This window comes from Salinicola salarius, from assembly GCF_002179555.1.
Lineage (GTDB): Bacteria > Pseudomonadota > Gammaproteobacteria > Pseudomonadales > Halomonadaceae > Salinicola > Salinicola salarius_A.
The window spans coordinates 1-57,259 of sequence record NZ_NHOU01000006.1 but is presented as its reverse complement, the minus strand read 5'-3'; the positions used below and the strand labels follow the sequence as shown (position 1 = coordinate 57,259).

The following is a 57,259-nucleotide window of genomic DNA, read 5'->3' as shown; positions in this document are numbered from 1 at the left end:
TCACGGCCACCGGATGCAGGCCGATCTTGTCACCCAGCAAAAGCGGCTGAAGGACGGTGCTTTCGGCGATCTGGCCAATGCCGAAAACGACCAGCACGCCAACCAGCGGCAGCCAGGTATCGAATTGGAAGAAGGCCACCACTGCGGCCGTCACGATGCCGACGATCACGCCGAGATACGGCACGATGCTGGCAAGCCCCGCCATTACCCCGATCAACAGCCCGAAGTGCAGCCCGATCACGCTCAGGCCGACCGCATAGATCACGCCCAGGCTCAGCATCACCAGCAGTTGCCCCCGCAGGAACGCCGACAGTACCTCGTCGCACTCGGTGGTCAGCGAGGTCACACGGGGCTCGATGTGCCGGGGCAGCATGTCGCGGATATATCCCTTGATCCGGTCCCAGTCGAGCAGCAGGTAGAAGGTCACCACCGGGATCAGCGCGATGTTGCCGATCCACACCGCAAAGGCGAGGCCGGAGCGAGACGCCTGGGCGAGAAACGCCGCCGCGAAGGTGCCGGTCTCGCGCCAGTTAGCCATCAGCGCATCGCGCAGCTGGTCGAAGTCCGCAGTGAAATCGATGCCGGTCAACGACTGGATCTCCGGCAGAATCGTCGCCTGCACCCAGTTGAAGACGCTGGGCAGCGCCTCGATCAGTTGCGCGATCTGACGCCCCAGCACGGGGACCAGCACCAGCACGCCGCCGATGATGATGACGCCCAGCAGCAGGAACACCACGCTGACGGCCAAGCGCCGCGACAGCCCCCGCGCCTCGAGCCAGTCGGTCACCGGATCGCCCAGATAGGCGAGGATCATGCTGACGAAGAACGGCATCAGGATCGGTTCCAGCAGGATCAGCAGCCAGACCGTCAACGCCGCGCCGATCGCGCCCCAGATTTGCAGTTTTGTCATCGTGCTCTCGTCGTCCTTCGACTGCCCCCTCGATGAAGGCAATGCTACAATGCGCCCCGCTGAACATCATCCTTATTCCTTGGCTCCGCGAGAAGGTCCTCCTATGACGCGCTCCTCTTCCGATACCCCGAACGCGCCCCGTTCGTCCGGCTCCCAGTCTCTGACCTACCGAGACGCCGGTGTCGACATCGATGCGGGCAATGCGCTGGTCGAGAGAATCAAGGGCGTCGCCAAGCGCACCTCGCGGCCGGAAGTCATGGGTGGGCTCGGCGGCTTCGGCGCCCTGTGCGAAATTCCGAGCGGCTACCGCCAGCCGGTGCTGGTCTCCGGCACCGACGGCGTCGGCACCAAGCTGCGCCTGGCCATGGACCTGGGTCGTCACGACACCATCGGCATCGATCTCGTCGCGATGTGCGTCAACGACCTGGTCGTCGCCGGTGCCGAGCCGCTGCAGTTCCTCGACTACTACGCTACCGGCAAGCTGGATGTCGATATCGCCGCCGACGTGGTCACCGGCATCGGCGAAGGCTGCAGCCAGGCGGGTTGCTCGCTGGTCGGCGGCGAAACCGCGGAAATGCCCGGCATGTACGAGGGCAGCGATTACGATCTGGCCGGCTTCTGCGTGGGCGTGGTGGAAAAATCCGAGATTCTCGACGGCAGCAAGGTCGGTGAAGGCGACGTGCTGCTGGGCCTCGCCTCTTCCGGCCCGCACTCCAACGGCTACTCGCTGATCCGCAAGATCCTGGAAGTTGGCGGCGGCAAGCTCGACGACACACTGGAAGGCAAGCCGCTGGCCGACCTGCTGATGGCGCCGACCCGTATCTACGTCAAGCCGCTGCTGTCGCTGATCCGCTCCAGCAGTGTCGATGTTCATGCGCTGTCCCACATCACCGGTGGCGGCCTGCTCGAGAACGTGCCGCGCGTGCTGCCGGCGCATCTGGCCGCGCGGATCGACGTCAGCCGCTGGCAGCGTCCCGCCGTGTTCGACTGGCTCAAGCAGCAGGGCAACGTGGAAGAGCGCGAGATGTATCGCGTGCTCAACTGCGGCATCGGCATGGTCGTGGTGGTTCCCGCCGACCAGTCCGACCAGGCCATCGCCCATCTCGAGACCGCCGGCGAAACCGTCCATCGTCTGGGCGAGATCGTCGGCCGTAGCGCCGATGAAGAAGCCGTGCAACTGGAGAACCTGCCGGCATGAGCGGTGACTATCCTTCACAACAGCACGATACCCTGAACGACTTCGAAGCCGCCGCGGCCGAAAAGCCGCGGGTCGTGGTGCTGATCTCCGGTAACGGCAGCAACCTGCAGGCACTGTTGGACGCTCAGGAACACGACGAGCTGGGCGGCGGCGAGATCGTCGCCGTGGTCTCCAACAAGGCCGATGCCTACGGACTCAAGCGAGCCAAGGATGCCGGCGTCGACGCCGTCGCCCTGCCCCATCGCGAGTATGACTCGCGCGAGGCATTCGATGCCGCGCTGATCAAGGTCATCGACCGCCACGAGCCCCACCTGGTGGTGCTCGCCGGATTCATGCGCATCCTGACGCCCGCTTTCGTCGACCGGTATCGCGGACGCATGCTCAACATTCACCCGTCGCTGCTGCCCGCCTACCAGGGGCTGGACACGCACCGGCGCGCACTGGCCGACGGTGTCGCCGAGCATGGCGTCAGCGTGCATTTCGTCACCGAGGAGCTCGATGGCGGGCCGGTGGTGATCCAGGCCGTGGTCAACGTCGAACCGGATCAGGATGTCGATGCGCTGATCGAAAAGGTTCACGCTCGCGAGCATCTGATCTACCCCATCGCGGTGCGCTGGTTCCTCGAAGGCCGCGTCAAATTGTCGCCCGACGGCAAGGTGACGCTGGATAACGTGCCACTGCCCCCCACGGGGCTGCGCATGTCCCATGCCGACGCCGCCGAAGAGCTGGACGAAGATCTCGACGACTGATCGCCGGTAAGCTGTTTTTCCCCTCGTCGGCGCTCCCAGCGCCGACGATCTCCCCGCCGCGGACGGCTACCCACGCTTGCCCAACCGCCAATCTTTGCCAGACTGAAATCATGCTTTCGTTCGGCACCAACGCCGGATGAATCGTTTCCGTCGACGAATGTTTCGGCAAGCAAGGAGGAAAAGCGATATGGATTATCGTCCGCTAGGCAATTCAGGATTAATGGTATCGACGCTGACGCTGGGCACGGTGCCCTTCGGCGGCGCCAACGGCTTCGAGAAGGCCGCTAGCGTCGATACCAAGGGTGCCAAGAAGCTGCTCGACATCGCCTTCGATGCCGGTGTCAACCTCGTCGACACCGCCGATCTCTACTCGCTCGGGCTGGCCGAGGAAATTACCGGCAAGGCGCTGGGCAGCAAGCGCAACGACATCATCCTCGCCACCAAGGGCCGAAGCCCGCTGGGCGATGACCCCAACGCTACCGGCGCCTCGCGCTACCACCTGATTCGCGCCGTCGAGGCCAGTCTCAAGCGGCTGGGCACCGATCACATCGACCTCTACCAGCTGCACAACTGGGATGGCGTCACTCCCATCGAGGAGACGCTCGAGGCGATGCATCATCTGGTCGCCAGCGGCAAGGTACGCTATTGGGGCACGTCCAACTACACCGGCTGGCAAATGATGAAGACGCTCGGCAAGGCCGAGGCGCATGGCATGATCAAGCCGATCAGCCAGCAGATCTACTACACGCCGGAGTCCCGCGAGGCGGAGTACGAACTGATGCCGCTGGCGCTCGATCAGAACGTCGGCTCGCTGATCTGGGGACCGTTGGGTGAAGGCTTCCTGACCGGCAAGGTCCGCCGGGGCCAGAAGACGCCGCCGGATACCCGTCAGGGCAACGGGTGGCCGGAACCCTATATCCACGACATGGAACGGGCCTACGACATCATCGAGGCGCTGGCCGCCATCGGCGAGGCCCATGGCTGCTCCATACCCCGTGTCTGCCTGGCATGGCTGAAGGATCGCCCCGGCGTCACGTCCCTGATCGTCGGTGCCCGCACCGAAGAACACCTGCGCGATAACCTCGCCGCCGCCGATCTGACGCTATCCCCGGAAGAGCATCAACGTCTGGAGAAACTGACTCGCCCGGCACCGCTCTATCCGTACTGGCATCGCGTGGTTTCCGGCATGGATCGTCTGGATCCGGCGGAAAAGCCGTTTCTGGATGGCTTCAGCGAGACGATCCAGAACCGCAACGACGACCGCTCGGCCTGAGCGTCGAAGCGTAACGCAAGACGGGGCGCCATCAGGCGCCCCGTCTCGTATCAACCGCGTCGCTATCAGAATCTGTTTACGATCTCGCGAGCTAGAGCCACGATTTGGATAATTCGGGGCGAAAACGCTTTAGGGCGCGGAGCTTGGGGCTAAATGAGCATTCCGAAAGTGTTTGACTCGCTTCGCTCGCCCTATGGGCCAGCCTCCGGCTGTTATCTCCGCTGCGCTCCGGCTCAACAATGTTTGGCCGACGCGCAGCAGATCGTAGACGGGTTCTCAGGTGCGCGGCAACGTGACCCCACGCTGCCCCATATACTTGCCACCCCGGTCCTTGTAGGAAACGTCGCAGACCTCGTCGGATTCCAGGAACAGCATCTGCGCCACACCCTCGTTGGCGTAGATACGGGCCGGCAGGTTGGTGGTGTTGGAAAATTCCAGCGTCACGTGACCTTCCCACTCCGGCTCCAGCGGCGTCACGTTGACGATGATGCCGCACCGCGCGTAGGTCGACTTGCCCAGGCAGATCGTCAGCACGCTGCGCGGGATGCGGAAATACTCCACGGTGCGCGCCAGGGCGAAGGAGTTGGGTGGAATCACGCAGGCATCGCCCTTGACGTCGACGAAGCTCTTCTCGTCGAACGCCTTGGGATCGACCACCGCCGAGTGGATATTGGTGAACACCTTGAACTCGTCGGCGCAGCGGACATCGTAGCCGTAGCTGGACGTCCCATAGGAAATGACGCGCTGGTTGTTCACGTGACGGACCTGATCGGCCTCGAACGGCTCGATCATGCCTTCCTGCTCCGCCATACGGCGAATCCACTTGTCGGATTTAATGCTCATGCAGGCGTCCTTGAGACTGAGACTGACGTCGTCACGACGTCATCTATTCGTTGGGCCGAGGAAAACGGGAGCGATCTGATCGGGGCGACATGATAGCGGCCCAATTTCATTAAGGAAAAGAAAAAAGGAAAGGAAACGACGCCCCCCCATGCCGCAAACGTCGCGCGGGGCATGGCGAGTGGTCATGCCCTGCGCGATCGGGAATAGCCTGGGTAAGAACCGAAACCGCCGGAGAAATCGAAAGGCGATTCGATCAGTCGCTGAACGAGATCGTCGGGCCACCGGTATCCTGTCCGGCGACACCACTGGCGACATCACGCGCCATCTGGCGGAACGTGGCAGCCACCTCGCCTTCCGGCTCGGCAACCACGCTCGGCTTGCCACCGTCGGCCTGCTCGCGGATCGACAGTTGCAACGGCAGCTGACCCAGCAACCGCGTCTCGTACTGCTCGGCGATACGCTCGCCGCCGCCAGCGCCGAAGATCGGCTCGCTATGGCCGCAGTTCGAGCAAATGTGCAGGCTCATGTTCTCCACCACGCCCAGCACCGGCACGTTGACCTTGCGGAACATCTCGATGCCCTTGCGCGCGTCCAGCAGCGCGATGTCCTGCGGCGTGGTGACGATCACCGCACCGTCGACCGGCACCTTTTGCGCCAGCGTCAACTGGATATCGCCGGTGCCCGGCGGCATGTCGATGAACAGAAAATCGAGATCGTCCCACAGCGTCTGGTTGAGCAGTTGCTGGAAAGCGCCGGAAACCATCGGGCCACGCCATACCATCGGCTGGTTGATATCGACCATGAATGCCATCGACATCGCCTGGATGCCGTGCGCCATCACCGGCTTCATGTTCTTCTCGTCCACCACCTCGGGGCGGGTGTTCTCCGGCAAGCCCAGCATCCGCGCCTGGCTCGGGCCATAGATATCGGCGTCGAGCAGGCCGACACGATACCCTTCCGCCGCCATCGCCAACGCCAGATTGGCGGTGACGGTGGACTTGCCGACGCCGCCCTTGCCAGAGGCGACCGCCACGATATGTTTGATGCCCTCGATCACGAACCACTCCTTGCAACGTTCAAAGCATGACTTTCTGCCAGTATAACGAGCCCGGCGCCCTATACCCTAGCGTTGTGCTGGGAAATAGCAGCCGAGCCGATCGAATGAGGTAGCACATCGTTACCAACGGGGAACGCTCACCACGGTTCGAATCGATACCAGGGATGACGGCCAGATCGGTCAATCGCGCTCGAACTCGTTCTGCACCGTCAGCTTGGTGCGAATGAAGTCGCTATGGGTCACGTAGAGCAGGTCCGCCAGCCGCCGGATGCGATGCTCCTCGAGGGCGGCAAGTTCATGATCGGCGTAGGCCAGACGCCACATCGCGGCGATCAGCTCGACACGCTGATCGTAGCTGTAGCGTTCATTGAGCAGGGAAACGTACTGGAAATGATCCACCGCCTGTTCGACCTGCGCCTGAGCCTGCTGGATCAACTCATCGGCGGCGGCCTCGTCCATCGAGAACCGGGCCATCAAGATCCGGCGCAGCGTGGCCAACTCCTGAGGATCGACCTCATAATCGGCACGCAGCACCTCGCTGAACAACGCCGCGACCGCCAGTTGCGGTGTCACGGCGTCACGGCCGTCGGATTCCGGCACGGCCAGAACGCGTTGGAAAAACTGTTGAACGGCATCGAGCATGGCTCACTCCTCTGCGATGAACTGCGATAAATGGCGATGAAACAATGCGTTTCGCGCGGCTTCGGGCGCGTGTTGACCGACATTTTGACACCGAAAGCCCGAAAGGTTCGAAAGCCCACCGGCTTCGATCGACGTGCCTCGCCGAACGAAAAAACCCGCAACCGAGGTTGCGGGTCTGGCGCATTAAAGAACGCGCTGCGTGGCATCACGATGGTGCCGATGGTCATGCACCGTGAGCGGCAAGAAACTCTTCGGTCAGCTTGAGCTCGCTGTTGGAGTTGACGCCGATCCCGCGCGTGGTGACGTTGCGGGCGATCTGCTGCGCTTCGTCGAGCGAGTGCATTTCCGCCGTTCCGCACTGATAGATGTTGAGTTCGGGAATCGACTTCTGATCCGTCAGCGCCAGTACGTCTTCCATCGCCGCTTTCCAGGCGGCCCCCACGGTCTGCTCGTCGACATGGCCGATCAGGCTCATGTAGAACCCGGTGCGGCAGCCCATCGGTGAGATATCGATGATCTCGACGCCGTCGCCGTTGAGGTGCTGACGCATGAAGCCGGCGAACAAGTGCTCGAGCGTGTGAATGCCGCGCTCGGACAGGATCTCTTCGTTGGGAACGCAGAAGCGCAGATCGTAGACGGTGATGTTGTCGCCGCTTGGTGTCTTCATCTGCTTGGCGACACGCACCGCCGGTGCATTCATCTTGGTGTGGTCGACCATGAAACTATCGAGTAATGGCATGCTTGCCTCCTTGGTTGGCGTGTCCGGTCAGATGCCTACTTTAGCACGCTAACCGGCGCTGTCAGGTGTCCAGTTCCGGATAGTGGCGGAATATGCCGCTCTCGTTGAAATCGAGCCGCCGGTCCGAGGTCAGATAAGCCGCCAGTTTTGGCCGTTGACTCACGCGGTCGGCCAGCGCCGTCACCTCCGGCACTTCCGGCTCCAGCCGCTCCATCGAGCGGGGAAAGGCGTAGCGCAGCCCGGTGACGACCTGAAATAGCGACAGATCCACGTAGCTGTGTGCCGTACCGACCAGATAGGGCTCGTTGCCGGCGTTGGCCGAGAGCACTCGCTCGAAGTAGTAGAGAAACTTGGGCAATCGCTCCTGGACGAAAACGACGCTGCGTCGCTTGGCTTCCTCCTGCTGGTCCTCGTAGTAGAGCGACGCGCCGATCGGATGATGAGTGTCGTGAATCTCGGCGACAAAGTCCGTCAGCGTCAACTGCAAGCCGTTGGCCCAGAGGCGGCTGGCCTCGCCCTCCGGCACCAACCCCAGCCGAGGGCCGAGGAACTGCAGGATATTGGCGACATGGGACACCACGATGTCGCCGGCTTTCAATACCGGCGGTGCGAAATGCGGCTGTGCCAGCTCCCCGCCGTGGATGAACTCGCTGACGGCACCCGCGCCACCGCCATCAGCGGCGGACTGCTTGCCTACATCAATGTAATTCGCGCCGGCGTCTTCCAGCGCCAGCCGCACGAATTCGCCGCGACCGGGAATCCCGGGCCAATAGTAGAGCTCGTAGGTCATCCTTTTCCCCTCCCGTTCAGGCGCTGTTGGCTGACAGCCTTTCAAAGCGCTGCTGAAATCCTGTTCAAGACATGGAGCCGGATCGCCGTGAGACAACCCCGAGATAGCGGCGGTCGGATCGACCCGACGATCGAATGCGCTCCTCAGCATAGGACAAAAAACGGGCCCGAACCTTGTCTCGGTTCGGGCCCGCCGGATGGACCACGATGCTTCGCCGGTCAGCGACAGAGCAGCGACGAAAAATCTAGCGACACGCCACGGCCTGGCGCAGCGTGCTTTTCACCCACAGCCGCTGGCCGTCGGGAGTCTTGCCCTGATCGTTCCACTGCTGCGTGGTCTGCACGCAGAACGAGCCGAGATCCTCGATCGCCGGCGCGGCAGCATCCGGCCGCTCGCCGCCGATTCTCAGGATGTCGGTATTGTTCGACTGGTAATTGGGCGCAAAGGTATTGGAAGCGCAGCCGGCCATCGCCACGACCAATCCGGACGCCATCAACATACGGCGCAATGCCATCTTGAGTGATTCCTCGAAGAGCGCCTGACGCCGCTCACGGACGTGGTCGGGTCTCGGCGCGAACACCGGCACGATTGCCGGCAGCGGCTTAATAGCACCCCCGAATCCGGCCTGTCAATTGGCGGGCGCTCGCCAGTGTTGTTACCCTACGCCGCCCTCGAGCCGACCGACTCCCCATCATGCGCTATCGCGTCAAGCTGTTTCCGGAAATCACCGTCAAATCCCGCCCGGTGCGCCGGGAAATGGTGAGATATCTGCGTACCAACATTCGCAATACGCTCGCCTCCGTTACCCCGGGCGTGCGGGTACGAGACGAATGGGACGCACTGGAAATCCGCCCGCGCCGCTCTCTCGACGATACCGCGCGGGAGACCTTCGAAGCCCGCCTTCGAGGCGTGGCCGGCATCCACGAGATCCAGATCGTCGAAACCCACGACTGGTCCTCCTTCGAGGATACCGCTGCCAGACTCGTCCCGCTGTGGCGAGAGACGCTGGCGAATCGCCGCTTTCGCGTCAGCGTCAAGCGCCGGGGGCAGCATGATTTCCGCTCGGAGACTCTCGAACGCTTCCTTGGCGCCGCGCTGCTCGAGGCGGTGCCCACGGCGCGGGTCGATCTCAAGCAGCCGGAACACGACGTGCGCCTCGAACTTCACGACGCGCGCCTGACACTGGTCACGCGACGACTACCCGGCCTGGGCGGATACCCGATGGGCACTCAGGGCCAGGCGCTGGCCTTGATCTCGGGCGGCTACGACTCGCCGGTCGCGGCCTGGCAGATGATGCGGCGAGGATTGAAGACCCACTTTCTGTACTTCGATCTCGGCGGACCGGATCAGGAACACGTGGTACATCAGGTCGTGGATCGCTTGTGGCGAGGTTACGGTGCCTCTCACCGCGTCGATTTCATCAGCGTGCCGTTCGTCGAGGTAATGAACGCCATTCAGCGCACCGCGCCGGCCGGTCTCGCCGGGGTGATCCTCAAACGGATGATGGTCCGCGCTGCCAACCGGATCGCCCAGCGCCACCGTCTACCGGCGTTGGTTACCGGGGATGCGCTGGCCCAGGTCTCCAGCCAGAGCCTGACCAATCTCGGCCTGATCGACGCTGCCAGCGAGCGACCGATCCTGCGACCGCTGATCGCCAGCGACAAACAGACGATCATCGAGCAGGCGCGGCGCATCGGCACTGCCGAACTGGCCGAGGGACTCCCGGAAGTGTGCGGGACGATCTCACGCAAGCCCAACACGCGCCCCAAGCCGGAGCGAATACTCGACGCCGAGGCCGGATTCGATCAAAGCGTACTGGACGATGCCATTGCCCGAGCGAGCGTCGTGCGCAGTGACCAATTGCTGAACGAAGACGTGACAGGCAGCGACGACGCGGTGGCGACCGCTTCGCCGTCGGCCACGGCCAGCCGTGACCCGAGACATGACCAGAGCCGTGACCGGGTCAGGGTGATCGACATCCGCCATCCCGACGAGCGCGACCTCGATCCGCTGGTTCTGCCCGAGGGCCAACCGCTGGCCATCCCCTACTTCGAGCTGGGCGAACGCGTCGCGACACTGCCGGATGACTGCCACTATCTACTCTACTGTGCCCAGGGCACCATGAGCCGGATGCAGGCCGCCCACCTGACCGATCAGGGTTACGACAACATCGGCGTCTATCTCCCCGACCTCCCCGACCTCCCCGACTGATGCGAGATGCCAGAAGAGATCAGCGGGTCGTTCAGAACAGCCCCAACTGCTGATCGGTGAGGCTGGCGAAGTCATCCCCCACGAACGGCAGTATGCCGTCGGCGACCGGCGCCAGCTGACGGCTGACATAGTGGTGGTAGTCTATCGCCGAGCGGCGGGCTTCGAGTGGTTCCGGCCCGGAGACGGTGATCACGTAGCGGATCCAGCCGCCGTTCTGGTACTGCTGCGGCCGGCCCAACTGACGGTTAAGCTCGTCGGCCATGCGCGCGGCACGCACGTGCGGCGGCACGTTGCGCTGATAATCGTCGAGCTTGCGCCGCAGACGCTTGCGGTAGATCAGCGCGTCGTCGTGTTCGCCGGCCATCGTCTGGTGGACGATCCCGCGCACGTAGTCACGGTACGGTTCACCCGTGAAGATGCGCCGGTAGAGCTCGCGCTGGAACTGCTGCGCCAGCGGCGACCAGTCGGCCCGTACGGATTCCAGCCCCTTGAATACCAGCCGCTCGCTGCCGTCCTCGCCTCGCACCAGCCCCGCATAGCGCTTCTTGCTGCCCTCCTCCGCGCCGCGAATGGTCGGCATCAGGAAGCGGGCGAAGTGCGTTTCGAACTGCAGTTCCAGCGCGCTTTCCAGATCGAACGTCTCGCGCAGATGCCGACGCCACCAGTCATTGACGAGCGCCACCAGCCGCTGCCCGATCGCATTCGCTGCCTCGGCCTCGTGCGCCCCGCCCAACCACACGAAAGTCGAGTCGGTATCACCATAGATAACGGTATAACCCTCGGCTTCGATCAATTCGCGGGTGCGGCGCATGATCTCGTGACCGCGCATGGTGATCGACGAAGCCAGGCGGGGATCGTAAAAGCGGCAACCTCGCGAGCCGAGCACGCCGTAGAAGGCGTTCATGATGATCTTCAACGCCTGGGCCAGTGGCGCGTTGCCTGCCCGCTTGGCGGCTTCGCGCCCCTCCCAGACCTGCTCGACGATCGCCGGCAAAGCATGGGCCGTGCGAGAGAACCTCGCTCCCAGAAAACCCGGCACGGCGTGCGCGTCGTCCTGCTGACGCAACCCCTCGACCAGGCCCACCGGGTCGATCAGGAACGAACGAATGATCGATGGATACAGGCTCTTGAAATCGAGCACCAGCACCGAGTCGTAGAGCCCGGGGCGGGAATCCATTACGTAGCCGCCGGGGCTATCCTCGCCGTCGCGACTGCCCAGCGTCGGGGCGACGAATCCGAGCCGATGCATGCGTGGCAGATAGAGATGGGAGAAGGCCGCCACCGAGCCGCCGCTGCGATCCGCGGCCAGGCCCGTCACGCTTGCCCGCTCGAGCAGGAAGGCCATGATCCGGGTATGGTCGAAGATTCGCGTGACCAGCTCGCAATCCTTCAGGTTGTAGCGTGCCAACGCCGGCTTGTCTTCGGCGAACATGCGGTTGATGTCCGCCATGCGCTGGTAGGGGTTATCGATCGCCTTGCCCTCGCCGAGCAGGGTCTGCGCCACGTTTTCCAGACTGAACGACGGGAAGCTCCAGGTCGCGGAGCGCAGCGCCTCGATGCCATCGATGGCCAGTCGCCCGGGAATGGTGACGAAATGGTGGCTGGACGATGTGTCGGAACCGCGGCCATGGGCACGCCACTCTATCGCCACGCCGCCTCGGCCCAGCGTCAGCGGTACGTTCAAGCGCTCGGCGTGACGCTGCAACTGACGCAGATCGAACTGGATCACGCTCCAGCCGATGATCGCATCCGGGTCGAAACGAGCGAACCAGGCGTTGAGCGCATGCAGCAGCTCGGCGCGAGAGTCACAGTAGACCAGCTCGAAGTCGCGCTCGCGATCCGCCTTGCCGCCCTCTCCCGCCGGCGGCCCCAGCATGTAGACGATCCGCTGACCGCAGCCGTGCAGACCGATCGAATAGAGTTCGCCGCGCTCGCTGGTCTCGATATCCAGCGAGCAGAGCTTCAGCGCCGGGCGATAGTCCGGCGCCGGTTTCAGCTGTGCGTCCAGGATCGTGCCATCGATTCCCTCGCGGCCGCTGACGGTGACCGGCGCGGTAATGAAACGCTCCATCAGGTAGCGCTCCGGCGGCCGGACATCGGCCTCGAACACGTCGATACCCGCCTCGCCCAGCCGCCGCTCCAGGTTCATCAGCTGTCTGTGAGACCGGCAATAGAGACCGAGAACCGGGCGCTGATCGGAGTCTTTCAGTTCCAGCTCGCGCAGTTCGACATTTCGCTCCTGACGCAACACCCGTTCGGCCGCCGCGCGCTGCTCGACGGGAATGAAAGCGACCGATGTCTGCGGAGGCAGACGCACCAGCCGCGGCCCGGCATCGGTGGCGAGCCACAGCGATATTTCGGTGCCGGCCGGTGCATCCCGCCAGTGACGCGTCAGAATGAAGCCCTGCTGCTCCACGACATCCTCTTGCACGGTCGTCGTCACCAATGGCCTCCACTCAGAAAGAGAGCACCCAGGGCAGCACCACGCCGAGATAGACCGGTATCAGCACCGGGGCGGCCAGCGTGGTGATCAGCACCGCGATGGCGCCCTTCTCCGGCCGAATGTCCAGCTCCATGGCGATGACCACGACGTTGGCGGCCATGGGCACCGCACCGATGAGCAGAAATGCCAATGCCAGCGAGTCGGAAATCCCCACGCTCGCGCGCAGCAGCACCACCATCAGCAGCGTGGCCAACGGCCAGACGAGAAAGCGCACCAGTATGCAGGCGGCCACGAAACGGCCATCGAACGCCCTCCACGTGACGCGCCCCAGCGTCATGCCGATGATCATCATTCCCAGCACCGTGAAGCAGTACTTGAAGTAATCGAGCCCGTCCACGGCCACATCCGGAATATGCCAGCCGAGAGCGCTGACCAGCATGCCGGCCAGAAAGGCGTAGATCAGCGGCAGTTTCGCCAGCCTCGCGAGACTCTCCTTGACCGAGAAACGGCCACGGGCACTGACATAGAAGCCGACCGTGAACTCGTAGAGCGAGATTCCCAGCATGCAGAAGAGATAGAGGGTCACGCCCTCCGGCGGTAGCAGCACCAGCGCGATCGGAAAGCCGAAATAGCCGGTGTTGCCCGTGCCCGCCGAGAAGGCAAGCAGCGCCCGCTCCTGGTCCCCGAAGAAGCGTGCCGCCAGGGCATTGATGACCAGGCAGAGCAGCGCCGCCAGCAGCAGCACACTCCCCGTCAACACGAGTTTGTCGGGGGTCGGATGCCCCTGGGTGAGGCCGTTGAAGAAGGTCAGCGGGGAGATGATGTAGACGAGCAATGTCGCGATCGGCCGCGGATCGACCTTGAGATGCCGCGACGCGACCCACCCCAGAGCCACGAAAAACAGCAGCATCCACAGTGACTGCGAAAGATCGACATCGGCCATCCCGGGCTCCTAAAGCGACAGGCTGTAGAGATTTGGCCGCTAACTGTAACACTCGAATCGATATCCGGGCCGATGATGTGGTCATGACTCGTTCAGACGCATCAGCGCGAATCCAGCCCAGCGATGCTACAATCGTCGACCAAGTTTTCAGCCTATCCATCCCGTGGGGCCATCGATACTGCGCCACCTCGGGTTCCGTTACGGGAATGTTCCAGTCGCCATGTCGAACAACGCCTCGCTTTCGCGCCAGATCCTCGTCACCAGCGCTCTGCCTTATGCCAACGGCTCGATCCACCTGGGTCACCTGCTGGAGTATATCCAGACCGATATCTGGGTGCGCTTCCAGAAAAGTCGCGGCCACGAATGTCATTACGTCTGCGCCGACGACGCCCACGGCACCGCGATCATGCTGCGTGCCGAGCAGGAAGGCATTACGTCGGAGCAGTTGATTGCCAAGGTCAGCGAAGAGCATCAGGCGGATTTCGCCCGTTTCGGCGTCGCGTTCGACAATTACCATTCGACCCATTCGGAAGAGAACCGAATCCACAGCGAGCGGATCTACACCGCGCTGCGCGATGCCGGCCATATCAGCACCCGCGACATCGAGCAGATGTACGATCCGGTCAAGGGATTGTTCCTGGCCGACCGCTTCATCAAGGGCACCTGCCCCAAGTGCGGCAGCGAGGATCAGTACGGCGACAACTGCGAAGCGTGCGGCGGAACCTACACGCCGGCGGAACTGATCAACCCGGTCTCGGCGATCAGCGGCGCCACGCCGGAAGTGCGGACTTCGACCCACTACTTCTTCAAGCTGCCCAATTTTGAGGATTTTCTCAAACAGTGGACACGCTCGGGCCGCGTGCAGCCGCAGATCGCCAACAAGCTGCAGGAGTGGTTCGAGGCCGGTCTCAACGAGTGGGACATCTCCCGCGATGCGCCCTACTTCGGCTTCGAGATTCCCGACGCGCCGGGCAAGTACTTCTATGTCTGGCTGGACGCGCCGATCGGCTATCTGGCGAGCTTCCAGAACCTGTGCGACCGCGAAGGGATCGATTTCGACAGCTACTGGAAAGCCGACTCCACCGCCGAGGTCTACCACTTCATCGGCAAGGACATCGTCTACTTCCACGCCCTGTTCTGGCCGGCGATGCTCGAAGGCGCCAACATGCGCACGCCGACCGGCGTCAACTGCCACGGCTTCGTCACCGTCAACGGCGCCAAGATGTCCAAGTCCCGCGGCACCTTCATCAAGGCGCAGACCTACGCCGAATATCTCAACCCCGAGTATCTGCGCTACTACTTCGCCGCCAAGCTGACTTCTCGCGTCGACGACCTCGATCTCAACCTCGAGGACTTCGCTGCGCGCGTGAATTCGGACCTGGTCGGCAAGGTGGTCAACATCGCCAGCCGCTGTGCAGGCTTCATCAAGAAGCTCGCCGATGGTCAGCTTTCCGCTACCTGTGCCGAGCCGGAGCTGGTCGCCAGGTTCATCCACGCCGGTGATGATATCGCGGCGGACTTCGAGGCGCGCGAGTTCGGCCGCGCCATGCGCAAGGTGATGGAACTCGCCGACGAAGCCAACACCTACATCGCCGACAAGGCGCCGTGGGTGCTGGCGAAGGAAGGTGGTCGCGAGCAGGAAGTGATCGATATCTGCTCGGTGGGCATCAACCTGTTCCGCACCCTGATGGTCTATCTGCAGCCGGTGGTGCCGGCCATGGCCGAGCAGGCGCGTGTCTTCCTGCAGGTCGACAGCCTCGACTGGGAGAGCCGCCAGCACGTACTGGAAGGCCATGTCATCGGCAAGTTCAAGCCGCTGATGACCCGTGTCGAGAGCGACCGGATCGAGTCGATGATCGAGGCCTCGAAGGAAGTGCTCGAGGAAGAGAAGAAACTGACCGGCAAGGCGCCCTCCGCCGACGACCAGCAAAAAACGCCGCTGGCCGATGATCCCATCAGCGACGAGATCGCCTTCGACGATTTCATCAAGGTCGATCTGCGGATCGCCCGGATCGACCAGGCCGAGTACGTCGAGGGCTCCAACAAGCTGCTCAAGCTGACGCTCGATCTCGGCGGCGAGACGCGCACCGTCTTTTCCGGCATCCGCAAGGCCTACGCCCCCGAGGCACTCGAGGGTCGTCTCACGGTCATGGTCGCCAACCTGGCACCGCGCAAGATGCGCTTCGGCGTTTCGGGAGGCATGGTGCTGGCTGCAGGTGACGACGACGGTATTTATCTGCTCTCTCCCGACAGCGGCGCCAAGCCGGGCCAGCGCGTGACCTGACCCACGGAAATCGAGACTCTTACCAACGCGCGGCCTCGCCGCGCGTTTTTTGTTTGAACAGATAAATCATCCCCGAAATACTGCCAGAGCATTTATTCAGGCGAAGAAGCAAGTCAAAACTCGCAGGGACTTTTATTTATCTGTTCAAGACAATACAAGGAGAAGCCGATATTAAGAAAGATTAGCTTTCCCATCCTTGGCGCCAGTGCCATAACCGACGTGCTGAACAGGTCATCTACATTATGAGATCAGCCTTCTTCTCGCTGCGCGGTCGCTTTCTGATCAGCCTCATGGCGCTGCTGGTCGCCGCGATGCTGGCACTCGTATTCATCGGCAGTCTCATCGTCTACCCCGGCATGATCCGGGACGAACGCGAGCAGTCGATCAACGAGCTCGACAGGCTCGAGCATACGATCGAACGCGAAATGCAGACCTTGCTGTTGAGTGCCAAGGATTGGGCTACGTGGGACGACACTTATGCCTTTATCCAGGGAAGCGACGATAATTACGCAGCCTCTAACTTCAGCCGCAACATGTTCGAGGATCTCGATTATCAGTTCATGCTGTTCTTCGACCGGCAAGCCGATCTTCACTGGATCGCCGGCATCGACCCGGCCAGCGATCGATACGACTCCTGTCCCGGCCAAAGCGACGACTGCGCCTGGGCAAAATCTTATGCCGACAAGCTGAGGCCACTGCTCGGATCGGCAAATCAGCCCGCCAGCACGCATCTGGAACGCCAGGGGGACCGGCTGTATTACGCGGCCATTCATCCCATTTTCCGCACGGACGAGAGTGGCCCGATGCAGGGGTGGCTCGTCCAGATCCAGTTTCTCGATGACCAATGGGAGGCGCGAATGGCGGCGCAGACGGGTCGGGAAGTCGATGTCCTGCCCCTACCGCCTGCCGAGGTGCCACCCGAACTGCAAATCACCCCAACCGGGGATGGACGCATCCACGTCGCGAAAACGCTATCACTCAACCCTCGAGACGCGCCCACACTGTTAAGTACCTATTTGCCGCGAGATGCCTTTCTGGAGCGCATGGCTACCGTGCGTTACGCGCAGTGGTGGACGGCCGGCCTGTTACTGACGGTGATTGTCCTGGTGCTGTTGCTGCTCGAGTTGGTGGTACTGCACCCGCTCCGCCAGCTCGCGACCTTTACCCAACAGGCCAAGCAGGACGCCACACAGGCCGAGCTGCCGGAACGGCTTCTGCATCGCCAGGATGAAATCGGCGCGCTGTCGCGTGAGTTTCTGCACCTGATCCAGCATCAGCGACACCGGACGTCTCAACTGCTCAACCTGTCACAGACGGACCATTTGACGGGTCTGGCCAATCGCCGATTGTTCGATGAACGACTGAATGACCTGATGGACGCATCGCAGCCCCCCGTGCCGGTCGCCGGCATTCTGCTCGATATCGACTACTTCAAGAACTACAACGATTTCTACGGTCATCCGGCAGGCGACCGCTGCCTGACCCGCCTGGCCAAGTGTCTCCAGCAAACCGTGCAGCAGTTGGCGATCGATCGGTCGCTTCTCGCCCGCATCGGCGGCGAAGAGTTCGCTGTCATTCTGCCGGGCACCTCGCCCAGCCGCGTCGCGCAACTTGCTGACGCGTTGTGCAGCGCGGTCGCGCAGATGAAATTGCCGAACGACAAGTCCCGCCTGGGTATTGTCACGGTCAGCGTGGGCGTGGCGATCTGCGCCATCGACGAGCTTTCTCCGCCGACGCTGTTGGCACGATGCGATGCCGCGCTCTACCGCGCCAAACAGCGAGGCCGCAACCGGATCGAATGCGATCTCGGAAAGGCTTCTCGAAGCCATGCGGAGGAGCGTTTATAATGCCGGCCTCTTTGAACCGGGAGCCACCGCTTGTCCCGACGTTTCGGAAACAACATGGCCACCACGATTACCGCCGAACGCATCGATGCCGAATTGCCGCAGACCCAGTGCGGCAAGTGTGGCCATGATGGCTGCCGCCCCTACGCAGAAGCGATCGTCGAGGGCGAGGCGATCAACCGTTGCCCGCCCGGCGGCGAGGTCACCCGCGACCGGCTGGCGAAGCTGACCGGCCAACCGCCCCTCGAACTGATCGAGCCCGCGCAGACGCCGCTACTGGCCGTCATCCGCGAAGCCGAATGCATCGGCTGCACCAAGTGCATCCAGGCCTGCCCCGTCGACGCCATACTCGGTGCCGCCAAACAGATGCACACGGTGATCGAATCCGAATGTACCGGCTGCGAGCTCTGCGTTGCACCCTGCCCGGTCGACTGTATCGATCTCGTCGAACACCCGCAGTGGGCTCGGGCCGAAAGCGAGCTCGAGCAGCAGCGCTATCTCGACTGGCGTGCCGAGAACGGCCGTCAACGCTTCGAGGCGCGCAAGCGCCGGCTGGCAGTCAAGGCCGAAGAGAAGCGCCGCAAGCGGGAACGCCGTGCCGCCGCGGCGCGCGCACCGGCCGAAGCCCCGACCGAAGCGCAACCGCAGCCCGCCGCGGTCGACGTCACGGCACTGAAAGCGCAGAGGGCGACGCTCACGGCTCGCCGGAAGCGCCTGCAGCGGCAGCTGGACAAGGCCGACGAAGCCCAGCGCCCCGCCCTCCTCGAGCGTCTGGCCGGATTCGACGACCAGCTCGCTGCCATCGATCGCCAGCTCGACTCGGCGTCATCGCCTCGCGAAAGCGCCACTCCCGCTCATCGGCATATTGCGGTGGCAGCGGCAGAGCAGGCGATGCGCAAGGCGCGTCAGGAACTCGCGCATTTCCGGCGCCGGGGCGATCAGGCAGGCATCGCGCAGGCGCAGGACAAGATTCGCGAGTCGGAGCGGCTTCTTTTCCTTGCCAACCAATCCTCGGCCAATTCGCCTGCCGACAGCGCTGGCGACGATCACGGAACGACGTCATGAACGCCACCAAGCGAGAACAGATTTTTGCCCGCCTCAAGGCCAACAACCCGAATCCGACCACCGAACTGAACTGGTCGACGCCCTTCGAACTGCTGGCAGCGGTATTGCTGTCGGCGCAGGCGACGGATGTGGGCGTCAACAAGGCGACGGCGAAGTTGTTTCCGGTGGCGAATACCCCGCAGGCGATCATCGATCTCGGCATCGACGGTCTGAAAGATCACATCAAGACCATCGGCCTCTACAACACCAAGGCCGAGAACCTGATGAAGACCTGCCATATCCTGGTCGATCAGTACGACGGGGACATTCCACGCACACGGGAAGGGCTGGAGGCGCTCCCCGGCGTCGGCCGCAAGACTGCCAACGTCATTCTGAACACGGCGTTCGGCGAGCTGACCATGGCGGTCGATACGCATATCTTTCGCGTCGCCAACCGGACGCGGATCGCCAAGGGCAAGAACGTGCTGGAAGTCGAGCAGAAACTGATGCGTTTCGTGCCTCGCGACTATCTGAAGGACGCCCATCACTGGCTGATTCTGCACGGGCGCTATACTTGCCTGGCACGCAAGCCACGCTGCGGGAGCTGCGTGATAGAGGATCTCTGTGAATACCCCGACAAGATCGATATCGCCTGACAGGGGTCAGATCAGACGATAACGATCGGGCACTCAGGAAGCAGGAAGTCAGCAGCAGGCAATCAGGGGCTGGATTCGGGCTCCTGCGCGGTCTCTTCATCCGCCCGCTTCCGCGTCGGCACCGCATCTTCACCGCTGGATTCCGGCGCGGCGGGCGCGGTTTCCGGTAAATGGCTACCGTCGCCCCCGTCAGTGCTGTTTGATGCATCGACATGGCTGGATGTCGCTGTTTTCTCTTGCGGTGTCTCGACACGCATTTCCGTCGCGCCGTCGCGACTGTAGACGACTTTACGTGTGCCACCGTCACAGCTTCCCACGACTTCGGCACCGGCAAAGCGTTCGCCTTCCCTGACGATATCGTTTTCCACCTGGGCATTATCGACGATCTCGAGCAGAAAATGCCGCGCGCCATTATCCCGGATCGTCTGATCGATCTGCCCCTTCAGACGCTCGCAGGCCAGGCGAGTCTCCGGCTGCTCATCGAACGGGGAATCCCCCGGCTGGGCCTGCGCCCAGGCGAGAGACGACGCCAGACCGACACTACCCAAACCCGCCACTATAGCCATTTTCCAGCGACAGACCCGCATAGAAACTCCTCAACCCATTGCGTCGCGAGAAATGGCGAGCCGCCTTGCCAATTCTCGCGCGAGCGATACCAAGCCACGCGTGACCCGCCTCGATAATCCGCTACCGAGACACCTCACAACCGGAACTCCCCCCCCTTCTCGATCGCGCGCCGATAGGCCGGGCGATCGCGCATATTCTGTAGCACTTTCCGGATGTTGGGATAATGCGACAAATCGGCACGGCTTTCCGCGGCCAGCAGCGGAAAGCTCATCTGAATGTCCGCCGCGCTGAAGTCGTCCCCCGCGAACCAGGCAGTCTGCCGCAGTTCACTTTCCCAGTAATCGAGATGCAGGCGAAGCTGCGGATCGAGAAATTTTCGATGAACCCCATTAGCCAGCAACTTGCCGACCGGACGAAGGATAGCGGGCATCGGCGACTTCCCGAGTCTCGAGAACACCAGTCTCATCACTAGCAGCGGCATCGCCGAGCCTTCGGCATAGTGAAGCCAATGGATATAGCGCAGATGCTCTAGCGTCCCCGCATCCGGGACCAGGGCTTCGCCATTGTAGCGAGCGACGAGATATTCGATGATCGCGCCGGATTCCGCCACCGTATGGGCATCGTCGGTGATCACCGGCGACTTGCCCAACGGATGGACCTTCTTCAGCGCATCGGGCGCCAACAGGGTTTCGGGATCCCGGCGATACGTTCGAATTTCATACTCGATTCCCAGTTCTTCGAGCAGCCAGAGAATTCGCTGCGAGCGGGAGTTTTCGAGATGATGCACGGTGATCATGGACTGGCTTCCTTGCCGACGATTCGAACACTTCCAATCCCCCGCTTTTCAATCCGGGGTCCACTAACCATAGGAAGTTATCGTTGACATCGCCATTCGCAAAAACGGCGCCGTGATGGCGCCGTCGTCGAGAACGTTTCGATCGCTCTCAATGCTGCTGGTCGAACATCTCGTCGCCGACATCATCGATGTAACGCTGACTCTTGGCGATCGTCAGTTCGACGCAGGCGTCTTCGCCGGGCACCACATCGGAACGCTCGAAGCGACGCTCCCGTGTTTCCCCGCCTTCGACGGGCTTGCGAATCCAGCCGCTGACCCGATGCTGACCCCCGGCGTCCTGGGGATCGGGAACGATCAGGAACCCTTTGTACTCAACCGGTTCCCGCTCTTTCTGCGGCGCAGCGGGCTTGGCATCGCCGCCGCCCAGCAATCCGGAAAACAACTTCTTCAGCATGCGTTCCTCCCGCGGCCGCGCTCTGATAGAGGGTGACTCTCCAAGAGCTGCGGCCGCTGATGCTCAGTTGGCGGAGCGGCCCTTGCCCGCCGCAATGCGCAGGCGCAGTGCGTTGAGCTTGATGAAGCCTTCGGCATCTTTCTGGTCGTAGGCGCCGGCGTCGTCTTCGAACGTGGCGATCGACTCGTCGAACAGCGACTGCTCGGATTGACGACCCACGACCACGGCGCTGCCCTTGTAGAGCTTCATGCGCACGACACCGTTGACGAACGTCTGCGTCTCGTCGATCGCGGCCTGCAGCATGCGACGCTCCGGACTCCACCAGTAGCCGTTGTAGATCGTCTTGGCGTACTTCGGCATCAGCTCGTCTTTCAGGTGTGCCGCTTCGCGGTCCAGCGTGATCGACTCGATCGCCCGATGGGCGCGCAGCATGATGGTGCCTCCCGGTGTCTCGTAACAGCCGCGCGACTTCATGCCGACGTAGCGGTTCTCGACGATATCGAGACGGCCGATGCCGTTGTCGCCGCCCAGCTTGTTGAGCTTGGCCAGCACTTCGTGAGGCTTCAGGGATTCGCCATCGATCGCGACGATATCGCCCTTCTCGTAGGTGAGCTCGATATAGGTCGGCTCGTCCGGCGCGGCCTCCGGAGAAACGCTCCAGCGCCACATGTCCTCTTCGGCTTCGGCCCACGGATCCTCGAGAATGCCGCCCTCATAGGAGATGTGCAGCAGGTTGGCATCCATCGAGTACGGCGACTTCTTCTTGCTCTTGGAGAAGTCGACCGGGATATCGTTCTCCTCGCAGTAGGCCATCAGCTTCTCGCGGGAGTTGAGATCCCACTCCCGCCACGGGGCGATGACCTTGACGCCCGGCTTCAGCGCGTAGGCGCCCAGTTCGAAGCGAACCTGATCGTTGCCCTTGCCGGTGGCACCGTGGGAAATGGCATCGGCGCCGGTTTCGTTGGCGATCTCGATCAGGCGCTTGGCGATCAACGGCCGGGCGATGGAAGTACCGAGCAGATACTCGCCCTCGTAGATCGTGTTGGCGCGAAACATCGGATAGACGTAGTCACGCACGAACTCTTCTCGCAGGTCCTCGATGTAGATCTCCTTGACCCCGAGTGCCTGCGCCTTGGCTCGCGCCGGTTCGACCTCTTCGCCCTGGCCGATATCGGCGGTGAAGGTAACCACTTCGCAAGCATAGGTTTCCTGCAGCCACTTCACGATCACGGAAGTGTCAAGGCCGCCGGAATAGGCGAGGACGACCTTTTTGACATCGGACATGCGACAGCTCCTTAGCAAAATTGCCTTGATGGACAAGGTTTCGTTGGCATACGGCGGTCTTCGACCGGGCACAGTCTATGACCAAACATAAAGTGGATTATAACGCCCCGGGCCGGCGGGTAACACCAAGCGGCGGGACGCCAATGACCGAAACTGCTAGACTCTACGCGGTCGCCAGCCCCGGAGCGGTATCCGATCACGACACGGGTCGCCGCGTGTATCCGCTCCTGTCGAGCCGGCGCCAATCATCACGAGTTCATCATCCTTACATCAAGGAAACGGGAGTCATTGCATGTCGGACGCCAGCACGAAGGAGCTGATGGCGCAGCGTTTTCGCGGGTATCTCCCGGTGGTGATAGATATCGAGACCGGCGGATTCAATTCAGCCACGGACGCTTTGCTGGAAATCGCCGCCGTGCCGTTGACGATGGACGAACAGGGCAACCTGCTGCCGCTCGATACGATTGCCTTCCATGTCGAGCCCTTCGAAGGCGCCAACATCGAACAGTCGGCCCTGGACTTTACCGGCATCGACCCATCCAGCGCCTTCCGCAAGCAGATTGCGGTGAGCGAGCGCGAAGCCCTGGACGGCATCTTCAAGCCGATTCGCAAGACCATCAAGTCCCATGACTGCACGCGCGCGATCCTGGTCGGTCACAATGCCTCCTTCGACCAGGGCTTTCTCAACGCCGCCATCAATCGCTGCAACATCAAGCGCAACCCCTTCCACCCGTTTTCCAGTTTCGACACCGCCACGCTCTCGGCACTGGCGTATGGGCAGACCGTGCTGGCGCGGGCCTGCCAGGCCGCCGGGATCGACTTCGACAACTCCTCGGCGCACTCGGCGAGCTACGACACCGAGCGCACGGCCGAGCTCTTCTGCGCCATTATCAACCGCTTCAAGGATCTCGGTGGCTGGAACCTCGCCATGAAGGAGCAGGGACTCGACGACCTCTGAACGCCGGAACGAAAAACGCCCCGTCTATGACGGGGCGTTTCATTGACGATGCTGCAATCCGGCTCAGCTGTCGCTGGAAGTCTCGGCCGCCTTGGCTGCAGCCGCCTTGACCATGGGCTCCAGCTCACCATTCTGATACATCTCGACGATGATATCGCAGCCGCCGACCAGCTCGCCTTCGATCCATAGCTGGGGGAAGGTCGGCCAGCTGGCGTACTTCGGCAGCTCGGCGCGAATATCCGGGTTATCCAGAATATTGACGAATGCAAACTTCTCGCCGCAGGCCATCAGCGCCTGAACCGCTTGCGCCGAGAAACCGCACTGCGGCAACTGGGGCGATCCTTTCATGTAGAGCAGAATGGCATTGTCACTGATCTGCTGCTTGATCGCTTCGATGGTATCGCTCATGAGACGTCCTATAGCGGGAAGAGAAGACCGATGTCGACTCTTCGCGTGTACGCGAGTGTGAATGACCGTGCCTCCATTCTACTGATGACACCGGCTGAAAACACCCCCGTTGCCTTGTGAAGCTGCTCTCATGCCGTTGCGCCGCCCGCGGGGGCTGGTTAGGATGATTGGCTTTCGCACGGATCGGCCACGACGGTAGCAAACGCATAACGGGCCGATCACGGCGCCGTCTCGCCAGACGCCTTCGCAGGCGTTTGGGACGCGGCGCTTTTTTCGTTGTTTTCCGAGTCGACCGCGTGGATAGCCTGCGATTGCGGCCGACGATCTCGATTTCGCCGTGCGGCGCGCCTGGATATTGCCGCATGCCTTGAAGCCCACGTCTCAACGTCAAGCCACGACAGGAACTCGCTCATGAGCGCACGCCATTTTCTGACCCTGCTGGATCTCTCCGCCGACGAGCTCGACTACCTGATCCAGCGCGGTATCACGATCAAGAACCGTCTGAAGACGAACGGCCCGACCTATACGCCGTTCAGCAATCGCACGCTGGCGATGATCTTCGAGAAGTCTTCGACGCGAACACGTGTATCGTTCGAGACCGCGATGGCACAGTTCGGCGGCCATGCGCTGTTTCTGTCATCGCGAGATACCCAGCTCGGGCGCGGCGAGCCGATCGGCGACACGGCCCGGGTGCTGTCGGAAATGGTCGATGCAGTAATGATCCGGACCTTCTCCCACGCCGGCCTCGAGGAGTTCGCCGCTGCCAGCTCGGTACCGGTGATCAACGCCCTCACCGACGACTACCACCCCTGCCAGCTGCTGGCCGACGTGATGACCTGGACCGAGTGCCGCGGGCCGGTCAAGGGCAAGACCGCCGTGTGGGTGGGTGACGGCAACAACATGTGCCATTCGTGGATCAACGCCGCGCGCCAGTTCGATTTCCAGCTGCGCATCTGCTGCCCCGCGGGTTACGAGCCGCGTCAGGACATTCTCGACGCCGCTGGCGAGCACGCCGTCATCGTACGCGACCCGGCCGAGGCGGTTCGCGGTGCCGATCTGGTGACCACGGACGTCTGGGCTTCGATGGGGCAGGAGGAAGAACAGGCCAAGCGGGAGCGGGATTTCGCCGGCTTCCAGGTCACCGAAGCGCTGCTGGATCAGGCCTCGGACGAGGCGATCTTCCTGCATTGCCTGCCGGCGCATCGTGGCGAGGAGATCAGCACGACGCTGCTCGACGATCCCCGCGCCGTGGTCTGGCAGGAAGCCGGCAACCGGCTCCACGCACAGAAGGCACTGATCGAATTTCTGCTGCTGGGTCAGGTCGACTGACGGTTGCCGGGCGAAGCGCAATGGGCCGCGATCCGAGACAGGTTCGCGGCCTTCTTCTTTCCACTTTACTCGAACCCCGCCTCGAGACTCGGCTCCCTGCGCGACTGGCGCCGTGCCCGGCGACCTAGCCCGATGTTCACCGCCGTCACGATGAGCGCCAGTAGCCCGGCCGCGATCAGCGCCTGACCGATATCCCCGGTCAGCGCGGATTGCCCCAGCACCACGAAGGCTACGCCGTAAGGGCCGGTGGTCAACAAGGCAACGCTCAGGTAGATCGACAGCGGGACGCCGGCAATTCCCAGCGCATAGTGCTTGAGAAACATCGGGACACCGGGAACGAGCTTGATCAGGAACGTGACGCGCCAGGCATCCTGGCGCGCATCGTTCAGCCCTGCCAGCGCCGGAAAACGCCGCTCGATGGAGGCGCGGAGAACCGGCCGCAGCTGGCCCCTGGCGATCGCGTAGCAGAGCAGCAGGTTGAGCAGCGTTGCCGCCGCCGAGAACATCAGCCCGCCCGGCACGCCGAAACGCAACCCGGCAAGAATGTAGAAAGGCGTCATCGGAATTCCCAGCGCCGGCAAGCCCGCCATGGCGATCAACAGCGCCAGTGGATGCAGCGTCTCGAGCGCTTCCCGCGGAACACCGCCCCAGCCAACGAAACCTGCAACGAGCAACCCCAGGGTGAGGAACACGATCCACCGCCGCCGCAGGCGAGCGCGCCTCGGCAGTAGGATAGAGTCGGCATGAAATCGATCGGGGGCAGCGTGTCGCATGCCCCCGATCTAAACCGATCATCGTGACCGGGCGATGACAGCCCGGCCGAACCGATGCCTATTCCAGGTTATCGAGCCCTTTCTCGGCCATGGCGACGGCGCGGAACAGCGCGCGGCGCTTGTTGAGCGTCTCGTGCCATTCGTCGTCGGGGTTGGAGTCGGCGACGATACCGCCACCGGCCTGCACGTGGAGCTCGCCATCCTTCAGCACGGCGGTACGAATCGCGATCGCCATGTCCATGTTGCCGTGCCAGGAGAGATACCCGACGGCACCGGAATAGACGCCGCGCTTGACCGGTTCGAGTTCGTCGATGATCTCCATCGCCCGGATCTTGGGCGCGCCGGAGAGCGTCCCCGCCGGGAAGGTGGCGCGCAGTACGTCCATCGCCGACATTCCCTCGCGCAGCTTGCCGGTCACGTTGGAGACGATGTGCATGACATGGGAGTAGCGCTCGATCGCCATTTTGTCGGTGAGTTCGACGGTACCGACCTGGCTGATCCGGCCGATGTCGTTGCGCCCCAGGTCGATCAGCATCAGATGCTCGGCGATCTCCTTGGGATCGGCCAGCAGCTCCTCCTCCAGCGCCTTGTCCTGCTCCGGCGTCGCACCACGCGGCCGCGTGCCGGCGATCGGCCGCACGGTCACCTCGCCACCCTCCAGCCGCGTCAGAATCTCCGGGGAGGAGCCGATCACGTGATGATCCTCGAGATTGAGGAAGAACATGTAGGGCGACGGGTTGAGACTGCGCAGCGCACGATAGAGATCCAGCGGCGGCGCCTGATACGGGATCGACATGCGCTGGGAAGGCACGCACTGCATGACATCCCCCGACAGCACGTACTCCTTGATCTTGGCGACCGCGTCCTTGTAGCCCTGCTCACTGAAACTGGCATGAAAATCGTCTTCGGCGACATCCGCCCGCCCGGTTCCCGGACTCAGCGTATTGAAAGTCGCGCTGCGCAGTTTCAGTTCCAGCGTCTCGAGCCGCTCGACGGCATTATCGTAGGCGTGAGGCGTTTCCGGATCGGCGTGGGTCCACAGCTGCAGACGGCCGGAGAGGTTGTCGAAGACGACCAGATCGTCGCACACCATCAGCAGGATGTCCGGCACGCCGATGGGATCGGGTTTCTCGGCGGCCAGCGCGGTGCGCAGCTTGGGCTCGATATAGCGAATGGTGTCGTAGCCGAAGTAGCCTACGAGACCGCCATCGAAGCGCGGCTGGTCGTCGAGATCCGGCACCTTGAATCGAGACTGGAACCGCTCGATCCACGCCAGCGGGTCCTCGACTTCGCTGGCGCCCTGCTGCTCGCCATCGACGATATGGCGCACGGTGAAGCCGCGCACTTCGATGCGTTCCCGGCTTGGCAGGCCGATGATCGAGTAGCGACCCCACTTCTCTCCGCCCTGTACCGACTCGAGCAGAAAGGTCCAGGGGGCGTCAGCGAGCTTGAGATAGGTGGAGAGCGGCGTATCGAGATCGGCCAGCACCTCGCGGGTGACCGGAATACGGTTGTAGCCGGCTTGCGCCAGCTCGGCAAAGCGATCGGGGGTCATCATGGGACCGGGCTCCAGCAGTGAAAATCAGCAATCGTGAGGGCGGCTGCGTAGATAACGACTGATAATCACCATCGCCATCGCTTGACCGGGCGTATCGAGACGCAGGGGCTGAAAAGGCGTTGGGTATCCGGTTGCATGTCAAAGCTCGGTCGAAAGGGGTAACGGGAAAACAGGGAGAGCTGAAACCGGCGCCATAACCGCCCTGGCGCCGTCCCGGAAACCCTAAACGAGTTCCCTCAGCGATTCAACCACGCCATCCGGTTCGCTCGAGACCACCGGCTCGCCGTGATTGTAGCCGTAGGGAACGGCCAGCGTGCGGAAGCCGGCGCGCTTTCCGGCTTCCACGTCATGCCGCGAATCCCCCACCATCAGGCACCGCGAGGGATCGATGTCGTAACGCGCGGCCAGATGCAGCAGCGGCGCCGGATGAGGCTTCTTCTCCGACAGCGAATCGCCGCCCAGCGTCGCGCGGAAATAGTGGCGCAGTTCCAGCGCTTCGAGAATCGGATCGATGAACGCCGCCGGCTTGTTGGTGATCAGTGTCAGAATGATCGAGCGGCTTTCCAGCGCGTCGAGCGCCTCCCGGACGCCGGGATACACGCGGGTCCGCTCGCAGGGTGCGGCATGGTAATGACGCAGGAAGTTTTCGTGAGCCGCTTCCAGCAGCGCCGCTTCGGGCATTCGCTCGAGGACGCTCTCCAGCGCCCGCTCGACCAGCTTGCGGGAACCGTTCCCGACCCAGTCGCGAACCTTCGCTTCGCCCACCGCCACCATGCCCAGCTCGATGAGCATGGCGTCCACCGCTGCCGCGAGGTCGGGGACGGAGTCGATCAATGTGCCATCGAGATCGAAGGCCACCAGGCGAATGTCCTGAAGCAGAGCGTGCATGAATGCGTCCTTGTCTGTAGCGCCGGAGCGTCGGGATTACGATCTTTAGCTTACCCAAAAGCCGGTAAGTTTACGCAACCCGCGGATGCCAAGCGCCGGTGATCGGCGTATCCTTGACTCCATCTTTCGTCGAATCGACGGGTACCGACTTCCGTGAATGCGCAGTTCCACAGCCCGATATCCTCACCGCTCGGCTATCGCTGCGTCTGTTTCATGTCGCTCATGTCGGTCACTGGCCTGGCGATCGTTCAGGCCCCCGCCTTGCCTTACCGTGACTCGCTTCGACACCCCCGATTTTTCTCGTTTCTTTCTCGCCATTCCCCTTCTGATTCTCACATTGGAGCTTCCCATGACCACACCACGCATCGTCGTGGTCGGTGGCGGCGCGGGCGGACTCGAGCTGGCAACCCGACTGGGTCGCAAGCTCGGCAAGCGTCAGCGTGCCGACATCATCCTCGTGGATCGCAACCCGACCCACATCTGGAAACCGCTGCTGCACGAGATCGCCACCGGCACCCTCGACTCCGGGCTCGATGAGGTCTCCTATCAGGGGCACTCGAAGAGCCACGGCTATCGCTTTCAGCGCGGCACCCTCAGCGCTATCGACCGCGACAACCGGACCATTACCCTCGAGCCGATCCACGATCAGGACGATGCGGTCGTACTGCCCGCACGCCAGATCGAGTACGACTATCTGGTGCTTTCCGTCGGCAGCGTCTCCAACGACTTCGGCACGCCCGGCGTCGCCAGGCACTGCCACTTCATCGACAGCCCGCAGCAGGCGGAGAGCTTCCGGCGCAACATGCTCAATACCTTCCTGCGCTACAGTGACCCGGAGCGCCGGACGCATCCCAAGCTGACCGTCGGCCTGGTCGGGGCGGGCGCCACCGGCGTCGAACTGGCCGCCGAACTCTTCGGCGCGTCACGCATGCTGCACAGCTACGGCTTCACGGCCATGGACAGCGGCAAGCTCGAGGTGCACCTGATCGAGGCCGCGCCGCGCATTCTGCCCGCCCTGCCCGAGCGCATCAGCCGCGCCGTGCACGGCGAGCTCGAACGGCTCGGCGTCAAGATCCATGTCGATACGCGCGTGACAGAAGCCAACGCCAACGGCTTCATCACCGCCGACGGCGAACCGCTGGAGACGGACCTGAGCGTCTGGGCAGCGGGCATCCGGGCGCCCGAATTCCTGTCGGAACTGGGGCTCGCCACCGAGCGCAATCATCAGATCAAGGTCAACCAGACACTGCAGAGCCTGGACGACGAGCGCATCTTCGCGTTCGGCGACTGCGCCTCCTGCCCTCAGCCCGACGACAAGCGCGTTCCTCCTCGCGCCCAGGCCGCGCATCAGCAGGCGACCCATTGCTACCATAACCTGCGTGCAGCCATGGATGGCAAACCGCTGAAGCCCTTCGTCTATCATGATCGAGGCTCGCTGATCTCGCTGGCGCACTTCGAGGCGGTCGGCAGCCTCATGCGCGGCGCGTCGGCGCGAAGCCTGTTCATCGAGGGCAGGCTGGCCAAGCTGTTCTACGCTTCCCTCTACCGTATGCATCAGATGGCCATTCACGGCATCTTCAAGACCGGCATGACTGTCGTCGTCGACGGCCTCAACCGCTACCTGCGGCCGAAGATGAAGTTGCACTGAACACCAGTCGCACTGAACGCCGTGAACGCCGTGAACGCCGTGAACGCCGTGAACGCCGTGAACGCCGTGAACGCGAAGTTCCATCAAGCAAGCGTGAAGTGCCATCAACTGCGATAGCCAGCGAACTCGAAACGTCAGCGGAGAGATCATATGGAACGTTTCTACAATGCCCCCGGCGATGTCGTCGACGAGATTCTGCGGACGACGGCGGCGACCGCCCCGCTGCGTATCGCCGAACCGGACAGCGGCCTGCGCATACTGATCCGTCGGGACTGGGACAAAACGGAACAGGGGCGCCGCCAAGTCGCGGTGCTCTCCGGCGGTGGCGCCGGTCACGAGCCGGCCCACGCCGGTTATATCGGTGACGGCATGCTGACCGGTGCCATCTCCGGCAGCCTGTTTGCCTCCCCCAGCGTGGAGGCGGTACTGGCCGCCATTCGCGAGGTCTGCGGCGAGGCCGGGTGTCTACTGGTGGTCAAGAACTACACCGGCGACCGACTCAATTTCGGCCTTGCCGCCGAGCGTGCCCGCAGCGAGGGCCTGAATGTCGCCATGGTGATCGTCGCCGACGATATCGCCATCGAGAACGCGCCGCAGCCGCGCGGCATCGCCGGCACCGTGCTGATCCACAAGCTGGCGGGTTACCTGGCGAGCCAGGAGACCCCCCTCGATGCCATCCGCGAACGTGCCGAAGTACTGTGTCGGCGCATGGGATCACTGGGCATGGCGCTGAGTGCAGCGGCACAGCCGGGCCAGCCCGCCGCCGACCGCTCGCCGGAACTGGGCCTGGGCATTCATAACGAGACCGGCACGCGCCAGGTCGATCCGAAGAGTGCCGACGAGGCCATGACCCTGGTTCTGGATCCCCTGCACAACACGCTGTCCGACCGCAAGCTCACCGACCCCTGGATCGCGATGCTCAACAATCTGGGCAGTTGCTCCACCCAGGAAATGGGCGTGCTGGCCGCCAGCCTGCTGCGCCAGTTGGGCGTCGAGCAGATCGCGCACCTGATTGGCCCGGCGCCGCTGATGACCTCACTGGACATGCACGGCTTTTCGCTCACCCTGCTGCCGGCGGATGACGATATCGTCACGGCGCTGTCGGCACCGACGACAGCGCCAGGCTGGCCCGGGCTGCGCGCAACTCAGGCGCCCCCGCACTTCTCGCCGGACACCCATCAGGATCACGGAGCGCTGGCCGAGGACGCGCCGCAGGATGCCGACACCGTCGCGACGCTCGAGCGGATCATCGATACCCTGCGCCAGGCACGTGAAGAACTCGATGCCCTGGATGCCAGGAGCGGCGATGGCGACGCCGGCGCCAGCATGCAAAGCGGCGCTGATTCGATCGCCAGGGCGCTCGAAGCCAAACGCCTGAACACCGCCGCCCTACCGCTACTGTTCGCGGGCATCGGCCAGTTGCTGTCGCGGGACATGGGCGGCTCCAGCGGCGTGCTGCTGTCGATCCTGTTCACCGCTGCCGCCGGCTCGCTGGATCGCCGCGGCAAACTCGACGAGGCACTGGCTGACGGCGTGGAGAAAATGCAGGCCTACGGCGGTGCCAGGCCCGGCGATCGCACCATGCTCGACGCCCTGATCCCCGCCATCGAATCGTTGCAGCGTGGCGAGTCGCTTACCCAGGCTGCGCAGGCCGCTCGCGACGGCGCCCAGGCCACCGCCAGCCTGACCCGCGCCAACGCCGGCCGCTCCGCCTACGTGCCGGAAAGCGCGCTCAAGGGTGTCGTCGATCCTGGTGCCGAGGCTGTCGCGCGGGTATTCGAGGCACTAAGCCATTCGGTCTCGTAGATCGTAGGACAGCGCTACCGAAAAGACCTACGCCATGTCCACTTGAATCGGCCACCTCGACGCCTCCGGGGCCGCGCTGAAAGACGAGGGGCAAGCCGGGTCTTGTGACATGGATGTCACAAGAGGCGCGCCCGGACAGGGATGTCCTTGCGCGCCGACCCGAAGCGCAGGCCATCGTCTTTCAGGGTTTCGCGGACCAGCGGCGTCAATCAAGAGGGGGAGCGCGAGGGGGCGAGCGTTAAGCCCCCTCGCAATCACGAGCGGAACGGTCGTCGATGCTCGAACAGTCGTAAGCTGAAAAAGCCGGAATGTGGCACTTTGCCAAATAGAGAGGCGGCCCTTCAGCTCCTCTCCCCTTTTCGCACCTAGTCCGTGATCGGCTTGGGCCACCACGCCGGCAGCAGCGCCTGCGTTTCCCGCTTCGCGAAGCGATCGTCCAGCAGATGAATGACGCCTTCATCTGTGCCGGATCGAATCACCCGTCCCGCTGCCTGCACTACCTTCTGCATGCCGGGGAAGAAGTAGGCGTAATCGTAGCCGTGGCCGTATAGCGCCTGCAGCCGCGCTCGCATCTGCTCGTTGACGGAGTTGACCTGCGGCAATCCCAGTGTCGCCACGAAGGCGCCGATCAGGCGGTCGCCGGGCAGATCGATGCCCTCGCCGAAAATGCCGCCCAGCACGGCAAACCCCACCCCTTCCCCGTTCGCCTCGAAACGCCCCAGAAACGCCTCGCGAGCCTCATCGTCCATGCGCGATGCCTGACGCCAGATCGGAACCTCCGGGTGACGCTCGGCCAGCCGGTCGGCGACCCGCTCCAGATAGGCGAAGCTGGAAAAGAACGCCAGATAGTTGCCGCGCCGGGCGTGGAATCGAGCGGCGATGCGATCCGCCAGCGGCGTCAGGGATGATTCACGGTCGGCATACCGCGTCGACAGCCGCGCGGCAATGCGAACCTCGAGCTGCGAATCCCGAAACGGCGAGGCCAGCGACATCCAGGGCGCATCGTCGGGTACGCCCAGCAGATCACGGTAGTAGGCTTCCGGCGCCAGCGTGGCGGAAAACAGCGTGCCGCCATGGGCCGCGGCAAAACGCGGCGTCAGGAACGGCGCCGGCACCACGTTGCGCAGCGTCACCCGGGCGCCGGCATTGCGCTGGCGGCCACGTGGAGACTGTCGCGTCACGTCGCAGATCGAGTGATCGCCGAAGACATCGGCGACCCGACAGAAGTGCTGGGCATCGAAAGCGAAGCGCTGCAACTCGCTATCGAGCGCGACCGGCTGTTCGCTCTGATACTCGACCACTTGTGAAACGGCCTGCTGTAGCGCGCCGATCAGCTTGCCCGGCAGTGTCTCCAGAACCCGATAGTCCGATTCGCTGTCGTCCGCCAGCGCGCGCCACGCGGACGCCACCCGCGAGAATGGCCGCTTGAGCGGAGCAGGCAGGGTCGGCTTCAGGCGCCGAAACGCCGCGTGATCGAGCTTCGCGCTGTACATGCCGCGCCCTCGTTCGACTAGATTGTGGGCCTCGTCGACGAGCAGACCGACCCGCCATTGCTGCTGCTGGCTCAGCGCGTAGAGCATGGCGTGGAAATCGAACCAGTAGTTGACGTCGCCGATGACGACATCGGCCCAGCGCGCCATTTCCTGGCCCAGATAGTAAGGGCAGATCTCGTGGGCGAGCGCGGTCTCCCGCAGGGCGGCGCGATCGAGCCAGCCGCGTTCGACCGCCGCCTTGCGCGCGGCGGGCAGGCGATCGTAGAAACCCGCCGCCAGCGGGCAGGATTCGCCGTGACACGCCTTGTCGGGATGCTCGCAACTCTTGTCGCGGGACGTGAGCGTCAGCACGCGCAGCGGGACGGCCTGGACGTCACCCAACCGGCTATCGCCCGACCTGGAATCGTCCGGTTCGAGGTGATCCGGTTCCGGAGTCTCGCAGTGCCGCTGCCCGACGCCCAGGGTGCGCAGCGCGTCGAGAGCCAGGCGCTGGCCGGTGTTGCGCGCCGTCAGAAAGAAGATCTTGTCCAGCGGCTCGCCCGGCATCGCCTTGAGCATCGGAAACAATGTGCCCAGCGTCTTGCCGATGCCGGTAGGCGCCTGCAGCATCAGCCAGCGCCGGGTATGAATCGCCTTGTAGACGGACTCCGCCAGCGGACGCTGACCCTCGCGAAACCCGGCATAAGGAAACCGCAGCGCCTGCAATGCACGATCGCGCCGTCGCCGATGGGCCAGTTCCTGCTGTGCCCAGGCCAGAAACGCCTGACAGTGAGCGTCGAACTCGGCGCGCAATGCCTCGGCCGAGCAGCGCTCGCTCAAGGGCGTTTCGCGCTGACTGACGATATCGAAATAGACGAGCGTCACCGTCAACTGATCCAGCCCGCGTTCGGTGCACAGCAGGTGGCCGTAGACCTTGGCCTGCGCCCAGTGCAGCGCCCGCTGGTTGGCCGGCTGCCGGGAAAGATCGCCACGATGCGTCTTTATCTCTTCCAGCCGATTGGCGTCGGGGTCGTAGCCATCGGCACGGCCGCGTACCTCGAGGTGGCGATAGGCGCCACTCAAGGCGATCTCCCGTTCGTAGCGCTCGCCCCGCCGCTCTCCGACGAGTTGATGACCGGCGATACCTTCCTGTGCCGAAGGCGACGGCGTGAAGCGCAGATCGAGATCGCCGCGCTTGGCCGCGAATTCGCACAGCGCGCGGACGGCGATCCGATAGCTCAAGAAAGCGCTCCCGCCGTGGTGCCGGCGTCGCCCGCATCTACCGTCTCGCCGTCGCAGGCCGCCCAGGTGACGTAGCAGACGCTGACCGGCATGTCGTGACGGGCACAGAACTGCAGCCAGCGTTTCTGATTGTCCTGCAGGCGGTCTCCGGGCCCTTTCACTTCGATCATGCGATAAGCCGGCTCGGCGGAGCCGCGCCCACCTTGCGAAGCATGATCGCCTTCCGGCCAGAACTGGATCAGATCCGGCATCCCGGCACGATTGGCGCGAACATCGTCGAGCAGACGCTCGAACCAGAGCCGGAGATGCCGCGCAGGAATGCAGTGCAGCGCCAGTTCCAGCACCCGCTCGTCCAGCGCTTCCCAGAACACGAACGGTGACTGGATGCCCCACTTGTCGCGGTATCGATGACGAATGATCTCGGCATGGTCACCCCGCTCGAGCGCCGCCAGGCTCGTGTCGATGAGCTCGCGACGCCGGGTCCGGAAATCTGCCTCGAACAGATCCACCGGCCCGCTATGGAATGGATGGAAGAACGCGCCGGGCAGCGGCGCGAAGATCGCGTCCCAGCACAGCAGGCCGAACAGCCCGTTGACGAGCACGTTCTCGACATAGCAGACCGGCGCCTCGGCGCGGGAGAGATGCCGGACCACCGCCAGTTCGACGCTGGCCGAGCGCGGCAGCACCAGATCGATACGTGGTGGATCCGAAGCCTTCATTCGCTTTTCCGCGGCCTGCCCGAGCTTGCGACGGAGACGCGGTATCACGCGTTCCAGCGCCTGGCTTTCCGCAGCACTGGCAGGCGCGGCTTCCGCCCGTTCGGCCAGCGCCAGCGCATCCGCTGTTGCCTGCTGCGCTTCGAGCACGCGAATCCGTCGCAGCCGCGCTTCCGGTGCCGAGCAATCCCCGTAGAGATCCAGCGCCCGGTCGAGTTCGCCCTGGCGTTCGAGACGATAGGCGAGCTTGTAGATCAGCCGGCCTCTGCGACGCTCGAGCCAGTCGTTGTCGAACGCCACGCGAGGCACGTCGGGCAGCAGCGATTCCAGCGACTCGTCGGCCTCGAAACGCTCCCGGCAGCGGTGCAGATGATGATAGGCCTCCAGCTCCTCGCGACGCGAGAAGGCGCGGGAAGAAGCGTCCAGTTCGACGTGCTCGAAGCGGTAGACACCCAGCTCCGAGAGCACGAATTCGGACCAGTGCTGGCGCAGGTTGCCGAAGAACATCAGCCGGAAGCGTTCGCACATCGCGTCGACGGTCAGCCGATAGTGACGATCCCCGAGCGTCGGCAACCACTCGGCCAGCGGGCGGGGTTCGGGCGACGCCGCCTGCAGCGCCGCCAGCCAGACACCCTTGCCCGCGCTCCTGCCGACGCCGAGCGCCAACAGGCAGTCGCCCATGTCGGCGCCGATCTCCGCTCGGGTCGTCAGCGAAAACAGCGCTTCCAGCGACAGCGGCGCATCTTCCTCGATCCAGCCGCACTCGATCAGCGGCCCGGCAGCATCGACGCTATCGCCGATCTCGGCGTAGACCAGGCGACTGGCTCGGAAATCGATGCCCTTGCGCATGACCATCCGCACCAGCAACGCCTGGGAAGGCTCCGGCACGCGCTCGAAGTCGGCGATGAAGGCGCTTTCGTCGGGACTCAGCAGGTCCGCGTAGCGGGACGTCAGCCAGTCGAGCACTCGGCGGAAGTTGGCGAGGTAGTAGAGCGGGTCTTCGAGCGTCGGCAGCGCCATGGCGTCCCCAGCGTAGGACTCAAAAATACTGGGTAAGTATACAGATGCCGCAACGGCGTTCGAAGCCCCGTAACGGGTCGAGGCACTACTCGCCCAGTTCGGCCTTGAGCTCCTGCCACAGACGGCGGTAGGCGTGGGTCGCCCGGCTGCGGGGCGCCAGGTCCGCCAGCGGTTGATTTTCGAGACTCATTCGCTCGACGTCGCTGGAATAGGGAATCCAGCTGTGCAGCGTGCGTCCCATCGCTTCCGGGGGTGATTCGATCCACTCCCGGTGCAGACGACGCCGTCGATCCACCAGATTGAAAAAGGGGCAGATACGCTCTCTCTGGCGCTTCTTGAGATCGAGATGCGCCAGCATGCGCGAGAATGCCTGTATCGACAGCGGGCTGGGAATGGTCGGCACCAGGATGCGATCGGCGGCGCGGATCAGCTGTTCGGCCAGCGTGGAAAGCCCCGGCGGGCAGTCCAGAATCATCAGCGCGTACTCTTCGCTGAACGGCGCGACCAGGCGCTTGAGATGCTTGCCGCCCTCTGCCTTGTCTTCCAGGATACGATCGAGTTCGCGCAGGCCCATGTCCGCCGGCAGCAGATCGAATCGTTCCCAAGGCGTGCGCTGGACCTGCTCTCCCAGCGGCGACTTGCCCGACAGCAGCTTGCCGACCTTGCGGCTCAAGCCGTTCTCGCCTCCCAGTATCCAGGTCGAGGCGCCCTGTGCATCGAGATCCCACAGCAGCACCGGCAAACCATCGCGATTGGCTTCGCGGGCCAGGTTGACGGCCGCCGAGCTCTTGCCGACGCCGCCTTTGAGATTGTGCAGTGCCACCACTTTCATGATCGAAGTGTTCCCGGTCGATATCGAATGATGCCCGAGATTCTACGGCCCTGCGGATCCCCGAGAGATGACAATCTGGTGACAAAACGGTGACGACCGCTGCCGTTCGATCCAGCGCCGCTTGGCATCGGCGCTCAGCCGCTTGATCGCCGCTTCGAGCTTTAGCGCGTCGCTGCGAGTGCCGACCGCCTGCGCGTGGCGCAAGGTCAACGGCCCCTTGCCGCGCAGCGCTCGCGCACCTCGGCCGCGAGCGTGCTGCTCGAATCGTCGGGCCACATCAGTGGTGATACCGGTGTAGAGCGCCCCGTTCGCCATCTCGATGAGATAGAGGTACCACTGGCGCGGCTCGCTATCGTCCGCTACCGCCTCGTTTTTCGACGACACGCCGGCTCAGTTTCCGGCAAGCGCCGAGCGCATTTTTCCGATCACGCTGTCGTAGCGATGGGGGTCGTCGAGGCTGCGCGCCTTGAAGATGGCCGAGCCGGCGACGAAGGTATCCGCCCCCGCTTCGGCGATCTCGGCGATGTTGTCCGGGCCGACGCCGCCGTCGACCTCCAGCCGAATCGGTAACCCGCTGGCGTCGATGCGCCGGCGCGCCTCGCGGAGCTTGTCCAGCGCCGCCGGAATGAAGGACTGGCCGCCAAAGCCGGGGTTGACGCTCATGATCAGGATCATGTCGACCTTGTCCATGACGTAGTCCAGGTAGGAAAGCGGCGTCGCCGGATTGAAGACGAGCCCGGCCTTGCAGCCATGGCTGCGAATGAGCTGCAGCGAGCGGTCGACATGCTCCGAAGCTTCCGGATGAAACGTCACGTAGCTGGCGCCGGCGTCGATGAAATCGCCGATCAGGCGATCCACCGGCTTGACCATCAGGTGACAGTCGATCGGCGCAGTGATGCCGTGCTTGCGCAGCGCCTCGCACACCATCGGCCCCATCGTCAGGTTGGGCACGTAATGGTTGTCCATGACATCGAAATGGATGATGTCGGCCCCCGACGCCAGCACGTCCTCGACCTCCTGCCCCAGACAGGCGAAGTTGGCGGAAAGAATGGAGGGTGCGATCTTGAAGTCGTGCATGAAAGAATCCTTATGCAGGCTGGCCGTTGGCGCTCATTCTAGCGCACGCATCGCTACCTTTGGCGGGTCCGGACGCAAAACCGCCTCGCCGGTATGGCCGGCGAGACGATTGGAAGCGACTATTTCTATACTGCTTCAGGTCTTGGCCACGCATCTCGATTCGCTCACTGACAACAACATTCATTGGAAGGACTTTCCATGCCTCGCTTCATTCCTGCCACGCCATCCACTCGCCGTGGAGTCGCCCTGTCCCTCGTCTGCCTGACGACGGTGTTATCGACTCTCGTCCCGACACCGACGCATGCCCAGTCGGCGATCCTTGAAGGGGAGCGATTCCACCCCCAGCTCGGCGAGCACGGCATGGTCGCCACCAGCCATTATCTGGCCTCGCAGATCGCCCACGACGTGCTGGCCGATGGCGGCAATGCCGTCGATGCCGCCGTGACCGCCGGCTTCGCGCTGGCGGTGACCCAGCCCCGATCGGGCAACATCGGCGGTGGCGGCTTCATGCTGATTTCCGACGAGAATAGCGGTGACGTCATCGCCATCGATTACCGCGAGAAGGCACCAGCCGCCGCTTACGAGACCATGTTCCAGAACGAACAGGGCGAGGCCGTTTCCGAGCTTTCCCGCTATACCCACAACGCGTCCGGCGTGCCCGGCACCGTGGCCGGCCTGGCATTGGCGCTGGATAAGTACGGCACCATGAGTCTCGCCGAGGCGCTGGCGCCCGCGATCAGGCTGGCGGATAAAGGCTTCATCATTCCGCCGCGATTCGCCGAAGGTCTCGAACAGTCCCAGCAGCGGCTCAAGCAGTGGGATTCGACGCGCAAGGTGTTCTTCAAGCCGGACGGCTCGCTCTATCGCGCCGGCGAGCGGTTCCGCCAGCCGGACCTGGCCGCGACGCTCGAGCGAATTGCCGCGAACGGCCCGCGCGAATTCTACGAAGGCGAGACAGCGCGCCTGATCGCGGCCGAGATGCAGAACCATGATGGCCTGATGACGGCGCAGGATCTCGCCGACTACCAACCAACGATTCGCGAGCCGGTGCATGGCCAATATCGTGGCTACGACGTCTACGCCATGAGCCCGCCCTCTTCCGGTGGCGCCCACATCGTGCAGATGCTCAACATGCTCGAGGGCTACGACATTCACGCCATGGGCTTCAATTCGGCACGCACGATCCACGTCATGAGCGAAGCGATGAAACGCGCCTACGCCGATCGCGCCGAGTATCTCGGTGACACCGACTTCGTTGATGTGCCACTTTCAGGCATCACCTCGAAAGCCTACGCCGAGGAATTGCGCCAGCAGATCGATATCGACCGCGCCACGCCTAGCAGCGAAATCGCCGCCGGCAATCCGCTGCCGTACGAGTCCAACGAGACCACCCACTTCTCGATCGCCGACGACGGCGGACTGGCGGTTTCCAATACCTACACCATCAACTTCAGCTACGGCTCGGGCATCGTCGTCGATGGCGCCGGCTTTTTGCTCAACAACGAGATGGACGACTTCTCCGCCAAGCCGGGCACGCCCAATGCCTACGGCCTGATCGGCGGCGAAGCCAACAGGATCGAACCGGAGAAGCGCATGCTCTCCTCGATGACGCCGACCATCGTCAAGAAGGATGGCAGGAACTTCCTCGTGACCGGGAGCCCCGGTGGTTCGCGCATCATCACCACCACGCTGCAGGTGGTGATGAACGTGATCGACCACGGCATGAATATCCAGAGTGCCGTCAGCGCGCCGCGCATTCACGATCAGTGGCTGCCGGACGAGATCCGCATCGAGGATGGCATCAGCCCGGACACAATCGCCCTGCTCGAAGCGATGGGCCACACCGTCAGCCAGCAGGAGGCGATGGGCGCTGCGCAGTCGATCCTGATCGAGGACGATGGTACCTTCACCGGCGGTGCCGATCCGCGGCGATCGACTTCCTCGGCGATGGGTCTCTGAGCCGCTACCCGCGATCCGAAGGCGACAGACATGCCATCGCCCGGCGGCGATGATCCGAATGATAGATGCGGGGAAATCGATGTCGATTGTCATCATTGCCATCGCCGAGTGGTTCGGCACCGCGCTGTGGTTCACGCCCAACGCCGTGATCGATGATCTCCAGCGGACGTGGGGGCTCGCCACCGGCGATCTGGGCTGGCTCACCGGTGCGGTGCAGTTCGGGTTCCTGCTGGGGACGCTCGGCTTGGGCCTCAGCGGCCTTGCCGATCGCACTCGAGCCAGCCGACTGTTCTCCCTGGCATGTCTGGTCGGCGCGCTTTCCAACGCCCTGCTGCCTTATGCCGGTGGCCTGTGGCCAGCGGTCGGGTTGCGCCTGATCACTGGGCTGTCGCTGGCCGGCATCTACCCCATCGGCATGAAACTGATGGTGGGCTGGGCGCCCGGGCGCGCCGGACTGGGACTGGCATGGCTCGTCGGGATGCTGGTGCTGGGCACGGCGATGCCCCACCTGCTGGCCGGCATCGATTGGGGAGGCGACTGGAAGTTGACGCTATGGATCGCGTCACTGCTCGCCCTGCTGGCCGGCGTCGCCGTATGGCGGCTGGGCGACGCACCCTCCCTTGCTCGGGCTTCCACTCCGACGCCATCGCGCCTGGCCGGGCTGGCGGCCTTTCGCATCGCCGACTTTCGCCGCGCTGCCAGCGCCTACTTCGGCCACATGTGGGAACTCTACACGCTCTGGACGCTGATCCCGTTGCTGCTGATCGCGGCCAACCCTTCCCTTTCTCCCCAAGCGCTATCGATGCTGTCGTTCGCCCTGATCGCGGTCGGCGCCCCGGGCTGTTGGCTCGGCGGCTGGCTGAGCCAGCATCTGGGCAGTCGCCGGGTCGCGATCCTGGGGCTGGCCGGCTCGGTGATAGGCTGCCTGCTCTATCCCTGGATTGCACCGCATGTCGGTTTCGCTGCCCTGGTGGTGTATCTGGCAGCGTGGAGCCTGCTCGCGGTGATCGATTCGCCGCAATTTTCGGCGCTCTCCGCCAACGCTTGCCCCGCCACGCTGGTCGGCAGTGCCCTGACGCTGCAGAACGCCATCGGGTTCGCAATCTCCGCGGTCTCGATCGGTCTGCTGGTGCCTTGGCTACCCACTCTCGAGGCAACGATCGCCTGGTGGTTACTTCCCGGCCCGCTGCTGGGGCTGCTTGCTCTCCGCCGACTCGGCAGACCCGCTCGCGTCGAACCGTAGGCACAGCGTCTGCCGCGCCGGAGTGCCAAACTCATGCACGTCTGGGCTTATAGAGTTACCGAGCAAATTTATAATTAAAAGTTCTATTGAAACGAATTGTCATTCCATTCTGGTTTATTTAGCCTTGCCGCCATTGCCAATAAATCCTAGGGGACTGACTCATGACCTGGTTTTCCAAGCCTCGCTCGCTGTTCACCGCGTCCGCCGTCGGGCTGGCGCTGACTTTCGGCGCCCTGTCGCCCGTGCAGGCCCAGGACGAACCGCGTGAGCTGCTCAACTCCTCCTATGACATCGCTCGCGAACTGTTCGCCGCGGTGAATCCGAAGTTCATCGACTGGTGGCAGGCCCAGCACGACGAGACCGTCAGCGTGAAGCAGTCCCACGGCGGTTCCTCGACGCAGGCCCGCTCGATCATGCAAGGGCTGCGTGCCGACGTGGTGACCTTCAACCAGGTGACCGACGTCAACGTACTGGCCGACGCCGGCCTGGTCGCCGAGGATTGGCAGGATCGCTACCCGAATCAGGCGTCGCCCTACTACTCCACGACCGCCTTCCTGGTGCGCAAGGGCAACCCCAAGCAGATCGAGAACTGGGACGACCTGGCGCGGGATGATGTCTCTCTCGTCTTCCCCAATCCCAAGACTTCGGGTAACGGGCGCTATACCTATCTGGCAGCATGGGGTTACGCCGACCAGGCCTTCGACGGCGACGAGGCGAAGATCGAGGATTACATGAGCACGTTCCTCGGCAACGTCGAGGTGTTCGACACCGGCGGCCGCGGCGCCACCACGACGTTCGTGGAGCGCGGTATCGGCGACGTGCTGATCACCTTCGAGTCCGAGGTCAACAACATCCGTAACGAATACGGCAAGGACGACTACGAAGTCGTGGTACCGCCGGTCAGCATTCTCGCCGAGTTCCCGGTCGCCGTGGTCGACGAGTATGCCGAGCGCAACGGCAACGAGGATCTGGCCAAGGGCTATCTCGACTACCTCTACACCGAGGAAGCACAGCGCCTGCTGGCCGGGTTCAACTATCGCGTCAACGACGAGAAGGTGGCCGAGGAGTTCAGCGACCAGTTCCCGAAAACCGAACTGCTGCGTGTCGAGGACGTCTTCGGCAGTTGGCCCGAGGCGATGGAAACGCACTTCGCCAGCGGCGGTGAACTGGATCAGCTTCAGCGCCGATGATCGCACACGCTCTGACCTGGCGCCGCGAACGCCGAGTGCTGCCGGGCTTCGGTCTCTCGCTCGGCATCTCGCTGACCTTCGTCTCGCTGATTCTGCTGCTGCCCCTGACCAGTCTGGTGGGGCAGCTCTCGCAGTTGAGCTGGTCGCAGTACTGGTTTTTGATCACGGACCCGCGCCTGCTGGCAAGCTATGGCGTGACGCTCTTCGGCGCCGCCGTGGCAGCTATCTTCAACGCCGCGTTCGGGCTGCTGATGGCGTGGGTGCTGGTGCGCTACGAGTTCCCCGGCAAGCGCCTGGTCGATGCGCTGATGGACCTGCCGTTCGCCCTGCCGACGGCGGTGGCGGGGATCACGCTGGCGACGCTTTACTCCAGTAACGGCTGGATCGGACGACTGCTGGAGCCGCTGGGCATTTCGATCTCCTACACCTGGATCGGGATCGCCCTGGCGATGGCCTTTACCAGCATCCCGTTCGTGGTTCGCACCGTGCAGCCGGTACTGGAAGATCTCCCCGCCGAAGTGGACGAAGCCGCGATGACGCTCGGCGCCAGCGATAGCCTCGCGTTCCGCCGGGTGATCCTGCCCTACCTGTGGCCGGCGCTGGTCACCGGTACCGGGCTCGCCTTCGTGCGTTCGCTCGGCGAGTTCGGCGCCGTGATCTTCATTGCCGGCGGCAAGCCCTACGAAACCGAGATCACCTCGCTGATGATCTTCGTCAAGCTGCAGGAGTACGACTACGCCGGTGCCTCGGCGGTCGCTTCGATCGTTCTCGCCACCTCGCTTGCGCTGCTGCTGGCGATCAATCTGTGGCAAGGCCGCTTCATCAAACGACTGCACGGAGGGCGCGGCTGATGATACGGATCGGTGACGCACCGCGTGTCCGCCGTCTGCTGATCGGGGCCGCCCTGGTGTTGACGGCGCTGTTCCTGCTGCTGCCGCTGGTGGCGATCTTCGCCCAGGCGTTGATGAACGGCATCGATGTCTACTGGCAGAACCTGAGCGATGCCTACACCCTCTCCGCCATCGGCCTGACGCTGCTGGTCGCCGTGATCACCGTGCCGGTCAATCTGGTCTTCGGGGTGTTTCTGGCCTGGCTGGTGACACGCTTCGATTTCCCCGGCCGGCGCCTGCTGCAGACGCTGATCGATATTCCGTTTGCCGTCTCGCCGGTGGTCGCCGGCCTGGTCTACCTGCTGCTCTACGGGCGAAACGGCTGGCTCGGCGGCTGGCTTGATGCTCACGATATCCAGATCATGTTCGCCTGGCCGGGCATCGTGCTGGTCACGCTGTTCGTCACCTGCCCGTTCGTCGCCCGCGAGCTGATTCCGCTGATGCAGGCGCAAGGCTCCCGCGAGGAAGAAGCAGCCGTGACGCTGGGCGCTTCCGGCTGGACGATTTTCCGGCGCGTGACGCTGCCGAACATTCGTCACGCCCTGCTCTACGGCGTGATCCTGACCAACGCCCGCGCAGTCGGCGAGTTCGGCGCGGTCTCGGTGGTCGCCGGGGCGATTCGCGGCGAAACCAACACCCTGCCGCTTCAGGTCGAACAGCTCTATCAGGACTACAACACTGTGGGCGCCTTCACCAGTGCATCGCTGCTGGCACTGCTGGCGCTAATGACGCTGGCCGCCAAGGCCGTACTCGAATGGCGCGCCACGCGCCGGGAGACCGCGACATGAGTATCCGCATCTCGCAGATCGACAAGACCTATGGTTACAAGGGACATGGTTCCAAGGGGCATGGTCGCAAGGGCCATGGCCACACCCGCGCCCTCGAGCCTATCGATCTCGATATTCACGATGGCGAACTGATCGGCCTGCTCGGCCCCTCCGGTTCCGGCAAGACCACGCTGTTGCGCATCGTGGCCGGGCTGGAACAGGCCGACAGCGGCTCGATCCATTTCGGCGAACGCGACGTGACGCGAGTTCACGTGCGCGATCGGCGCATCGGGTTCGTGTTTCAGCACTACGCTCTGTTCCGCCACATGAGCGTGTTCGACAACGTCGCTTTCGGACTGACCGCCATGCCGCGCTCGCAGCGACCTTCGAGCGGCGAGATTCGTTCGCGGGTAATGCAGCTGCTGGAGATGGTCCGACTCCAGGATTTCGCCGAGCGCTTCCCGGCCCAGCTCTCCGGCGGGCAACAGCAGCGCGTATCGCTGGCGCGGGCGCTGGCGCTGAAGCCCGATGTGCTGCTGCTCGACGAGCCGTTCGGCGCGCTGGATGCCAAGGTACGCCAGGAGCTGCGCCGTTGGCTGCGCCATCTTCACGAGGAGCTTCACTTCACCAGCCTATTCGTGACCCACGACCAGGAAGAGGCGCTGGAACTGTCGGATCGCGTGGTGGTGATGAGCAACGGCCGGATCGAACAGATCGCGACGCCGGATACGCTCTATCGCCAACCCGCCAATCGCTTCGTGTTCGAGTTCCTCGGTGACGTCAACCGGATCGAGGGCGATATCGAGAAGGAAATCCTCACCTGCGGCAACGCGTGGGTGGCGGCACCCGGCGTCGAGAATGGTCGTCAGGAACTGCTGCTGCGGCCCCACGAAGTCCGCCTGGACGAGCAGCCCAGCCCCCGCGCGCACTTGCCGGTCAGCGTCACGGCCGTCGTGCCGGTAGGCGCCGAAGTTCGCCTCGAGCTGGAGGCGGACTGGCTGGGCGAACCGTGGCTGGCCACGATCAGCCATGCGGATTTCGAGCGCCTGGCGATCACCCGTGGCAAACGGCTCTTCGCCCAGCCCAGCCGTCTGCATCGCTTCGATACCTCACGACCACAGACATTGGCGCCGCTGTCGGTCTCCTGAGGCGGCAGTCTAGGTCACGGCCTCAGGAGGCTTCGTCGCATTCCGGAAACTTGTGGCCAACGTCTATAATGGTCGCGCCGTTTCCACGACTCGAGAGGTTCACTGTTATGCGTCAATGGTTTGTGCTCAAAGGCCTGGCCGTACTGCTGTTGCTCGGCCTGCTGGCGGCCTGTGCCCAGAGCCCCCAGATTCTGTCCGTGAGTCCCAAGGTCAGCGGCGGTTTTTCGCATACCGGCAGCGGCCAGTCGGTCTCGCTGGAAGTGGTCGATGGACGCGACAGCAGCGTCATCGGCACGCGCTCGGGCAGCCCGTCGGCAACCTCGACGATTACCGTCGAGGCCAATGATGTCATTCCCAAGATCCGTGTCCAGGCGGAAAACGCCCTGCGCAGCATGGGATTCAACCCGACCAGCAGCAACGCCGGCGGCCCTTCGCTGACCCTGACGCTGACCGACCTGGCCTACGCCCGCAGTACTGCCGAGCAGCCGCTGCTGGACGCCTCCCAGCTCCAGGCGATCATCCAGGCGGAAGTGGTCAATGGCGGCAACACCTACACCGGTCGCTATACCGCCAAGCGCTCCCAGAGCTACGCCGTGAAGCCGGACTGGGATACCAACAACCGCATGGTGAGCGAACTGTTGGGTAATGCCCTGGACCGTACCTTCCGCGATCAGCAACTGGCCAGTCTGCTGGCCCGCTGATCCCGCCCGGAAGTCTCCGCCGAATGCGAAGAACCGCCTGCCACATCACCGTGGCAGGCGGTTCTCTCGTTTCGGGCTTCGGCTTTGGGCAGCCCGGGACGACGCCACACGGGACCACGACCGGACGACACCTCGGTGACAACTAGAGCGACGGGCCCCGTCTCACCAACTGCCACACGCTTTCGGTCAGGCCATCTTCGGCCTCCGATACCTCGCACAGCGTCAACTCGAAATTGGGGGCCATCAGCGCCCGGACTTCCTCGTGGGAGACGCTGAACGGCGGGCCGCGCTCCGGGTCGTCATGGGTCAGGGTGACCAGCAGGCCGCGCTTGCCCGGCAACAGCAGTTGCGCCAGATGGTGAGCGTAGCGTTGACGCGTCGCCGGTGGTAGTGCAATGAGGGCGGCGCGGTCGTAGAAGCCCGCCAGCTCGGCCGCTTCATCCACCTGAAAGTGGAAGAAGTCGCCACACCACAGCTCGACGCTCCCCTGCCGCGTGCACTCGAACCCGGATCGGCGGTAGCGAAGCGCGGGCTGATCGCCTTCCGCCACGAACTGCTCGATCGCCAGGGGCGACAGCTCGACTCCCAGTACCGGATTACCGCGCTGGACCAGCCAGCGCATGTCCCGACTCTTGCCGCACAACGGCACCAGGATCTTGGCGCCGGCGTCCAGCCCGAGTCGCGGCCAGTGCCTTTCCAGCGCCGGGTGCGGCATCTCGCGATGAAACCCGATGCGTCCTTCCTGCCAGCGCTGCAACCAATCCGCGGCGGTCATCACGACTCCTCAGGCAGGCTCAGAACCAGCGGTCGCGCTTGCGCCGGCGGCGCGGCAGATGCGGCACGATCAGGCCGACGATCAGCCCCGCGCCAGCCACCCCGCCGCCATACATGAAGTAGCGCATCAGCAGATCTTCTTCCTGGGTATCCAGACGCGCCTGCATCTCGCGCATCTTGCTCTCCGCCTGAGAATAGGCCTGATTGAGCTGATTATTGGTGGCCTGCAGCTCGTCGACCTGCGCCTGACGGCCTTCCAGTTCGTTGCGCATGTCGGCCACCCGCTGATTCCACTCGTCATCGATGCCATCGAGCCGCGTGGTCAGTTCGTCCACCTTCTTCTGGAGCGCCGGCAGTTGCTGCTGGGCGCTGGGTTGGTCCTGGATGAACTGGGACTGGACCCATACCTCGTCGCCGTCGGGGCCGCGCACCTGCGTATAGTCGCCCTGGGTCTGCAGCACGGTAACGGGATCACCACTGGTGAGCGTTCCCACGATGCGGTAGCCGTCGGTGGGGCCACTGCGCACGAACGTGGTCAATGAATCACTGACCCAGTGGCCATCCTGAGCCACGGCGGAGGCGGAAAACAGGGCCGCGCCCAAGGCGCAACCCATGACTGCATTTCGAATTTTCAACATATCGTCGTGATCTTAAATGGCTAGTCGGTAACGGTTGGGCATTTCGTGCTCATGTGACGATGAACTGGGCGACGATGAGACCGCGCATCGCTTCCTGCGAGGGCGGTGATTCAATCATCCACACTTTCTGTGGATAACCATTTGGACAACCTGCGCAGCGATCATGCCATTCACCGGCTGCTTCGGCATTGACGACAAATTGGTGAAAATCTGACCAATCCGTCATTTTCTAACCTCGTTCCACCCATCGGCCGGTCGGTATCGGCCACTCTAACCGGCTCGTTTCAGCCATCGTCCCGCGGTGGCCAGGCCATCGGCCGCGGGAACTCGGTGACATTGCCCTCGGCCTTCACGGCCTTGGCTACGCCGCCGCGCTCGACTTCGTCGATCCGCACGATGGCGCTGTAGGGAATATAACTGCGATTGACCCCATCGAACGTGCGCCGAAGCTTCTCCGCACCGGGGTCGACGACCACCTTGGTCTGATCCTCGAACACGAAGGCCTCGACTTCGATAAACCCCCACAGGTCGCTTTGAAAGATCTCTCTGGCGTAGAGTTCCCAAACTTCACCTTGGTTGTGGAACACGACCCGATAGATCGGCTTGCTGGGCATAAATGAACGGCTCTCTCGATATCATTGCCACGCAGCCGGTTCGTCCTGTCCGCGAACGCGGCATCATGGCGTCTCAAATAGGCGCAAGGGTACCACAGCCATGGCGCCGTGCGAGCGGCACGGGTTGGCTGTATGGCCTCATCCCCCGTATAATGCCGCGTTCTCGAGAAGGCCTGAACGGCGCGCACACTGGCTGGGCGCCGTCTTTCCTGTCTCTCCTCTTCAGTTTTTCCACGGGGCATCGGTGACGCGCGCATGGCCGCAGCAACGCAACCTATGACGAAGAAGCTCTTCATCAAGACTCACGGCTGTCAGATGAACGAGTACGACTCCGCCCGTATCGCGGATCTGCTCGGCGAATCTCATCGTCTGGAAATGACCGATGACGAAAGTGAAGCCGACGTCATTCTGCTCAACACCTGTTCGATTCGCGAAAAGGCGCAGGAAAAGGTCTTCCACCAGCTCGGTCGCTGGAAGAAGCTGAAAGCCGCGAACCCGGATCTGGTCATCGGTGTCGGCGGCTGCGTCGCCAGCCAGGAAGGCGAGAAAATTCGCAAGCGCGCGCCTCATGTCGACATGGTGTTCGGCCCGCAGACGCTGCATCGGCTTCCCACCATGCTGGATGCCCGCAGCAAGAGCGCGACACCGATCCAGACCGTGGACGTGACCTTTCCCGAGATCGAGAAGTTCGATCATCTGCCCAAGCCGAAATCCGACGGCGCGACTGCGTTCGTCTCGGTGATGGAAGGCTGCTCCAAGTACTGCACCTTCTGTGTCGTGCCCTACACTCGCGGCGAAGAGGTATCGCGCCCCTTCGAGTCGGTAATGGAAGAAGTCGTTCACCTGGCCGAACAGGGCGTGCGCGAAATCAACCTGCTGGGCCAGAACGTCAACGCGTATCGCGGCCTGGACGAGAGCGGCGACGAAATCGATCTGGCGGAACTGATCGCCTGCGTGGCGGCGGTGGACGGCATCGATCGCATTCGCTTCACCACTTCGCACCCGGTCGAGTTCACCGACAGCCTGATCGAGGCCTACGGCGAGATTCCGGAGCTGGTCAGCCACCTGCACCTGCCGGTGCAGTCGGGCTCGGATCGCATTCTTGCTGCCATGAAGCGCGGCCACGGCCGGGACATGTATATCGACAAGCTCGAGCGCATCCGGGCGCTGCGTCCGGACATCAGCTTCTCCTCGGACTTCATCATCGGCTTCCCCGGCGAGACCGACGAGGACTTCGAAGACACCATGGACCTGATCCATCGCATCGGCTTCGATGCCTCGTTCAGCTTCATCTATTCCAAGCGTCCCGGCACGCCGGCGTCCAGCCTGCCGGACGACACTCCCGTGGAGACGAAAAAGCAGCGCCTGGCGATCCTGCAGGATCGGCTCAACCAGCAGACGCAGCAGATCAGTCGCCGCATGGTGGGGAACCGGGAGCGGATTCTGGTCACCGGCTTCTCGCCCAAGGATCCGGGGCAGCTTTCCGGGCGTACCGAAAACAACCGTGTCGTCAACTTCCGGGCCGAAGATCCGACGTCGCTGATCGGCTATTTCGTCGACGTCACCATCACCGAAGCCCTGCCCAATTCACTGCGTGGCGAGCTGGTATCCGCCGACCGCTATTGAGTTAGCGCCAATCGCCCTCATCTAGCCTGACGCAAGGCGAGGCGCTCCGTGCCTCGCCTTGCTCCGCCAGACTGATTCGCATTCGATACGCGGGAGAGCCTGTCGGAACCAGGTGCAGGTTAATCCCGGTCATTGCCTCGACAGGAAGCGGCGCAGTAAGCTGGCGATAAGTTTTCAAGTTGCACCTTTTTCCAAGCCAACTTTTTCAAACCAACGGATCTCTTTGCGTTGACCCAAGACCAACAGTCTGACAGCCGCGTCGTGTCCCTGACACTCGAACCCAACGATCCCATGCGCCTGGCCAATCTCTGCGGCCAGCGCGACGAACACCTGAAGCTGGTCGAGGCCCGCCTCGGCGTGACGCTGCGCAATCGCGGCAACGTCTTCCAGCTTGCGGGCCCGGATGCCAGCGTCAAGGCAGCGGCCAACGTGCTCGAACACCTCTACCGCGAGACCGAAGCCGACGAGCTGACGCCGGATACAGTGCATCTCTATCTTCAGGAGTCCGGCGTCGAGGCGCTGGAAGAGGAAACCGGCGACATCGAAGCCGGCGGCCTGCTCATCCGGACGCCGCGAACGCTGATCAAGCCCCGCGGCTTCAACCAGCAGGGTTATGTCGCCAGCATCCGCCGCCACGACATCAATTTCGGTATCGGCCCGGCGGGCACCGGCAAGACCTATCTGGCGGTCGCGGCGGCGGTCGAGGCGCTCAATCGTCAGGAGGTCAGACGCATCCTGCTGGTACGTCCGGCCGTCGAGGCCGGCGAGAAGCTCGGCTTCCTGCCGGGCGATCTGGCGCAGAAGATCGATCCTTACCTGCGCCCACTCTACGACGCGCTCTACGAGATGCTGGGCTTCGAGCACGTCAACAAGCTGATCGAACGCCAGATCATCGAGATCGCCCCGCTGGCTTACATGCGCGGGCGGACGCTCAACAATGCCTTCATCATTCTCGACGAGAGCCAGAACACCACGCGCGAGCAGATGAAGATGTTCCTGACCCGTATCGGCTTCGGCTCGACGGCGGTGATCACCGGCGATGCGACCCAGGTCGACCTGCCCCGTGGCTCGAGCTCCGGCCTGATTCACGTGCTCGAAGTGCTGCGCGACACGGCCGGCATCGGGATTACCCAGTTTGCACCCAAGGACGTCGTTCGCCATCCGCTGGTGCAGCGCATCATCGAAGCCTACGACATCCACGAGGCAACCGAGGAAGCGGCCCAGCGCCAGCGCCGGGAAGACCGTCGTCAGGCACGCCTCGACGCGGAATCCCAGCGGGATCAAGGCGAATCATGAGTCCCGAGATCGACCGTCAGATTGCCGTCGGCACCGAGGCCGAAGCCGCCCTGCCGACACAGGCGGAGCTGGAAGCCTGGGTCGGTGCCGTGCTGGACCAGGAAGGCGATGGCCGCCACGAGTTGACGATCCGCTTCGTCGAACGGGACGAGAGCCAGCAGCTCAATCGCGACTATCGCGGCAAGGACAAGCCGACCAACGTGCTCTCCTTTCCCTTCGAGACGCCGCCCGGAATCGAGCTTCCCCTGCTCGGCGATCTGGTGATCTGCCACGACATCGTGGTGCGCGAAGCGCAGGAACAGCACAAGTCGACCCAGGCGCACTACGCCCATCTGGTAATACACGGTTGCTTGCATTTGCTCGGCCATGACCATATAGATGATCAGGAAGCCGAGCAGATGGAAGCGCTGGAAAGAACGCTGCTCACCCAGTTTGGCATCACGGACCCCTATCGTGTCATCGATCCGGAACCCGATGTCTAGACGCCGACCCACGACGCTAACATTCATCGCCATGCCGACACCGACGAGACCTTCCTGCCCTGCCTGGAACGAGGGCCGGGAAGGATCAAGCGAGACCCCGAGCTTGCCGGCCGAACAGCCTGACGAGCCTCCGCCTAGCCGCTCCCGGATTGCGGACGGGCCCCTTCGGACATCGACCATCGATTCAACACACGCTGTTATCGAGCCCCCGTCTAGTGCGGTGCGGCCACGCGCGCTGGTGTCATGCCGGCGTGCCATCGTTTTCCCCTTCCGTGCGTCATCCGAGGACAAGAGACCACAGTCATGAGCGAAGACCGATCGAGTAGCCAGAACAGTCGATCCTGGCTGGATAAACTCATCAGTACCTTCTCTAGCGATTTCGATGAACCCAGCTCCCGCGAAGAGCTTCTCACCTTCCTGCGCGAAGCCGGCCCGCGGCTGAACCTCGACCAGGATGCGCTGACCATCATCGAAGGTGCCTTCCAGATCAGCGACCAGCAGGTGCGCGAGGTAATGATCCCGCGCTCTCAGGTCACCGCGATCAACGTGACCCAGCGACCGGAAGACTGCCTGCCGATCATTCTGGAAACCGCACACTCCCGCTATCCGGTCATTGACGACAACCTCGATGACGTCATCGGCATTCTGCTGGTCAAGGATCTGCTGCCGCTGCTGAAGGGCAGCCCTCAGGAGCGCGAGGCGTTCGAGCTGCGCGATGTGCTGCGCCCGGCGATGTTCGTTCCCGAGTCCAAACGCCTCAACGGCCTGCTCAAGGAGTTCCGCGATACCCACAATCACATGGCGGTCGTGGTCGACGAGTACGGCGGTACTGCCGGTATCGTTACCATCGAGGACATCCTCGAGCAGATCGTCGGCGATATCGAGGACGAGCATGACACCGACGAGGAAGAGGACATTCGCGACATGGGCGACGGTACCTACGCCGTCCGCGCACTGACGCCGATCGAGGACTTCAACGAACACTTCGATACCGAATTTTCCGACGACGAGTTCGACACCGTCGGCGGCTTGATCATGCAGCGTTTCGGCCACCTGCCCGGTCGCAACGAACATACCGATCTCGGCGAGTGGCGATTCACCGTTCTCAATGCCGATAACCGGCGTATTCGCCTGCTGCAGGCCAGGCCGGTACCGGCCGAGGTCGAAAGCGAATCTCCACGCCGTATCGAAAGCTGATCGATCCCGCCCTTCGGGTTGCAGACACTTAACGCATTCGATCGGCAACTTTGATATAAGGGGCACTTTTCGCGAGGAGTGCCCCGACATGCCGCAAACCAAGCCTTTGATTTCCGCCCGCCGACCCTGGCCGGGCTATCTCGCTGCGCTGGTCGCCGGCGGGTTCTCCACGCTCACCTTCGCCCCCTTTCATCTCTGGTGGCTGGGCCCGGTCGCCGTGGCCCTGATGTATCTCGACCATCATCGTCTGAGCGTGGGCCAGGCCGCCCTGCGCGGCTGGCTGTTCGGCGTCGGGCTGTTCGGGACCGGCACCTCCTGGGTCTACGTCTCGATCCACGACTACGGCTATACCGGCGTGCCATTGGCGCTGTTTTTGACCGCCCTGTTCGTCGCCACGCTGGCGCTGTTCCACGCGTTCATCTTCGGTCTCTACCGGCGTTTCACCTCGCCTCGGCTCGCCTTTCTCAGCTTTGCGGGGGTCTGGGTGCTGGGCGAGGCCTTTCGTAGCTGGGCGTTCACCGGCTTCCCGTGGCTGTTGCTGGGCAGTGCCCATGTCGATTCGCCGCTGGCGCCCTGGGCGCCGATCGGCGGCGTCTACCTGCTGTCGCTGATCGTCGCGCTCAGCGGCACGTTACTGGTCGAGTTCTGCCGCCGGCGCTGGTGGGCGGTCGCGCCTGTCGCCCTGCTCTGGCTGGTGCCGTTGGCCTTGCCCACCCACTGGACGTCGCAGGCCGCCGATCCGCTGCGCGTGGCACTGCTGCAAGGCAACCTGCCCCAGCTTTCCAAATGGAGCGCCGAGGGCCAGCGCAACGCCGTCAACACCTATACCCGCATGACGCGCCAGCAGCCCGACGATGTCGACATCATCGTGTGGCCGGAAACGGCACTGCCCATGTTCGAGCAGCAGGCTCGCCCGTTCATGGCTCGACTGCAGTCGACGCTCCCCCCGGAGACGTCGCTGCTGACCGGCATCGTTCAGCGCGACGAGGCCGGGCGTTACTACAATGCCATCACGGGTGTGGGAGACGTCCGTGGCGAGTACCGCAAGAGCCACCTGGTGCCGTTCGGCGAATTCCTGCCGCTGGATTTCCTGCTGCGCGGCATCATCGACTTCTTCAATCTGCCGATGTCCGACTTTGCTGCCGGCGCCGATTCCCAGCCGCCGATCCTCACTCACCGCGTCGCCATCGGCAGCGCGATCTGCTACGAGATCGTCTATCCCGATCTGGTCGCGGAACGAGCGCGCGATGCCAATGTGCTGCTGACGGTCTCCAACGACACCTGGTTCGGTCGCTCGATCGGCCCCCTCCAGCATTTGCAGATGGCGCAGCTGCGCGCGCTGGAGAACGGCCGCTACGTCATCCGGGCCACCAGCAACGGAGTGACCGCGATCATCGACGACCGGGGCCAGCTGCGGGAGCAGGCGCCGCAGTTCGAGGCTGCCAGCGTGGTCGGCGACGTCGTCCCGATGACGGGTCTGACACCCTTCACGCGCACCGGTAGCTGGCCGACCTGGCTGCTGTCGTTGCTGCTGATGGCCCCGGCGCTGGTGTGGAAGTTCCGCCAGCCGGCGTAGGAAGATAGAACACAGGAAAATAGATAGACGGCACCGCCACTCTGCCAGGATTCGACTTCGAATCTCGCGGAGCGGCGGTGCCGTCGTCGTCTTCGGAACACCCTGACCGGCGCTCTCACGCGCTTCCGCCTCCCTTCCTGTTTCCCCTCTTCCACTTTCCGGATATGCGACGCCGGTTTATCGATTGGTTCCCGCTCGCGAGCAGACACTTGCCTCGAGAGTAACGATAGCGTTGGATGGAAGTCTTCATTTCCAGTCATCGAGTTCGCCATGACACTGTCCCTGGTCTCTCCCGACGATATTCGAAACGCCTTCTCGCAAGCCATGTCCGACATGTATCGCCAGGAGGTGCCGCAGTATGGCGACCTGCTCGAACTGGTCGCCGACATCAACCGCAAGACGCTCAAGGCGGATCCGGCGCTAGCCGCCCGGCTCGACGCACAGGACGAAATATCACGCCTGAATGTCGAACGCCACGGGGCGATCCGCGTCGGCACCGCCGACGAGCTGTCGACGCTGAGGCGGGTCTTCGCGTTGATGGGAATGTTCCCGGTGAGCTACTACGACCTATCGGAAGCGGGCGTACCGGTTCACTCCACCGCCTTCCGCCCCATCGACGAGGATTCGCTCCGGCGCAATCCTTTCCGCGTCTTCACCTCGCTGTTGCGCCTGGAGTTGATCGAGGACGACGACCTGCGCCGCCAGGCCGCCTCGATCCTTGCCGAACGCGACATCTTCACGTCGGCGGCCCGCGAGTTGATCGAACTCGGCGAGCGCCAGGGCGGCTTCGACCGCGACCAGGCCGAGCGCTTCGTGACCGAGATTCTCGAAACCTTCCGCTGGCACCGCGACGCGACCGTCGATCACGAGACCTACCAGGCGCTACACGACGCCCATCGCCTGATCGCCGACGTGGTCTGCTTTCGCGGTCCGCATATCAATCATCTCACCCCGCGCACGCTGGATATCGATGCCGCCCAGGCTGCCATGCCCGACTACGGGATCACGCCCAAGGCCGTCATCGAAGGCCCACCCAAGCGCGAGTGGCCCATTCTGCTACGCCAGACCAGTTTCAAGGCACTGGAAGAGCCGGTGCGCTTCGCCGGCAGCGACGGCGGCACCCATACCGCCCGCTTTGGCGAGATCGAGCAGCGCGGCATGGCGCTGACACCCAAGGGGCGCGCGCTGTACGACGAGTTGCTGGCACGGTCCCGCCAGGCACCAGCCGCCGCCGACAATCTCGCCCACCAGCGGCAATTGAGCGAGTACTTCACGGCTTTTCCGGATGACCTGGATACGCTGCAGCGTGACGCGCTGGCCTACTTCCGCTACGCGATCAGCGAGAGCGGTCGTCAACGTCTGGCCGGTGGCGAGCCCGCCCCGACCTCGCTGGACGAGGCCATGGCAGCGGACTGGATCGACGCCACGCCGATCACCTACGAGGATTTCCTGCCGGTCAGCGCCGCCGGCATCTTCCAGTCGAATCTCGGCGACGCCCGGCACCAGGCGTATGCCAATGAGTCCAACCAGGGCGCCTTCGAGCTTGCCCTCGGCCGGCCGGTTCACGACGAGTTCGAACTCTACGGTCGGCTGCAGGAGGACTCTCTGGCTCGCGTGCGGCAGCAGCTGGGTATCGAGGCATGAAAGGCGGGTGTCCCTAGCGCCGCAGAGAGATCTGCTCGGGCACGGGAACATTCAGAGACTGGAAGTACGAACAAAGACGGAAAGCACGAATGCAGCAAACGGATCGACAAAATAGCGACAAGACGCCCCCCATCGTCATCGTTACCGGCGGTTCTCGCGGCATCGGCGCCAGTCTGGTCGAGCGCCTGCATCGCGAAGGCTTTGGTGTGCTCTTTACACATGCCCAGTCTCCACAGGAAGCGCAAGCCCTGGAGCGAACCTTCTCTGATGGCGGCCCGGTGGTTCGCGGCTTGCAGTGCGACGTTGCGAACCCCGACGCATCAACGTGTATCTTCGATGCCGCCGAAGCGCTCGGCGAGCCCGTGGCACTGGTCAACAACGCGGGGATCACGGGCGGCCTGGGTCCTCTGGCCAAACTCGGAGACAACGAACTGGACCGGGTCATTGCGGTCAATCTCGCGGCGCCAGCCAGGCTATGTCGCGAGGCAGCACGACGCTGGCAAGATCACGACAGTCGCAAATCCATCGTCAACATATCGTCGGTCGCCGCCCGGACAGGATCGCCCAACGAGTATGTTGTCTACGCGGCAACCAAGGCGGGTCTGGAAGCTCTCACACGGGGTCTGGCCAAAGAGCTGGCGGGAGCGAACATCCTCGTCAATGCAGTTTCGCCCGGCACAACGGATACCACGCTTCATGCCCGCTCGGGTGAGCCGGGCCGGGCCAAACGCGTCGCCGAGAAGATACCGCTTGGCCGTCCGGGACAACCTGACGAGATCGCCAACGCCATCGCATGGCTGCTTTCGGCGGAGACGAGCTATATCACGGGCTCGGTGATCGAGGTGACTGGAGGCCTCTAGGGAAACGCTGCACAAATCCCGCCGCAGCTGCCTGGCAGCCACCAACGGGGTAAAATCGGGCTATACCGCCCTCGTCTGACAGAGCCATCCGAATGAAGCAGATCTCGTTCGCCCAGGCTGAGCACCAGACCAAGAAGAAAGTCACCCGCCGCGAGCGGTTCCTGGCCCCAATGGATGCCGTGGTGCCATGGCAACGACTG

Annotated in this window: 52 protein-coding genes and 1 pseudogene (1 of these 53 cut by a window edge); 27 read left to right on the top strand and 26 right to left on the bottom strand. The window is 63.4% G+C overall.

Annotated elements, in window-relative coordinates:
* A protein-coding gene (locus CCD76_RS06680; protein ID WP_087718749.1) for an AI-2E family transporter crosses the window boundary here: on the bottom strand, positions 1–910 show its 5' portion. 188 nt of this gene lie to the left of the window's left edge; only the first 910 of its 1,098 coding nucleotides appear in the window; its start codon is at positions 908–910; its stop codon lies off the left edge, out of view.
* A 103-nt stretch (positions 911–1,013) separates the two neighbouring features.
* On the opposite strand from CCD76_RS06680, the gene purM reads away from it, so the two are divergent.
* From purM to CCD76_RS06665, 3 genes are all read left to right on the top strand, one after another.
* Positions 1,014–2,108, top strand: a complete 1,095-nt coding sequence (gene purM / locus CCD76_RS06675) for a phosphoribosylformylglycinamidine cyclo-ligase (protein ID WP_087718748.1) — start codon at positions 1,014–1,016, stop codon at positions 2,106–2,108.
* Positions 2,105–2,857, top strand: a complete 753-nt coding sequence (purN, locus tag CCD76_RS06670; RefSeq protein WP_087718747.1) for a phosphoribosylglycinamide formyltransferase — start codon at positions 2,105–2,107, stop codon at positions 2,855–2,857. The genes purM and purN overlap by 4 nt, the downstream gene beginning before the upstream one ends.
* Positions 2,858–3,044: 187 nt before the next feature.
* On the top strand, positions 3,045–4,130 hold the full coding sequence (locus tag CCD76_RS06665) for an aldo/keto reductase (RefSeq protein WP_087718746.1): 1,086 nt from the start codon (positions 3,045–3,047) through the stop codon (positions 4,128–4,130).
* Between the two features lie 276 nt (positions 4,131–4,406).
* Here CCD76_RS06665 and dcd read toward each other — a convergent pair whose 3' ends face one another.
* The 6 genes from dcd to CCD76_RS06635 all read right to left on the bottom strand — a co-directional run bounded on the left by dcd (position 4,407) and on the right by CCD76_RS06635 (position 8,715).
* Positions 4,407–4,973: a dCTP deaminase gene (dcd, locus tag CCD76_RS06660; protein ID WP_087718745.1), complete on the bottom strand. Its 567-nt coding sequence runs from the start codon at positions 4,971–4,973 to the stop codon at positions 4,407–4,409.
* A 253-nt stretch (positions 4,974–5,226) separates the two neighbouring features.
* On the bottom strand, positions 5,227–6,027 hold the full coding sequence (gene apbC / locus CCD76_RS06655) for an iron-sulfur cluster carrier protein ApbC (protein WP_247643205.1): 801 nt from the start codon (positions 6,025–6,027) through the stop codon (positions 5,227–5,229).
* A 183-nt stretch (positions 6,028–6,210) separates the two neighbouring features.
* The gene (locus CCD76_RS06650; RefSeq protein ID WP_087718743.1) at positions 6,211–6,672 is read right to left on the bottom strand and encodes a tellurite resistance TerB family protein; all 462 of its coding nucleotides are present in this window, start codon (positions 6,670–6,672) and stop codon (positions 6,211–6,213) included.
* Positions 6,673–6,895: 223 nt separating this feature from the next.
* Positions 6,896–7,411, bottom strand: a complete 516-nt coding sequence (luxS, locus tag CCD76_RS06645; RefSeq protein WP_087718742.1) for an S-ribosylhomocysteine lyase — start codon at positions 7,409–7,411, stop codon at positions 6,896–6,898.
* A 61-nt stretch (positions 7,412–7,472) separates the two neighbouring features.
* Positions 7,473–8,201, bottom strand: coding sequence for a glutathione S-transferase (locus tag CCD76_RS06640; RefSeq protein WP_087718741.1), 729 nt, complete (start codon positions 8,199–8,201; stop codon positions 7,473–7,475).
* A 244-nt stretch (positions 8,202–8,445) separates the two neighbouring features.
* A complete protein-coding gene (locus CCD76_RS06635) occupies positions 8,446–8,715 on the bottom strand; it encodes a hypothetical protein (RefSeq protein WP_071230435.1) in 270 nt (89 codons plus the stop codon).
* Between the two features lie 179 nt (positions 8,716–8,894).
* Between CCD76_RS06635 and thiI the strand changes: the two genes are divergently transcribed.
* Positions 8,895–10,412: a tRNA uracil 4-sulfurtransferase ThiI gene (gene thiI / locus CCD76_RS06630; RefSeq protein WP_087718740.1), complete on the top strand. Its 1,518-nt coding sequence runs from the start codon at positions 8,895–8,897 to the stop codon at positions 10,410–10,412.
* Between the two features lie 31 nt (positions 10,413–10,443).
* On the opposite strand, the gene CCD76_RS06625 is transcribed toward thiI, so the two are convergent.
* Complete coding sequence (locus CCD76_RS06625; RefSeq protein WP_256961163.1) at positions 10,444–12,855, bottom strand: DNA polymerase II; 2,412 nt, start codon at positions 12,853–12,855, stop codon at positions 10,444–10,446.
* A gap of 13 nt (positions 12,856–12,868) precedes the next feature.
* On the bottom strand, positions 12,869–13,798 hold the full coding sequence (locus tag CCD76_RS06620; protein WP_087718739.1) for an AEC family transporter: 930 nt from the start codon (positions 13,796–13,798) through the stop codon (positions 12,869–12,871).
* Positions 13,799–14,018: 220 nt separating this feature from the next.
* Between CCD76_RS06620 and metG the strand changes: the two genes are divergently transcribed.
* The 4 genes from metG to nth all read left to right on the top strand — a co-directional run bounded on the left by metG (position 14,019) and on the right by nth (position 19,626).
* Positions 14,019–16,082: a methionine--tRNA ligase gene (metG, locus tag CCD76_RS06615; protein WP_087718738.1), complete on the top strand. Its 2,064-nt coding sequence runs from the start codon at positions 14,019–14,021 to the stop codon at positions 16,080–16,082.
* Positions 16,083–16,324: 242 nt separating this feature from the next.
* Positions 16,325–17,929 carry a GGDEF domain-containing protein gene (locus tag CCD76_RS06610; protein WP_087718737.1) on the top strand — a complete coding sequence of 535 codons (1,605 nt, stop codon included), beginning with the start codon at positions 16,325–16,327 and terminating at the stop codon, positions 17,927–17,929.
* A 54-nt stretch (positions 17,930–17,983) separates the two neighbouring features.
* Entirely contained in the window at positions 17,984–18,991 is a 1,008-nt protein-coding gene (locus CCD76_RS06605) for an RnfABCDGE type electron transport complex subunit B (RefSeq protein WP_087718736.1), read from the top strand.
* Complete coding sequence (gene nth / locus CCD76_RS06600; protein WP_087718735.1) at positions 18,988–19,626, top strand: endonuclease III; 639 nt, start codon at positions 18,988–18,990, stop codon at positions 19,624–19,626. Before CCD76_RS06605 ends, nth begins: the two co-directional genes overlap by 4 nt.
* A gap of 62 nt (positions 19,627–19,688) precedes the next feature.
* On the opposite strand, the gene CCD76_RS06595 is transcribed toward nth, so the two are convergent.
* The 4 genes from CCD76_RS06595 to CCD76_RS06580 all read right to left on the bottom strand — a co-directional run bounded on the left by CCD76_RS06595 (position 19,689) and on the right by CCD76_RS06580 (position 22,727).
* Positions 19,689–20,213, bottom strand: coding sequence for a DUF1161 domain-containing protein (locus tag CCD76_RS06595; RefSeq protein WP_087718734.1), 525 nt, complete (start codon positions 20,211–20,213; stop codon positions 19,689–19,691).
* Between the two features lie 113 nt (positions 20,214–20,326).
* Positions 20,327–20,989 (bottom strand): glutathione S-transferase family protein, encoded by a 663-nt coding sequence (locus CCD76_RS06590; protein ID WP_087718733.1) that lies wholly within the window; start codon positions 20,987–20,989, stop codon positions 20,327–20,329.
* Between the two features lie 148 nt (positions 20,990–21,137).
* On the bottom strand, positions 21,138–21,443 hold the full coding sequence (locus CCD76_RS06585) for an HlyU family transcriptional regulator (protein WP_087718732.1): 306 nt from the start codon (positions 21,441–21,443) through the stop codon (positions 21,138–21,140).
* Between the two features lie 63 nt (positions 21,444–21,506).
* The gene (locus tag CCD76_RS06580; RefSeq protein ID WP_087718731.1) at positions 21,507–22,727 is read right to left on the bottom strand and encodes an argininosuccinate synthase; all 1,221 of its coding nucleotides are present in this window, start codon (positions 22,725–22,727) and stop codon (positions 21,507–21,509) included.
* Between the two features lie 292 nt (positions 22,728–23,019).
* Here CCD76_RS06580 and rnt point away from each other — a divergent pair, with 292 nt between their 5' ends.
* On the top strand, positions 23,020–23,685 hold the full coding sequence (gene rnt, locus CCD76_RS06575) for a ribonuclease T (RefSeq protein WP_087718730.1): 666 nt from the start codon (positions 23,020–23,022) through the stop codon (positions 23,683–23,685).
* Positions 23,686–23,748: 63 nt separating this feature from the next.
* Here the strand turns inward: rnt and grxD are convergent, their stop codons facing one another.
* Positions 23,749–24,093, bottom strand: a complete 345-nt coding sequence (grxD, locus tag CCD76_RS06570; RefSeq protein WP_087718729.1) for a Grx4 family monothiol glutaredoxin — start codon at positions 24,091–24,093, stop codon at positions 23,749–23,751.
* A 411-nt stretch (positions 24,094–24,504) separates the two neighbouring features.
* On the opposite strand from grxD, the gene argF reads away from it, so the two are divergent.
* Positions 24,505–25,422, top strand: coding sequence for an ornithine carbamoyltransferase (gene argF, locus CCD76_RS06565; protein ID WP_087718728.1), 918 nt, complete (start codon positions 24,505–24,507; stop codon positions 25,420–25,422).
* A 65-nt stretch (positions 25,423–25,487) separates the two neighbouring features.
* On the opposite strand, the gene CCD76_RS06560 is transcribed toward argF, so the two are convergent.
* The 3 genes from CCD76_RS06560 to CCD76_RS06550 all read right to left on the bottom strand — a co-directional run bounded on the left by CCD76_RS06560 (position 25,488) and on the right by CCD76_RS06550 (position 28,641).
* A complete protein-coding gene (locus tag CCD76_RS06560) occupies positions 25,488–26,114 on the bottom strand; it encodes a VTT domain-containing protein (RefSeq protein ID WP_179208868.1) in 627 nt (208 codons plus the stop codon).
* A gap of 139 nt (positions 26,115–26,253) precedes the next feature.
* A complete protein-coding gene (gene trpE, locus CCD76_RS06555) occupies positions 26,254–27,750 on the bottom strand; it encodes an anthranilate synthase component I (protein WP_087718873.1) in 1,497 nt (498 codons plus the stop codon).
* A gap of 225 nt (positions 27,751–27,975) precedes the next feature.
* Positions 27,976–28,641, bottom strand: coding sequence for a phosphoglycolate phosphatase (locus CCD76_RS06550; protein WP_087718726.1), 666 nt, complete (start codon positions 28,639–28,641; stop codon positions 27,976–27,978).
* Positions 28,642–28,990: 349 nt separating this feature from the next.
* Here CCD76_RS06550 and CCD76_RS06545 point away from each other — a divergent pair, with 349 nt between their 5' ends.
* Complete coding sequence (locus CCD76_RS06545) at positions 28,991–30,289, top strand: NAD(P)/FAD-dependent oxidoreductase (protein WP_087718725.1); 1,299 nt, start codon at positions 28,991–28,993, stop codon at positions 30,287–30,289.
* A gap of 150 nt (positions 30,290–30,439) precedes the next feature.
* The gene (locus CCD76_RS06540; protein ID WP_087718724.1) at positions 30,440–32,095 is read left to right on the top strand and encodes a dihydroxyacetone kinase subunit DhaK; all 1,656 of its coding nucleotides are present in this window, start codon (positions 30,440–30,442) and stop codon (positions 32,093–32,095) included.
* Positions 32,096–32,460: 365 nt separating this feature from the next.
* Here CCD76_RS06540 and CCD76_RS06535 read toward each other — a convergent pair whose 3' ends face one another.
* The 5 genes from CCD76_RS06535 to rpe form a co-directional block, all read right to left on the bottom strand.
* The gene (locus CCD76_RS06535; RefSeq protein WP_087718723.1) at positions 32,461–34,809 is read right to left on the bottom strand and encodes an ATP-dependent DNA helicase; all 2,349 of its coding nucleotides are present in this window, start codon (positions 34,807–34,809) and stop codon (positions 32,461–32,463) included.
* Positions 34,806–36,545, bottom strand: coding sequence for a VRR-NUC domain-containing protein (locus CCD76_RS06530; protein WP_087718722.1), 1,740 nt, complete (start codon positions 36,543–36,545; stop codon positions 34,806–34,808). The genes CCD76_RS06535 and CCD76_RS06530 overlap by 4 nt, the downstream gene beginning before the upstream one ends.
* Positions 36,546–36,630: 85 nt before the next feature.
* The gene (locus CCD76_RS06525) at positions 36,631–37,377 is read right to left on the bottom strand and encodes a ParA family protein (protein ID WP_087718721.1); all 747 of its coding nucleotides are present in this window, start codon (positions 37,375–37,377) and stop codon (positions 36,631–36,633) included.
* A 42-nt stretch (positions 37,378–37,419) separates the two neighbouring features.
* On the bottom strand, positions 37,420–37,761 hold the full coding sequence (locus CCD76_RS06520) for a GIY-YIG nuclease family protein (RefSeq protein ID WP_256961162.1): 342 nt from the start codon (positions 37,759–37,761) through the stop codon (positions 37,420–37,422).
* A 6-nt stretch (positions 37,762–37,767) separates the two neighbouring features.
* Positions 37,768–38,454 (bottom strand): ribulose-phosphate 3-epimerase, encoded by a 687-nt coding sequence (gene rpe, locus CCD76_RS06515; protein ID WP_087718720.1) that lies wholly within the window; start codon positions 38,452–38,454, stop codon positions 37,768–37,770.
* A gap of 198 nt (positions 38,455–38,652) precedes the next feature.
* Here rpe and ggt point away from each other — a divergent pair, with 198 nt between their 5' ends.
* The 7 genes from ggt to CCD76_RS06480 all read left to right on the top strand — a co-directional run bounded on the left by ggt (position 38,653) and on the right by CCD76_RS06480 (position 46,352).
* Positions 38,653–40,413 carry a gamma-glutamyltransferase gene (gene ggt, locus CCD76_RS06510; protein ID WP_087718719.1) on the top strand — a complete coding sequence of 587 codons (1,761 nt, stop codon included), beginning with the start codon at positions 38,653–38,655 and terminating at the stop codon, positions 40,411–40,413.
* Positions 40,414–40,492: 79 nt separating this feature from the next.
* The gene (locus CCD76_RS06505) at positions 40,493–41,656 is read left to right on the top strand and encodes an MFS transporter (RefSeq protein ID WP_087718718.1); all 1,164 of its coding nucleotides are present in this window, start codon (positions 40,493–40,495) and stop codon (positions 41,654–41,656) included.
* A 161-nt stretch (positions 41,657–41,817) separates the two neighbouring features.
* Complete coding sequence (cysP, locus tag CCD76_RS06500; protein WP_087718717.1) at positions 41,818–42,846, top strand: thiosulfate ABC transporter substrate-binding protein CysP; 1,029 nt, start codon at positions 41,818–41,820, stop codon at positions 42,844–42,846.
* Complete coding sequence (gene cysT / locus CCD76_RS06495; protein WP_071230382.1) at positions 42,843–43,697, top strand: sulfate/thiosulfate ABC transporter permease CysT; 855 nt, start codon at positions 42,843–42,845, stop codon at positions 43,695–43,697. The genes cysP and cysT overlap by 4 nt, the downstream gene beginning before the upstream one ends.
* Positions 43,697–44,524, top strand: coding sequence for a sulfate ABC transporter permease subunit CysW (gene cysW, locus CCD76_RS06490; protein WP_087718716.1), 828 nt, complete (start codon positions 43,697–43,699; stop codon positions 44,522–44,524). The genes cysT and cysW overlap by 1 nt, the downstream gene beginning before the upstream one ends.
* Positions 44,521–45,651: a sulfate/molybdate ABC transporter ATP-binding protein gene (locus CCD76_RS06485; RefSeq protein WP_087718715.1), complete on the top strand. Its 1,131-nt coding sequence runs from the start codon at positions 44,521–44,523 to the stop codon at positions 45,649–45,651. The genes cysW and CCD76_RS06485 overlap by 4 nt, the downstream gene beginning before the upstream one ends.
* A gap of 107 nt (positions 45,652–45,758) precedes the next feature.
* Entirely contained in the window at positions 45,759–46,352 is a 594-nt protein-coding gene (locus CCD76_RS06480; protein ID WP_087718714.1) for a YajG family lipoprotein, read from the top strand.
* Between the two features lie 142 nt (positions 46,353–46,494).
* Here CCD76_RS06480 and CCD76_RS06475 read toward each other — a convergent pair whose 3' ends face one another.
* From CCD76_RS06475 to CCD76_RS06465, 4 genes are all read right to left on the bottom strand, one after another.
* On the bottom strand, positions 46,495–47,127 hold the full coding sequence (locus CCD76_RS06475) for a thiopurine S-methyltransferase (protein ID WP_087718713.1): 633 nt from the start codon (positions 47,125–47,127) through the stop codon (positions 46,495–46,497).
* A 19-nt stretch (positions 47,128–47,146) separates the two neighbouring features.
* Entirely contained in the window at positions 47,147–47,740 is a 594-nt protein-coding gene (locus CCD76_RS06470; protein WP_256961161.1) for a TIGR04211 family SH3 domain-containing protein, read from the bottom strand.
* A gap of 73 nt (positions 47,741–47,813) precedes the next feature.
* On the bottom strand, positions 47,814–47,990 hold the full coding sequence (locus CCD76_RS20025) for a hypothetical protein (protein ID WP_157957044.1): 177 nt from the start codon (positions 47,988–47,990) through the stop codon (positions 47,814–47,816).
* A gap of 58 nt (positions 47,991–48,048) precedes the next feature.
* The gene (locus CCD76_RS06465; protein WP_071230376.1) at positions 48,049–48,378 is read right to left on the bottom strand and encodes a DUF1820 family protein; all 330 of its coding nucleotides are present in this window, start codon (positions 48,376–48,378) and stop codon (positions 48,049–48,051) included.
* A 276-nt stretch (positions 48,379–48,654) separates the two neighbouring features.
* Here CCD76_RS06465 and miaB point away from each other — a divergent pair, with 276 nt between their 5' ends.
* The 8 genes and pseudogenes from miaB to CCD76_RS19700 all read left to right on the top strand — a co-directional run.
* On the top strand, positions 48,655–50,004 hold the full coding sequence (gene miaB / locus CCD76_RS06460) for a tRNA (N6-isopentenyl adenosine(37)-C2)-methylthiotransferase MiaB (protein ID WP_087718712.1): 1,350 nt from the start codon (positions 48,655–48,657) through the stop codon (positions 50,002–50,004).
* Between the two features lie 291 nt (positions 50,005–50,295).
* A complete protein-coding gene (locus CCD76_RS06455; RefSeq protein WP_083387181.1) occupies positions 50,296–51,300 on the top strand; it encodes a PhoH family protein in 1,005 nt (334 codons plus the stop codon).
* The gene (gene ybeY, locus CCD76_RS06450) at positions 51,297–51,782 is read left to right on the top strand and encodes an rRNA maturation RNase YbeY (RefSeq protein ID WP_087718711.1); all 486 of its coding nucleotides are present in this window, start codon (positions 51,297–51,299) and stop codon (positions 51,780–51,782) included. The genes CCD76_RS06455 and ybeY overlap by 4 nt, the downstream gene beginning before the upstream one ends.
* A gap of 303 nt (positions 51,783–52,085) precedes the next feature.
* Positions 52,086–52,979: an HlyC/CorC family transporter gene (locus tag CCD76_RS06445; protein WP_087718710.1), complete on the top strand. Its 894-nt coding sequence runs from the start codon at positions 52,086–52,088 to the stop codon at positions 52,977–52,979.
* A gap of 88 nt (positions 52,980–53,067) precedes the next feature.
* Positions 53,068–54,555: an apolipoprotein N-acyltransferase gene (gene lnt / locus CCD76_RS06440; RefSeq protein ID WP_087718709.1), complete on the top strand. Its 1,488-nt coding sequence runs from the start codon at positions 53,068–53,070 to the stop codon at positions 54,553–54,555.
* A 270-nt stretch (positions 54,556–54,825) separates the two neighbouring features.
* The gene (hglS, locus tag CCD76_RS06435) at positions 54,826–56,199 is read left to right on the top strand and encodes a 2-oxoadipate dioxygenase/decarboxylase HglS (protein WP_087718708.1); all 1,374 of its coding nucleotides are present in this window, start codon (positions 54,826–54,828) and stop codon (positions 56,197–56,199) included.
* 89 nt (positions 56,200–56,288) lie between these two features.
* Positions 56,289–57,059, top strand: coding sequence for an SDR family NAD(P)-dependent oxidoreductase (locus CCD76_RS06430; RefSeq protein WP_087718707.1), 771 nt, complete (start codon positions 56,289–56,291; stop codon positions 57,057–57,059).
* Positions 57,060–57,151: 92 nt separating this feature from the next.
* A pseudogene (locus tag CCD76_RS19700) lies at positions 57,152–57,259 on the top strand (IS5/IS1182 family transposase); the annotation flags it as partial.

Excerpts from the sequence above, each read along its gene's own strand:
- purM (WP_087718748.1), top strand. The coding sequence starts at position 1,014 with ATGACGCGCTCCTCTTCCGATACCCCGAACGCGCCCCGTTCGTCCGGC.
- purN (WP_087718747.1), top strand. The coding sequence starts at position 2,105 with ATGAGCGGTGACTATCCTTCACAACAGCACGATACCCTGAACGACTTC.
- CCD76_RS06665 (WP_087718746.1), top strand. The coding sequence starts at position 3,045 with ATGGATTATCGTCCGCTAGGCAATTCAGGATTAATGGTATCGACGCTG.
- dcd (WP_087718745.1), bottom strand. The coding sequence starts at position 4,973 with ATGAGCATTAAATCCGACAAGTGGATTCGCCGTATGGCGGAGCAGGAA.
- CCD76_RS06650 (WP_087718743.1), bottom strand. The coding sequence starts at position 6,672 with ATGCTCGATGCCGTTCAACAGTTTTTCCAACGCGTTCTGGCCGTGCCG.
- luxS (WP_087718742.1), bottom strand. The coding sequence starts at position 7,411 with ATGCCATTACTCGATAGTTTCATGGTCGACCACACCAAGATGAATGCA.
- CCD76_RS06640 (WP_087718741.1), bottom strand. The coding sequence starts at position 8,201 with ATGACCTACGAGCTCTACTATTGGCCCGGGATTCCCGGTCGCGGCGAA.
- CCD76_RS06635 (WP_071230435.1), bottom strand. The coding sequence starts at position 8,715 with ATGGCATTGCGCCGTATGTTGATGGCGTCCGGATTGGTCGTGGCGATG.
- thiI (WP_087718740.1), top strand. The coding sequence starts at position 8,895 with ATGCGCTATCGCGTCAAGCTGTTTCCGGAAATCACCGTCAAATCCCGC.
- CCD76_RS06620 (WP_087718739.1), bottom strand. The coding sequence starts at position 13,798 with ATGGCCGATGTCGATCTTTCGCAGTCACTGTGGATGCTGCTGTTTTTC.
- metG (WP_087718738.1), top strand. The coding sequence starts at position 14,019 with ATGTCGAACAACGCCTCGCTTTCGCGCCAGATCCTCGTCACCAGCGCT.
- CCD76_RS06610 (WP_087718737.1), top strand. The coding sequence starts at position 16,325 with ATGAGATCAGCCTTCTTCTCGCTGCGCGGTCGCTTTCTGATCAGCCTC.
- CCD76_RS06605 (WP_087718736.1), top strand. The coding sequence starts at position 17,984 with ATGGCCACCACGATTACCGCCGAACGCATCGATGCCGAATTGCCGCAG.
- nth (WP_087718735.1), top strand. The coding sequence starts at position 18,988 with ATGAACGCCACCAAGCGAGAACAGATTTTTGCCCGCCTCAAGGCCAAC.
- CCD76_RS06595 (WP_087718734.1), bottom strand. The coding sequence starts at position 20,213 with ATGCGGGTCTGTCGCTGGAAAATGGCTATAGTGGCGGGTTTGGGTAGT.
- CCD76_RS06590 (WP_087718733.1), bottom strand. The coding sequence starts at position 20,989 with ATGATCACCGTGCATCATCTCGAAAACTCCCGCTCGCAGCGAATTCTC.
- CCD76_RS06585 (WP_087718732.1), bottom strand. The coding sequence starts at position 21,443 with ATGCTGAAGAAGTTGTTTTCCGGATTGCTGGGCGGCGGCGATGCCAAG.
- CCD76_RS06580 (WP_087718731.1), bottom strand. The coding sequence starts at position 22,727 with ATGTCCGATGTCAAAAAGGTCGTCCTCGCCTATTCCGGCGGCCTTGAC.
- rnt (WP_087718730.1), top strand. The coding sequence starts at position 23,020 with ATGTCGGACGCCAGCACGAAGGAGCTGATGGCGCAGCGTTTTCGCGGG.
- grxD (WP_087718729.1), bottom strand. The coding sequence starts at position 24,093 with ATGAGCGATACCATCGAAGCGATCAAGCAGCAGATCAGTGACAATGCC.
- argF (WP_087718728.1), top strand. The coding sequence starts at position 24,505 with ATGAGCGCACGCCATTTTCTGACCCTGCTGGATCTCTCCGCCGACGAG.
- trpE (WP_087718873.1), bottom strand. The coding sequence starts at position 27,750 with ATGACCCCCGATCGCTTTGCCGAGCTGGCGCAAGCCGGCTACAACCGT.
- CCD76_RS06550 (WP_087718726.1), bottom strand. The coding sequence starts at position 28,641 with ATGCACGCTCTGCTTCAGGACATTCGCCTGGTGGCCTTCGATCTCGAT.
- CCD76_RS06545 (WP_087718725.1), top strand. The coding sequence starts at position 28,991 with ATGACCACACCACGCATCGTCGTGGTCGGTGGCGGCGCGGGCGGACTC.
- CCD76_RS06540 (WP_087718724.1), top strand. The coding sequence starts at position 30,440 with ATGGAACGTTTCTACAATGCCCCCGGCGATGTCGTCGACGAGATTCTG.
- CCD76_RS06530 (WP_087718722.1), bottom strand. The coding sequence starts at position 36,545 with ATGGCGCTGCCGACGCTCGAAGACCCGCTCTACTACCTCGCCAACTTC.
- CCD76_RS06525 (WP_087718721.1), bottom strand. The coding sequence starts at position 37,377 with ATGAAAGTGGTGGCACTGCACAATCTCAAAGGCGGCGTCGGCAAGAGC.
- rpe (WP_087718720.1), bottom strand. The coding sequence starts at position 38,454 with ATGCACGACTTCAAGATCGCACCCTCCATTCTTTCCGCCAACTTCGCC.
- ggt (WP_087718719.1), top strand. The coding sequence starts at position 38,653 with ATGCCTCGCTTCATTCCTGCCACGCCATCCACTCGCCGTGGAGTCGCC.
- CCD76_RS06505 (WP_087718718.1), top strand. The coding sequence starts at position 40,493 with ATGTCGATTGTCATCATTGCCATCGCCGAGTGGTTCGGCACCGCGCTG.
- cysP (WP_087718717.1), top strand. The coding sequence starts at position 41,818 with ATGACCTGGTTTTCCAAGCCTCGCTCGCTGTTCACCGCGTCCGCCGTC.
- cysT (WP_071230382.1), top strand. The coding sequence starts at position 42,843 with ATGATCGCACACGCTCTGACCTGGCGCCGCGAACGCCGAGTGCTGCCG.
- cysW (WP_087718716.1), top strand. The coding sequence starts at position 43,697 with ATGATACGGATCGGTGACGCACCGCGTGTCCGCCGTCTGCTGATCGGG.
- CCD76_RS06485 (WP_087718715.1), top strand. The coding sequence starts at position 44,521 with ATGAGTATCCGCATCTCGCAGATCGACAAGACCTATGGTTACAAGGGA.
- CCD76_RS06480 (WP_087718714.1), top strand. The coding sequence starts at position 45,759 with ATGCGTCAATGGTTTGTGCTCAAAGGCCTGGCCGTACTGCTGTTGCTC.
- CCD76_RS06475 (WP_087718713.1), bottom strand. The coding sequence starts at position 47,127 with ATGACCGCCGCGGATTGGTTGCAGCGCTGGCAGGAAGGACGCATCGGG.
- CCD76_RS06470 (WP_256961161.1), bottom strand. The coding sequence starts at position 47,740 with ATGGGTTGCGCCTTGGGCGCGGCCCTGTTTTCCGCCTCCGCCGTGGCT.
- CCD76_RS20025 (WP_157957044.1), bottom strand. The coding sequence starts at position 47,990 with ATGACGGATTGGTCAGATTTTCACCAATTTGTCGTCAATGCCGAAGCA.
- CCD76_RS06465 (WP_071230376.1), bottom strand. The coding sequence starts at position 48,378 with ATGCCCAGCAAGCCGATCTATCGGGTCGTGTTCCACAACCAAGGTGAA.
- miaB (WP_087718712.1), top strand. The coding sequence starts at position 48,655 with ATGACGAAGAAGCTCTTCATCAAGACTCACGGCTGTCAGATGAACGAG.
- CCD76_RS06455 (WP_083387181.1), top strand. The coding sequence starts at position 50,296 with ATGCGCCTGGCCAATCTCTGCGGCCAGCGCGACGAACACCTGAAGCTG.
- ybeY (WP_087718711.1), top strand. The coding sequence starts at position 51,297 with ATGAGTCCCGAGATCGACCGTCAGATTGCCGTCGGCACCGAGGCCGAA.
- CCD76_RS06445 (WP_087718710.1), top strand. The coding sequence starts at position 52,086 with ATGAGCGAAGACCGATCGAGTAGCCAGAACAGTCGATCCTGGCTGGAT.
- lnt (WP_087718709.1), top strand. The coding sequence starts at position 53,068 with ATGCCGCAAACCAAGCCTTTGATTTCCGCCCGCCGACCCTGGCCGGGC.
- hglS (WP_087718708.1), top strand. The coding sequence starts at position 54,826 with ATGACACTGTCCCTGGTCTCTCCCGACGATATTCGAAACGCCTTCTCG.
- CCD76_RS06430 (WP_087718707.1), top strand. The coding sequence starts at position 56,289 with ATGCAGCAAACGGATCGACAAAATAGCGACAAGACGCCCCCCATCGTC.